Raw genomic sequence first — 50,152 nt, 5'->3', positions numbered from 1 at the left:
GGAGTTCACCTTTCTGCTCTTAATTTCTTTTGTCGCTAGTTGACGTGATTGAACGTCCTAAGAAAGCTTAATTTTAGTTTTTAACTAAATTAGACTTTTATAAAGCCCCGGCATCAGCTGGGGCTTTTGCGTTTCTGGATAATTTTTATAAATAGCTATCGAGCGTCAGGTTAACCACCCGATCTAACTAATATTAACTATTAACAAATCACTGCTCCTTTTAAATGCAATAAGCGCGATATATCGGCGTTCCCCTAAGTTGCTTTTTAATCGGTACATACCTTTACTAAATGATGATTCACGTCAATGATTATTGTATTAAATACAAGTAGCGTCTGCTCGAGTGGCTACTAGTCTATCCGTGAATACGATGTTTAGGGTTGTTATATGCTTACAAAGTTAAAGTTAAGTCAGCAATTATCGGTTTCATTTGGAATCATGATTGCTCTAATGATCATGCTCTCTGGAGTGGCTTATGTTGGGTTGAGCGGTGGTTTTAGTAATTTTGTCGAATACCGGAGTTTAGCTAGGGCAAGTAATCTTGCAAGTAGTTTGGAGGCAAACTTGTTGTCAACCAGAGTCAATGTCTTAAATTTTCTCAAACAACAGTCTCAAGAAGATGTACGCCAATTTGAACAAAAAACTGAGCAATTACATAAAGACTTCCTTGCAGCTAGAAAGGTCCTAACTACACCTGAATTAGTCTCGCTAGTAGAGAAAAGTGAGGAGGCTTTAACTGAATATGAAGCTAACTTTAAACAAATCCTAACGCTTTACCGTCGCAGAGATTCAGTGGTTAACAATACACTGGATCAAATAGGCCCTCAAATGCGCAAAAATGTTACTCAGCTGATGGATTTAAGTGTCGAACGTAATGATTTTAAAGGGTTGGATATTGCGGCTCATATGCAAGAAAAGCTGTTATTAGGGCGATTATTTGTCAGTAAATTCTTAGTGAGTAACCTGCCTGAAGACTATGAAAGAGCAATGAAAGAACTTAAGCAAGAGAAGGATCTACTAAACCAATCTAAGTCAGAGTTTACCGACGACGTATCCAAACGGCTGCTTGCAAGTACAGGGTCACTGGGTGAGCGTTACTCTCAGGGGGTAAACGAAGTTCAGCGAATTATCACTGAGAGGAACCAGTTAATAGCCGGCTCACTTAACAAAAATGGTCAAAGTATTGCGGACTATTTAGGGCGCATTAAAGAGTCGATTAAAGACAAGCAAGACGAACTGGGGCCAGTTGCTCAAGCGCAAAGTGAAAACACAGTGAGCACGATTATTGTTGTCGCATGTATTGTGATCCTGCTAGGGTGTTTTTTAAGCTGGTATATTACGCGTTTAATTAAAACTCCGATTGGCGGAGAGCCAAAAGAAATTGCAGAAGTGGCATCAAGGATTGCCAGTGGAGACCTTACTATTCAATTTGACAGGGGAGAGTCGGTCAGTGGTATTTATTTGGCGATGCGTAATATGGCTGACAAACTCAAAGCCATCATTGCAGAAATTCAAAGCTCCACGCATGCATTATCTTCCTCGTCGGAAACACTTAGTGCTATCACTGCCCAGTCCAAACAAGGGGCGGACAACCAAATGGAGCAACTCAGTCATAGTGCTGTTTCGATGAATGAAATGGCTGCCACGATTGCTGAAATAACCCAAAGTGCTCAACTCGCAGCAGACGCCGCCACCGATGCGGATTCTCAATCTAATTCAGGTGTTCAAGTTGTCGTTGCAACACAGCAAGCTATGGAAGGTCTAGTTGGTAAGATAGAAAATGTTAGCAAAACCATTGAGAATCTTGAACAAGAAACAGAATCGGTTGGTTCTATTTTGGATGTCATCAGGGGTATCGCGGAGCAAACTAATCTGTTGGCGCTCAATGCAGCAATTGAAGCTGCAAGGGCTGGTGAACAAGGGCGAGGTTTTGCCGTAGTGGCCGATGAGGTGAGAAGTCTTGCTAGTCGCACCCAAAAGAGTACGGACGAAATTCAAGAGATGATCTCTAAATTGCAAAATGAAGCGAAGCGCTCTGTTGGCATGATGCGAGAAAACGTGAAAGACGCGAAAGATACAGCGGACAAGTCAGCGAAAACGGATGAAGTGTTACAAGCGATTTCTTCATCTGTGAGCACGATTAAAGATATGAATCTACAAATAGCCAGTGCTTCTGAGGAGCAAAACACGGTTACACAGCAGCTTTCGCAAAGTGTGACAGAAATCAGTGAAACTGCACAAGAGACTGCAACGGGAGCCGAGCGCGCGTCAGATGAAGCGTTATCGCTGTTGTCTTTATCCCGCGCACTAGATAAGTCGGTGAGCAGTTTTAGGTTATAAGTACTGTTAGCAAATTCGGCTATAGTCTAGCTGACACATTAACGCCGGCAAGGTTTGGCAAGCTATATCAGAACCACATGTCCTTTCTCTAATCGATGTGGTTGCTGGAGTTGGCCATGAACCCGTTCCACCATTTATCAGTGGAGTATGTCGAGGAGATAGCTGCGTGTTAATGTCTGATAGGTTCTTAAGACGTTTTTTGTTTAATTTAAATTGCATTGTCAATTTCCTTTTTTGTTAACGTTAGGTGAATATTTTTGTTTTAAAAGTAACCATTAGTCAATTGCAAAAAATTCATAGGTCCGGAAGGGATAGCACTAAAGTGTGCTGTCTTTTTACAGTACAGCCGTTATGCTAGAGCAAACAATAAAAAATCATCACAGTTATGTTTTCTATCGGGCTGATAAGTCTTATTGCGCTGCTGTATTTAGCGCTTTTATTTACCATTGCATGGGGCGCTGATAGGGCGAGTACAAAATTTAGATCTTATCATGCCAAGCAAGTTACCTATGCCTTGTCACTTGGGGTGTATTGCACCTCTTGGGCGTTTTTTGGTACTACCGCGCAAGCGGCAAATAATGGCTGGTGGCTTGCCCCAACTTATGTTGGCACGATTTTACTGTTTATATTTGGTTGGCAAGTCTACACTCGCATTGCCGAAATATGCCGCCAGCAGCAGCTCACTTCCATGGCGGACTTTATTGCCACGCGTTACGGTAATTCTTCTAGTTTGTCTGGGCTCATTTCTCTGATCTCTGTCATTGCAGTTGTACCCTATATTGCACTTCAGCTTAATGCCACCAGCGCCAGTATCGGTATGCTGACAAGCGACACCCAGCGGGTGAGTGTCGCGTTTTGGCAGGATAGTACTTTTTATATCACCTTGCTGTTAGCTCTATTCGCAATTTTATTTGGCACGCGTAGGCTGAGACCCAGTGAGCATAACCCAGGGTTGATGACTGCAATCGCCTTTGAGTCATTAATTAAGTTGCTAGCGTTTATTGCCGTTGGTGTCTACGTCTGTTTTGTACTCTTTGAATCGCCCACTCACTTATTTAGCCAGGCGGATCAGCAGGGAATTACCAAGCAAATAGAGGCAACTGCTAGCCCAACCTATGTTTATTTAGTCCATGTTCTCTTAGGGGTATTGGCAACGCTGTGTTTGCCGAGGCAGTTCCATACCTCTTTTATTGAATATGATGAACAAAACCAATTTAAGACCGCACGCTGGTTATTTCCTGTTTATTTGTTGCTAATTAATTTGTTTATTTTGCCAATCGCCTACGCCGGACTGGTGTATTTTAATGGTCAAGATGTTGGCTACGATACGTTTGTGCTCGCCTTACCACTGGGTTCTGATGCGCCTCTAGTTGCTTTGACAGCCTTTCTGGGTGGGTTTTCTGCTGCGACGAGCATGGTAATAGTCTCAGCCATCGTGCTATCTATTATGATCACCAACGACTTTATCAATCAATTTTTGTTGCGCCGCTCGCAGTTAAATTCTAGTCACCGGGGCTTATCTAAGTTTAATTTACTCAATGCTCGACGGGTGGTTATTGTTGGCATTTTATTATTGAGTTACGCCAGTCATCGAGTGCTGGCTGAGGGCAACACGTTGGCCAATATGGGACTCATGTCATTTGCCTTGGTTGCGCAGTTTGCGCCTGCAATGGTGGTTGGTTTATGGTGGCGAGGGGCTTCATGTTTAGGCGCGCAATTGGGGATTGTGACGGGTTTTGCTATTTGGTTTTACACGCTGTTATTACCGAGCTTGATCAGTGGCTTTAACTTCGAAAGTCACTGGCTGAGCGCGGGACCTATGAATATCCTATGGTTAGCGCCTTTAGACTTTTTGGGTTTGGGGTTAGATAGTACGAGCCAGTCCGTCCTGATCTCTTTAAGTGCAAATCTGCTGGTTTATTTGCTGGTGCCGTTTATTTCATCCGCACGTCTTGCTGAGCGGTTACAAAGCAATAAATTTGTAATGCCGTCCAAATCTGCACAGTCCGCTAACACGGTATTGAGTTACCAGGATTTGGCAACATTGCTGCAGCGCTTTAGCGAACAAGCGCGTGCGCAGCAGCTTGTAGAACTTCATTTCCCTAAAGAGCCTGCAAACTGGAAGTTGCCAGCGCCATTGCAAGTTGAAAATATGATCGAGCGGGAGATGTCGACCCTCGTTGGCGGGGCATCTGCGAAACTGATTTTAGATGTCGCCAAAGATGAAAAACGCCAACCTTTAGAGCAAGTTGCAGAATTTGTCGATGAAGCGTCACAGGTGCTACGTTTTAATCGCGATTTACTACAGTCGACGATAGAAAACGTCAGTCAGGGGATAAGTGTAGTGGATAGTCAACTGCAATTGGTCGCTTGGAACCAGCGCTACGCAGAAATGTTTAATTATCCAGATAATGCGCTGTTTATTGGGCGTCCTGTGGCTGAGCTTATTCGTTACAATGCGCAGCGTGGACTATTTGGTGATGCTGATGTCGAGCAGCAAGTAGAGAAGCGTCTATCACATTTACGACGAGGCAATGCGTATCGCTACCGCCGCGAGCATCACGATGGCCGAGTGTTTGAAATGCAAGGTAACCCATTGCCTGGAGGTGGATTTGTAACGACCTATACGGATATCACCGAGTTTGTAAAACAACAATCCTTACTAGAGCAAGCTAATGTAAATCTAGAAGAAACGGTCGCGGCGAGGACCAAAGACTTGATAGACGCCAACCGTGCTTTATCTTTTGCGAAACGCCAAGCGGAACATGCAACGGAGAGTAAAACCCGTTTTTTCGCCGCAGCAAGTCATGACCTGTTACAGCCATTTAACGCAGCGAGCCTGTTTTGCTCATTAATGAGTGAAAAGGCCCAAGGGACTGAACTAGCTGAGCTTTCGCAAAGCATCAAAAGCTCATTGGCTAGTGCTGAAGAGTTGTTGTCGAGTATTCTTGAGCTAACGAAATTAGAAGCTGGTGCATTTAAGGTTAATCGCTCGCGCTTTGCGTTATCGTCACTGTTGGAACCATTGGAAAATGAATATGGGGCGGTAGCAAAAGACAAAGGATTAGCGTTTGCTGTGCGGGTTTGTGATGCCATGCTCTACACTGATAAAGCACTGCTAAAAAGGGTATTAGGAAATTTACTGAGTAACGCTATCCGTTACACTGAGTCTGGTACGGTAAGGCTTATCGCTGAATGTCAGGGGGAGAGTGTTTCTATCATTGTTGAAGACACTGGCGTGGGTATTGCAAAGCAAGATCAGGACGCGATATTTCAAGAGTTCAAACAGCTCCATAGTAAAGAGCTAGCGCAGGGGTTAGGACTCGGACTTGCGATCAGTAAACGGATATGCGAAGTGTTGGAAATTCCCATCACCCTCGGCTCACAACTTAATAAAGGCACACAATTTACCTTAACATTGCCAAGCCTTGGGGTGCAGACGGATAAAAAGGCTGAAGTAACCGCTGACAAGCTCAGCGGTGATTCGCAATTATCGGGTCTGTCTATTTGGTTGCTCGATAATGATGCCAACGCACTGGATGCACTATCACAAGTATTGCTAAGTTGGGGGTGTAAGGTGGCCGTAGCGCGAGATGAAGCAGAGCTTAGTGCACTGCAAGCAACGAGTCGGGCAGATATGCTGATCGCGGATTATCAGCTTGATCATGGTGTTACTGGTCTTGAGGTGATAGCAGCGCTTGCGCTTGATGATATGCCAATCATTATTAACACAGCTAACCATGACGAGGCCATCCGAGAGCGAGTGAGTGATGCAGGGATCCCATTACTCTATAAACCACTTAAAACACCAGCCCTAAAGCGCATGATTAAGCGACTAATCTAGTTGTTTATGTGCTCGCTTCATCGTCGAGATGTACATCCGTGGCCAGCTGATTAAAGAGGATCCCAGCTTGGGTGCGGTTATACACATTGAGCTTTTTTAAAATAGCTGAAACATGCTGTTTGATGGTGGTCTCTTGAATCGACATTGCATACGCAATTTGCTTATTCAAAAGGCCGTCGGCAATCATGGTTAATACTCGATATTGCTGGGGAGTTAGTTTTTCTAAATTACGTGCAAATTGCGCTTGTTCGCTATCATTTTCAGGCGCGATATCCACGATTTCAGGCAACCAAGTTTCTCCTTCAATAACGAGCTTGATGGCATCACTGATCACCTCTAGTGAGGAAGACTTGGGAATATAAGCGCTTGCCCCAAGGGCAATACATTGGCTAATAATGGCTGCCGATTCGTTGGCTGAAACCATGATCACTAATATGTCTGGATACTGATTTCTTAACCGGGCAAGACCTTCGAGACCTTTCGCGCCTGGAATTGATAAGTCCAAAAATACTAGCTCTGTTTCAGGATGCGCGAGCAACATCTCGAATAAGCTGTCTAAGGTACTGGCTTCTTTGATAGGATCATGACCAATCGCTTGTGCAGCGGCTTGTTTGAGAGCGCTGCGAAATAATGGGTGATCATCAGCGATGATTGCTTGCACCTGAGACATCCTTAACTAACTCCTAGTATCCGTTGTTATAGGGTATTTCCAAAACTACATCAAGTGATTGAGATAGCGAGGCTTCCTTGCAGCCTCGCTTTCGATGCTAAAAACGATAACCTACGGTAAGCGAAACGGTTCTTGGGTCGCCAAAGTAGCCTATCAAAGTATTATCACCACCAAGCCCCGGCGTATATTTACTCACATTACTCGGATCGCTCGGATCTGGTGTCACGAACTGATAGCCTCCTATCATATATTCTTCATCGGTCAGGTTTTTCCCATGAAGACCAACACGCCAATTGCCATCTGTGCTATACCAATTAATACTCAGATTGACTAAACCATAGCTATCCTGCGTCAGTAGGCTATCTTCCTCAAATAAGACATAATCACCACGATGGTAGTAGCTGGCATTGAATACCCAATCGCCAATATCGCTGTAGAGTTTATATGTCGCCCCAAGGTTAAAAGTTAAATCAGGGGTGTTAGAAATACTAAAGCGGTCTGATTTATCAAATGTCGCACCCGTGTCTGGGTTAGTATCGAGTACCTCTTCAAAGTCGCTGTCGATATATCCTATCGCGGCGTCAAAACTCAGCGCCTCTGTGGCGACATAGCTCAGCTCGGCTTCAATACCATTTGCTGTAGACTTACCGATGTTGCCAAGTCGTTGGTTTAGATCGGCAGAAGTTGCACCGGGCAATACGGAAATATATTGGCGGTCTTTGTGATCTAATGTGAATAGCGTGATATTGGCTCTTAGATTGTCGTTCCATTCGCTTTTCATACCGATTTCGAATGAATCTACGATTTCAGGGTCTGCAGCAGGCTCTGCGGTGCTAGCTCTGGGGTTGAAGGTGCCGGATTTAAATCCTTGAGCATAGCTGGCAAAGAACATGATATCGCGGTTGTATTGATATTCCACTCCCACTCTTGGTGTAAACCGTGACCAATCTTCTTCATCATCAAGCACTGACGGTACGAGCTCACCTGCAGGGCGTGTATAACTTGGGATCCAATTTGATTCGGGATACACGACATCAAAGACCAAACCATTGCTGACTTGTGCTTCTTTGCTGTCTTTAGTGTAACGAGCGCCCAATGTGAGCGACCACTGCTCTGCTAAATCAATGGTGCCTTGAATATACGCGGCTTTACTATTTGAGTTGTTACAACCACTGACTTCTCGCGTAAGACCGGGAGCGCCCAAGCTTTGTCCTAACACTTCCAAAATTGCTTGGAATTGACCGCATGATTCGCCATCGTAATAATATAGACCTGAGACAAATTTATAGCCGTTACCTGCATGGCTTAGCTGTATCTCATGCGTGGTTTGCTCGTCATCATAAATGGCGGGTACATCAAAGATCCGTAATGGCGTATTATCAAAGTCGATATTGGTCGGAGAGTAACTATCTCGGCTAGCACCGATGTATTTTATCGTGGTGGCGTCAGAAAGATCCCAGCGAGCGGTCAAACTATATCCCTCAAGCTCGACTTTATTCCAAGTTGGCATACTGGTGTAAGAATCAAATACGCTGTCGGGCACGGGGGCGTCAGTCAGTAAGCTCGGCAACAAGCGATAACCCCCTTTAGAGTTGGAGTCATCGTCGGTTTTATCCCATGCTAAACGGAAGAACAAGTCGTCGCTTGGACGATATTCCAAGGTTAACCGTGCAGCTTGAATTTCTTTATTGTAGTTTTCCTTATCTTGGCCGGGTAGCGTTGAAACCTTGAACTCGCCAAAACCATCTCGATTTAAAGTAGCAAAGCCATAACCTAAGTAGAGTGTGTCTTCCACGAGCGGCAATTGACCTGTGATCTTAAGATCGCGTTGATTATAACTACCAACAGTCCCTTCCACGTTAAAAGTCGCATCGCCAGACATTTCCTTAGTGACATATTTTATAGCGCCACCAATGGTGTTTTTGCCATATAGCGTTCCTTGCGGTCCTCGTAATACTTCAATCTGTTGTACATCAAGGAGGTCGAGTACAGCCCCTTGCGGCCTTGCCAAATAAATGTCATCGACGTAAATGCCGACACCGGGTTCATAACCCCATAATGGGTCTTGTTGCCCGACACCACGAATAAAGGCTGTGAGGGTAGAGTTAGTGCCTCGGCTAGCTTGAAGCGTGGTATTGGGTGAAAACTGCTGGACTTCAGAAAGTACTGAAATGCCATTTTCGAGTAGATCGGTTTCACCGATAGAAGTCACTGCAACTGGAACGGTTTGAAGGTTTTCTACCGTCTTGCGCGCCGTGACTTCAATACGTTCTAGCTTGCCTTCTGATTGTGTTGCTTGTTCTGCTGCCGCTGGGCTGACTTGAGTTGCGAGTGTAATAGCCAACGCGATAGCTGAATATCTAGGTTGGTAAATGTTCATCCTGTGGTCCCTATTATTGTCATTTTGGGTGCTTGTTGTCACACCAAAGCATAGGGGAGTTGTAAAGTTTTTCTATTAGTACCTTAGTACTAATGCCTTGATACGCTAGGATTAACACGGGGTGTAGGGCTTCTATAACCTTAGTACTATGGTTTTTATTGCGCCTGCACGCCACACTGATATTCATCAACAGTATGCCCAACACATCAACTTATAACGGGCATTAATAACAATAAAAGGAAGCCCTTATGCTCAGTATGCTTGGACTGGCAGGAGGACTTGGCCTGCTTATTTGGCTAACTCTCCGTGGCGTAAACTTGTTTATCGCAGCTCCACTTTGCGCTTTATTGGTCGCATTAACGAGTGGCGTTGCGCTATTTCCCACAGAAGCTGTAGAAAGCAGCTTTCTTACACTTTATATGGATGGCTTTGCTGGCTTTTTGAGTGCTTGGTTTTTCATGTTCTTGCTTGGCTCTTTGTTCGGTAAGTTCATGGAAGACAGTGGTGCTGCCGACAGCGTGGCACGCTATATTGTCGACAAGTTAGGTATGAAACATGCAGTATTAGCGGTGGTGATTGCCTGTGCTGTGTTAACGTATGGTGGTGTCAGTGTTTTTATTGTCGCTTTCTCTGTCTATCCTATGGCGCTTAGCTTATTTAAAGATGCCAATTTACCAAGGCGCTTTATTCCCGCAACTCTGGCCTTCGGCTCAGTCACCTTTACCATGACTTCGGCAGGCTCCCCTGAAATTCAAAACTGGATCCCAATAAAATATTTAGGCACGTCGCCTTATGCGGCTTGGGAAGTCAGTCTAGTGGTCGCCACGTTTATGGCTATTACGGGCTATTGGTGGTTGAAAAAGATGATAGCCAAAGCGGTGGCAAATGGTGAGCACTTTGAGGCGAAAGACGACGACCCTGAAATTCATGAACGTAACTATCCTCATCCAATCACTGGCGTACTACCTCTAATCGTGGTGTTGATTTTATCTTTTACACTTCATGATGTGCTGCAGCAAAGTGCACTTATTGTAGCTCTACTTGGCGGTGTACTCAGTATTGTTGCGATTAACTTTAAGCATTTTCACAACATGGGGGCCGCGATTAACTTAGGTACAACAGGTGCGCTAGTCGCTATCGGTAATACCAGTGCAGTAGTGGGTTTTGGTGCGGTAGCAAAAAACACCGAGGCATTTCAATTAGCGGTCGATATGATGACACAGATGCCGGGTAATGAGCTACTTGGCGCCGCTGTGGCGGTAAGTGTAATAGCCGGTTTAACTGGTTCGGCATCCGGTGGGCAAGCCATTGCGTTACCTTTAGTGGCACCGCACTACATTGATGCAGGTGTCAATCCAGAACAATTACATCGTGTTGTCGCTATTAGCTCAGGTGCTTTGGATACCTTACCGCACAACGGTTATGTGGTCACAACCATTCGTGCCATCTGTAAAGAAACACATCAACGAGCATATTGGTCCATGGCTGCGTTGACTGCGGTCGTGCCGCTGGTGGGCGTTGCCCTCGCATTAACCCTATTCATCTTATTTTAACGGAGTGATACAGCAATGAAGCAGATTTTCCTGTTACTCTTGTTCGTTGCCAGCCACATTGTCTATGGCAGTGAGACAAGCAAACCTATGCTGGTTGAAAAGCAAGTTTTTACACTCGCGCATTTTACTACAGAGTCTGGAGCCAGCATTCCTGACGTTAAGGTCGGCTGGGAAAGCTATGGCAAATTAAATGCCGATAAAAGCAATGCAATTTTGATCACGCATTTCTTTTCTGGCACATCTCACGCGGCGGGTAAGTATCGAGAGTCTGACGTATTGGCAGGTTACTGGGATGCCATTATCGGCCCGGGTAAAGCGATAGATACTAACAAGTACTTTGTGATAAGTTCAGATACTTTGGTCAACGCAAATTGGCATAATAAAGATGTGATCACAACGGGCCCGGCGTCTATTAATCCGAAAACGGGCAAACCTTACGGTTTGGATTTTCCCGTGGTGACCATAGGTGATTTTGTTGAAGTGCAAAAGCAACTATTGGATAGCTTAGGTATCGACAAACTACATGCGGTGATGGGCGCGTCTATGGGATCTTTCCAAGCGTTAGAATGGTCAGTGCGCTATCCCGAAAAAGTGTCACGTTTAATTCATGTGATTGGTGCGGCAAAGATGGATGCTTGGACCGTTGCAGCGCTAGAGAAATGGGCTTTACCTATCCGACTTGATCCAAATTGGCAGGGCGGGGACTACTACGACGGGGAAAGGCCACTTGCTGGACTCACGGCCACGATGCTTAATATCACTCAAGACGCGATGCACCCCGCTATTTATAACGCCAGTTTTCCAGACTTTATTGTGCTTGATCCCAAAGCAAAGCAAGATATTCGTCAGCTTCCTAAACTCAGCCAAACGCTAGCCACGCGCGCACGAGCAAGGGCCGAAACGCAAGACGCGAATTCAATCTTGTATTTAGTCCGCGCCTCGCAATTATACACCGCAGGCATGCAAGGTAATTTTGATAGTGCTATCGATAAAATCACAGCAAAGATTTTGTTGATGCCTGCAAGCAATGACTTGTTATTAAGGCCTGAGCCCATTCGTAAGTTAGCAGAAACCCTAAGAGCCAAGAATAAAGATGTGCAGATCACAGAGATAGAAGGCGTTTGGGGACATTTAGACGGTATTTTTTCAATTCAATCACAGGCTGACACTATTGCTCAGTTCTTAGCAAAATAATCAAGGAGTGACGATGAAGACGGCGTTGATCACAGGGGCAGCAAGTGGCATTGGTCGCTATGTCGCGATGGCCCTGAGCAAACAAGGTTACAGCTTATTGCTCGTAGATTTGAACTTAGCGCAAGCACAGACGGTAGCCGAGTCTATCGTCAGTGATGGAGGAAATGCACAAGCGTTTGCGCTCAATATCGCCAATAAGCAAGACATCGCTGATTTTGTCTGTCAGCACGATAACATTGATGTGCTTATCAATAACGCAGGCGTGCAACATGTTGAAGCACTGGAGCATTATCCAGAAGATAAATGGCAATTGCTGCAAGATGTGATGCTAACAGGCCCGGCCATGTTGTGTAAGGCAGTATTGCCGCATATGCGCAGAGGAGGCTTTGGTCGCATCGTTAATATTGGTTCTATCCACGCTCTAGTCGCTTCTAAGTATAAGTCTGCTTATGTCGCTGCAAAACATGGGTTGATGGGATTTGGCAAAGTATTGGCGCTGGAAACCGCAGACTGCGATATCACCGTGAACACTATTTGCCCCGCTTATGTAAAAACCCCATTGGTAGAACAGCAAATTACCGCGCAAGCGAAACAGCATGGGATCAGTGAAGATGAAGTGATAAACAATATTATGTTGGCGCCAATGCCGAAAAAGGCCTTTATAGGGTTGGATGAGATTGCTCATGCTGTCAATTTTTTACTCGCAAATGAGTCACGCAACATTACTGGCCAAGCCATTGTGCTGGACGGCGGCTGGACAGTGCAATAGGAGGAATGATGGCTGGATTTGATAAGGTAGTCGTAAGCTACGAAGAAGCAATGGCAGGACTTTGCGATGGCATGACCGTGATTGCCGGGGGCTTTGGTTTGTGCGGGATCCCTGAAGGTTTGATAAGCCAAATACGCCATATGGGCACAAAGGACTTAACCGTGGTTTCTAATAACTGCGGAGTAGACGGGTTTGGTTTAGGGATTTTGCTTGAGGATAAGCAGATCCGTAAAATGGTGGCTTCCTACGTGGGAGAAAACGCCTTGTTTGAGCAGCAGTTATTGAGCGGTGGATTGGAAGTTGAATTAACTCCACAAGGGACACTTGCAGAAAAGATGCGCGCAGGTGGAGCTGGGATCCCCGCTTTTTATACCGCAACAGGCGTTGGTACACCCGTCGCTGAGGGCAAAGAGGTAAAAACGTTTGGTGATAGAGAATATATTTTAGAGCCGAGTATTACGGGAGACTTTGCCATTGTAAAAGCGTGGAAAGCAGACCGTTTTGGCAATTGTGTTTATCGCCACACCGCGATGAACTTTAATCCAATAGCTGCAACAGCTGGAAAAATTACCGTCGCTGAAGTGGAAGAAATTGTAGAGCCTGGCGAAATCGAACCGAGCCAAATTCATACCCCTGGAATTTATATCGATAGAGTGATTTTAGGACAGTTCGAAAAACGCATCGAAAAACGTACTGTGAAGGAGCAGGCATAATGGCATTAACCAGAGAGCAAATGGCCATGCGAGTGGCACAGGAATTAAAAGATGGGTTTTATGTCAATCTTGGCATTGGGATCCCCACGCTGGTGGCCAATTATGTACCACAGGGCATGGATGTGATGCTGCAATCGGAAAACGGCTTATTAGGCATGGGGGCTTATCCAACCGAGCAGGAAGTGGATGCGGATATGATCAATGCGGGTAAGGAAACCGTTACGGCCCGCACGGGAGCTGCCATTTTTAGTTCTGCAGAAAGCTTTGCAATGATCCGTGGCGGTCATGTGGACCTGACGGTGCTTGGCGCTTTTGAAGTAGATCAGCACGGTAATCTTGCCAGCTGGATGATCCCAGGTAAGCTTATCAAGGGCATGGGTGGCGCGATGGACCTTGTCGCTGGGGCTAAAAATATAATTTGCACTATGACGCATGCGAATAAACAAGGTGAGTCCAAGCTGCTACAGCACTGTAGTTTACCGCTCACCGGCGTAAACTGTATCAATAAGATAGTAACCGATCTTGCGCTGCTTGAAGTCAAAGGAGGCGCGTTTCATTTACTTGAGCGAGCTCCAGGTGTTAGCGTCGCGGAAATTCAAGCAAAAACAGCTGGTATATTGATCTGCCCAGATGACGTACCGGAGATGGCGTTTAGCTAGGGTTGAACTAAAGCTGAGTTTCCATGCTATGCACGCAGCTGGCTTTAACGCGAGCTGCGCTACATTTGTTATTCTGCGCCGCTTTCACAAGGTAGCTTGTAATCAACATACCTTCTCAGTTATCTAGAAATCCTATTTTTCCCTTAATTATCCCTCGGCTGCTTAGTATGAATAAAATGCACTTTTATCTAGTACTTTATTATTGATTGTGGTTACGATTTGTCACATAATTTGCGCCGCGTTTTAACGCGCTCTCAGCTGGGTTGTCGAGAGTTAATAATCACGTAAAGGAACTATATAATGACAAAAAATATCGTGCGTTTAGCACTAGCCTCTCTATTTACTATTTCTTTGACTGCTTGTGTTTCTACTTCTACTGAGGTTAAACAAAATACGGCATATGAATTTCCAATCACACTCTCAGCTCAACAACCTGTATTGATATTCCCTGTTTCGCTGCATGGTGTTCCAGGAAACGACCGTGAAGTGGGTTTAGCAATTACCGCTGGCGTAACGGGAAAACATGGTGCGTCTGTTGTTTCAAGCCAACAGTTATACGATGTGGTTGGTAACTTGTCTTGGACTGTGGGTGAAAACATGCGTAGGCATGTTAATCAAGGAAATTATGCGCTTACAGGTTCGGCTCAGCGCATTGCAGATGATCTTACCGGTGCAATACAAAAGCTGACTAAGACGCTAAAGTCGACAGGAGTGATCAAGGATAAAGGGTTTAACTTTAACAGAGTGATCGTACTGCATGTTGATAGTTCTGGTGGGATCCCGGTACCGGGCGTAAATCGTGTAACGGCATTTGGCGGGATCATCGATTTGGAGAATCAAGCGGTGGTTTCTTACATAGAAAAAGACTTGGTATTGGCAGATGGGTATGATGCTGTATTGGCGCAAATGCCAATGGAAATGAATAGCATCATTGAAGATCTTATCAATAAAGGTTAAGCGTCTGGCTTTACACACAAAATGACCACGATATCAGGAAGCAATTTCCTGATATCGTGAGATTTATCCTCGCTGATGCTATCTGTTACGCGCTACGTGTATTCATCTCAGCAATAAACTTATTCGAATCTTCAATAGAGCGATTCATATCTGCGATTAGGGCGCTAATATCACGCTTTAGCCCCGTAAACTCACTTTTAATAGCGCTTACCGCTTGTGCATTTAGGTTATGCTTAAGATACAGCACATTATCTTGTAGTGAGTCGAGCACGGGTTGCATTTTGGCTTCACTACTGCGCATTGAGCGAAGTAAGCGTTCAAATTGGCGCTGTGTTTGACTTAATTGCTTAGCACTCTCACGTTTTAGATTTGCACTCGAATATTGCTCAAGTTCATCTTGCCACTCGTCAAATAGCGCATTGGCCACGTCTTCCACTTTGTCTATATTGCTACTTACTTCAGCAGCAGCGGCAAGGGATGATTGGTAGTCATCGTTAAGCAGGTTATAGGCTTCTTGTAATTCACCACCATTAAAATTAATTAACGTGGTGAGTCTTTCCAATGCCGATTGAAATTCTTTTTGTGATTCCTCTTGGGACTCCTTTGTTTCTTCGACACGATCAACCAATATCTCGCGTTTATGCACACCAAACTTTTCCATGGTGGCGTAATAGGCACTTTGGCAACCAGTAACGAGTAAAAGTAACACTGCGCTTAAGGTGAGTTTCTTCATTTGCACTCCCGGGCTCTAGAAGGTCAATAATCAGTAAGTGGCCATGTGACCGTCGTTATATATTACTATTTAGCGCTATAAATTATGGCGGGGATTGTTATGATGTGTAAAGTGATCCATGAATATTAACTTGATTATGATGCAAAGAATAACCGAAATGAAGGTCGTAGCACTGCGATTCTTACATTCTCAGCCCAGCTGGTGGCGCCGCTATAGTAAGCGGTGTATTGAGGACCAGATCACGGTCAATGCGGGCTATTTAGCGTATGTCACACTGTTATCGTTAGTTCCCTTAGTTGCGGTGGGTGTAGCAATTTTTTCAGCGTTTCCTGGATTTGAAGATACGCGCTTTGCAATTGAAAACTTTGTGTTCAATAACTTTGTGCCAACATCGACGGACACCATTAAAGAGCACATCAGCGCGTTTACTGGCAATGCGAATAAGATGACAGCTGTGGGGGTGAGCTTTTTGGCCGTCGTGGCTTTGTTACTTATTCGCAATGTTGACACCACACTCAACCGAATTTGGCGAGTGAAGCAAAAGCGTCCGTTAATGATTTCGTTTGCGATTTATTGGATGGTGCTCACGCTTGGCCCTGTGCTATTGGGCGCGAGTATTGGTATGACATCTTATATCGTTTCTTTAGTGACATTTGCCGATCAAGGGATCCCTGGGTTTAGTGGCGCACTAATTAAGATGTTGCCCTATTTAATTTCTATGGTTGGCTTCATCATGCTCTATACTTTAGTACCAAATACCAGTGTGTCATTTCGAGCCGCGGTTCCGGGTGCTTTGTTTGCAGCTTTGTTATTTGAGCTAACGAAAAAAGGCTTTGCATTATACATCAGCCATTTCCCCTCATACGAAGTTATCTATGGGGCGCTCGCGACAGTACCCATTCTTTTTGTTTGGGTATATTTATCTTGGATAGTGGTGTTGTTAGGTGCGGAGTTTACTGTGTGCTTAACCCAAGATATGGAAGCCGCAGGATTAGATGCAAGCTCGGAGTTTGACCCACCAGACGCGCAGGGACTTTAGCTTTTACCGATAGCGGTTAGCTTAAGCCCCCAAGGGGGAATTATGAGCTTATTGTATCAACATGGCGACGCCTTGCGTCGCTTTCATCTCGCGGTAGGTGAAGGGCATCAATTGGGCATAGAGGAGTATGGTTGCAGTGAAGGCACACCACTTATCATGCTGCACGGTGGCCCAGGTCAAGGTCATTCTCGTAATGTACTCGGTTATTTCAATCCGCAAAAATACCGCATTATCCTATTTAGTCAGCGAGGCTGTGGTAACTCAACGCCTGCTGACTTTGGTAATATAAATACCGCGAATTTGCTGAAAGATATTCATACCATTCGTGCGCATTTAGGGCTGCAAAAGGTTGTACTCGCCGGGGAATCTTTCGGTGCCATGTTGGCACTTCTTTATGCTGAGCAACATCGTGAAGATGTCTTGGGGATAGTGTTGTGGTCGAGTTTTTTGGGCACTGAGGCGGATCTTCACTGGCTTTATGGTAGCCAAGGTGCTCCAGCACAAATTTATCCAGAGCAGTATCTTGTCTTTGCACAGGGAGCACAAACCATAGAATCCTTGTTAGACAATTATCATTCGGCACTTTTTGGCGAGGATGAGTTGCTCAAAAGAAAAGCAGCGCAGCGCTGGTGTGAGTGGGATAACCTGATCACAACGGATAGCGATATGCAAGGTATCAGACTTTGCAAAGCAGACAAGCAGCTAAGTAGAGCACAACATATGGTGCATTTTTTTAGTCATCAGTGCTTTATCAAAACACAGCAAATTACAGCAGGTGCACATCTGCTCAATCACTTACCTATCTGGTTTATTCACAGTCGACATGATTTAATGTGCCGATATGCACCGATTCATCAGCTAGCACAAAGCATTAAGGCGCAGTTACTGATTTTGAATGGGGTTGGGCATTGTAGTGCTAACCCCATTTACGCAGAAGCAATAAGGCGAGCGGCTGATCTATTGCTGTGCAAAATTCAGCATCATTATTAGAAGTAATAAGAGGTAGGCAGTGCAAGGGTTAATTCAAAGAGTCAGCGAAGCAAAGGTAGAAGTAGAAGGTGAGGTTGTAGGTCAAATCCGTCAGGGGATATTGCTACTTTTAGGCGTTGAAAAGTCGGATACCGAGCAAACGGCGGATAAATTACTGCACAAGGTAAGTAACTACCGTATTTTTACTGACGACAAGGGGAAAATGAATTTAAGTTTAAAAGACATTGAAGGTGAATTATTGGTTGTATCGCAATTCACCTTGGCGGCAGACACCAAAAAAGGCATGAGGCCAAGTTTTTCGAGCGCAGGAACACCTGAGCAAGCGAATACACTCTACCAATACTTTGTGGCTCAAGCGAAGGCTGGAGGATTGAAAGTCGCGACGGGACAATTTGCCGCGGATATGAAGGTGAGTTTACTCAATGACGGCCCTGTGACTTTTAATTTTAGTGTTGAGTAGTGATTTGACTAAAAGTCTAAGGCCAACAAATGCTAGCGTTTAATCTCGATAATCATATTGGCGTAGTCGGGCACTTTTTCGATAAAGGGCTTTTTACCAAAGTTGGTAATTAATAAGTGTTGAAGTTGCTTGAGCTGCGATTCATGCTCAGTTAAAAAGTTGATATACAATCGGCCTCCATCGTTAATGGCAGCTCTGAGTAGGCGATAAAACTGGTGCTGAAACAAGAAGATGGGAGGCTCGAGTTCACTAAATAAATCGAGCACAATCCAATCGTAGCGTTTGCCTTGTTGCAATGCTTTAAATACATCAACACAATTAACATCGCACAAAGGGTCGCCACCAAAATAGCGTTTGTAACAGTGGATCACATCAGGGTTGTTATCTATGGTGGTAATGTGACAATTTGGATACGTAGCATTGAGGTAATCACGGATTGCACCTGCGCCAAGACCCAGCTCTAGTACGCTGGTTGGTGGGGTGACTTGCTGCCAGCGACTCGCGAATGTTTTTAAATGAGGAAATAACAAGTGCTCCGGGTGGTTTAACTCCACAACGGATTGTAATGTGTTGTTTATCAGAAGCCATCTTAACGATTTCTCTTGCCGCACTTGGATGCTATTTCTGCCTTGTTTATGCCAATATAGCAAGTGTCCTAGCTGGTGGCTCTGGTCCACAAAATCGTTGCTGATTGTGCCTGAATGCGTAATAAATTCCCCCATGATAACATCAGCATAGACGAGGATTTTGTGAATGCCAGCTTGTCCATCAGTTTTTACACTAAAGGTTAAGTGTTTTGGCGCATTTTATTCCCTACACTGAGCTTATCTTGTAGGGTGTATCTGTACTAGATTTAAAGTCGTTAAACAGGCTAATAACAAAACAGGAGTCAGTGATGTTTGAGGTAACTTCACCACAAAGCAGCGAAGATTGGCAAGCCTATTACCAGTTACGCTGGCAGGTGTTAAGAGCGCCATGGGATCAACCTCGTGGCAGCGAACAGGATGATTTAGAACAAGAAGCTGAACATCGCTACATTAAAAATAATGATGGTGAAGTGCTAGGCGTAGCTAGGCTCCATTTTAACAATCATAAGCAAGCACAAGTGCGCTATATGGCCGTTGCAGAGGGACATCGAGGTCATCATTTAGGTAGCCGTTTGCTTCATGAGCTGGAAGTTATTGCGTGGACGCAAAAAGCAGAAGAGTTGGTTTTGTATGCTCGTGAGCGCGCGTTATCATTTTACGAGCGCCATGGTTATGAAGTGGTTGAAAAGGCACACTTAGCCTATGGCGACGTGCAGCACTGGAAGATGGTCAAACAACGTCCTACGGAGCCGGGCTGGTTCAGGCAGCCAGATTGGACCCATGTATTACAAAATACTTGGCGCGAGTCTATCCCAATCAGTGATGCGATGGGAATTAAAGTAGAAAGTTATACAGACTGGCAGTTTTCCACAAAGGCTGATTTAAAAGCGAACCTTAACTTACACAACTCGATGTTTGCAGGTTCTATATATAGCATGGCGACGTTAACGGGCTGGGGAGCGACTTATTTAGCACTTAAGGAACTCGGGTTAGAGGGAGATATTGTGTTAGCTTATGCCAATATTAAATATCTAAAACCTTTAACCACGGCACCAGCGGCAACGGTTACCATTGCGGACTGCGAAGGTGAATTACAAGCGCTAGAGACGGCAGGCAAAGCAAAATATGTAGTGCCAGTGAATGTTTACGATGGCGACATGTTAGTCGCTAAATTTGAAGGGCAGTTTGTGGTGATTAAACCGCAATAAGTAGAGAATTATTTTCAGCTTCCCAAATGAAAAAGCTCTGAGTGTTCAGAGCTTTTTTCATATTTGAATGCGCTTAAAGAATATCAGTGAGCAACACACCAATACCGAGCCTTTGGGTATGTGTGTTGTAGTCTATTAAGCTTTCGCCGTAACCATTAAAGTATTGTGCGTAACCACGCAGTCTTCCCCAAATCGGGAATGACCAGTCTAGCTGAATTGCACCGCGATTATCGCTGCTTAAGTTATTGCGCCACATAAAGCCAAATTCATGCTCTTCGTGACGATATACGCCGCTAAACTCGAAGTGGCCTAAGTACTCGTCGATGTTTGGATTGTCGTCCCCTCGCGGGTCTAACACATCGTCTTTATCGTCTTCAGGTAAGCGATACCAAGGTTTAAAGCTGAATACAAACCCTCGGTTTTCCCAGATAAAATTCGCATAGATACGATTCCAAGAGCGGGAGTTTGGTTGACTACGTCCGTTAGATTGGTGAGAAACCCCAAGTACAAAAGCCATCTCATCGCCCCACAGCACGTTTTCATCATCCAAAAAGTTAATCCAAAAGATTTCTGGTTCATAGTTGGTTTCACGAAATGGCGAAGACACATCTTTGTTATACAGCTGCCAGTACGATTGCAGCGTAAAAGCAAAGTAGATTGCCTGATCTTTATCCGAGAAGTTTTTATAAATAGGTGCTTTTAACGAGATTTGGTATTTGGCTTCAAAGTTGTCGATTGGCTCGCCGTCTTCATCGTCAATGTCTTTTAGGCCGTCGAATGGTCTGCTGTTGACGTTGGTCATATAAGAAACTGGCAAAATATAGTTACGCTTATGTGGTGTTAATACGTTACGGTTTTTTTCCGTTACACGTTCACGCGCCATGCGTTTATCTAACTGGCTTAAGGTTTTATCAGCATCAGCCTCAGCACATTCGGTACGGACCTGCTCAATGGTTTTATCTTTTTCTCCAGTTAATACCGCGTTTAGCACGCACTGTTTGACTAAATCGATTTCATCTTCCTGTTGGGCTTCTTGAGCGTAAAGTGGCAAGGTAAGCAAGGCCAAAGCCGATATTGATAAGTTTGTGAATTTCATCCTGTATGCGCCGAGAGTAAGTACAATTGATTACATTATTAACCAATGATAATGAAAGGGAAATGAATCTCGAAGGTCAAAAATGTCAGAAAGAAAAATACGGTCGAATAAGAAAAAGGTGGCGGCTATTGCCGCCATACCTTAGTAAGCGTTAAGCAAAACAAGCAGAGCTTATTTGCTTTGACTTACTCTCACGCAATTTAAGTACTCAAGTTAAAGCGTTTCAACTTGAGTAAAAAACTTATAAAGCTCAGTGCCTTGATTCACGCTAGCAGACGCAAAGTGCAAAATGGCGATGGCATCTTCGTCTAACTTGATCTCATTTAAGGGAGCTTCTGATAAATAGCGCTCCATTCTGAGAATTTTAGCGATGGTTTGACCCGCCTTAATATGTTCTCCAAGCTTTGCTGTATATTCCACCATGCCACCCATTGGGGCATAAAAGGCGCGATAATTCTCTAGCCGACAGACGTAACGGATGATGTCTTGTGGCATAAAGTGCGCGTCTTGAAAGGCTTGCTTATGGTTCAGGTAGCTCAAAATGCTATTAGCGTCATTCAGTGCTTCCGCTAAATCAATCTTTTCTTGAGAGCCAAGCTCAACTGTAAATGCTTCGGTTAATACTGGGATTTCTCTGCCTATAGCCTGATAGGCTTGCTGTAAGTTCCACCATGGGCAAAAACTGGCTTCATCCATGGCTCCATCAAAGTCACTTGGAATAAGCAACACATGTGGAATATCAAAATAACGAGCGCTGTCTTTTGCATACTCAGGGCAATACAAGTGTTTTGCTGAAATTGGCCCCGTATGAAGGTCTAAAACAATGTCAGCCTCGTGAGCTAGACGCTGTAAATTCAAGGCGATGCGCTTACCTGTCGTCAACCTATCTAAGGGCCCATCAAGTAGTGTTTGGGTGCGCTCAACTAATCGTTGGCGAAATTGCTGAGCGATTTCTGTTATTGATAGCGTCGGGTTTTGCTCCACAAACTCGGCAACCAACGCGGAATGGTTGATGTACATTCGATTCCAATTCGTGCCCGTAATTGGATCGAAACGCCCTAAGGTAAACTCACCAGATTTCTGATTACAACCAATCGGGTTTGCGTAAGGCACTAGGGTGATGTCCGCTTTTAATGATAATTGCTTCAACTGTTCCAGCAGTTGATAAATCACTGCATTACCTTGCACCTCGGCACCATGCATATTCGCTTGAATATACACCTTAGGCCCACTGCCATCGCCTTTGATGCGATAGACTGGAATAGTCAAAGGCAGACCATTGGCAATTTCACCAACCTGAATATGTTGTTGTGTAATGGTATTCATGTTTACCTCAAATAACTTGAAGCGGGCTCTGCTTCACGGACACAGCTGATTTCTCCTGCTGAGATGATGTACTCTGCTGGGAGCTCATGACATAAAAAGAACGGCATACTTTCGGTGTAGCCGTAGGCACCACATTGACTGAAAACAAGCCAATCGCCCTCGCTACTGTCGCTTGGTAAGAGTAGGGTGCCTAACTTATCCAACGCTGTACAAAGTGGGCCATGAATATGAAAGTCTGTGACCTCAGCTTGAGACTGGCGTAACAATTCAGCTGGGAACGCTTGTCCGGTAACGGCTGGACGCAGCAGGTGATTGACACCGCCAGCGACAATCAGTTGTTGTTCACCGTAGTTTTGCTTTTGTTCCACCACAGGGTTGAGATAAAAACCACATTCGCCAACCGCATAGCGGCCTAATTCCATCCATAATTCTTCCACTTGCGTGGCGGATTTTATTAATGCGAGCGCGCCTAATAATTTTTGCCAATCGAGAGAAGGACTTTGCCTATCATAGGGAATGCCAAGACCGCCACCTAAGTCGAGTACCTGTAGGGTAATATCTAAATCAGCAGCGAGTTGAACTAAAGGCGTAACCATAGCCTGCCAAAGTTCAGCGAGTGTATCGCTACAGAGCATATTGCCCCACTGGAAAATATGCAGCCCGACAAAATCTAGGTGGGTGTAGTCACTTAAAGTTAGGGCTTGCCACTGCTCAGCACCGAGACCAAAAGGAGTCAGCGTATTGCCACCAAGTGGATTGTGCTCTGCTTTATCAAAGCGTAACTGCACCCGCAGTAAAACTTCAAATTGAAGCTCAAACTCTTCGGCTACTTGATTTAACCAGCGTACTTGATTGTGACTTTCAGCCACGAAAATACGTACGCCTTGTGTTGCAAAATGACGGATCTGCTTTAGTGATTTGGCAGGACCGGTGTTGAGCACGCGCTCAGGTGTGATCCCTTGAGATAACACCTGTTCAAGCTCGCCGCTAGATGCCACATCAAAGTTAAACCCAGCGTTATCTAGGGTTTGAATGATATGTGATAACGGATTCGCTTTTACGGCATACCAAAGCTTAACGATTTGCTGATCAACTAAGGGCTTAACATGCGCACTTAGCTTATCTAAATCGTAGCAAAAGAGAGGCGTGTCCTGTTGCTGGATCAATGCCTCAGCTGCGGTTCGCTGTGACGTGCTCAACCAAGTCATTAGCGTAGAACCTCTTCCAGCGCCAGTGATGCATCACTTTGTTCATCACGGTATTTTACGATAAGTGCGCATGACATACTTAGTCCTTGCTCTCGGGCCCACTCACTTGAGGCTGGACGGGAGCCTGGGATCACTATCGCGTTTTCAGGGATGGCTTCACCTTTGTCAAGCAAGCGCTCGTTTACGCAGTCATAGACAGGAATACTTGCTGAAAGGCGCACACCCGGTGCTAATACGGCACCGCGTTTAACAACAACCCCTTCAACCAATACACAGCCTGCACCAATAAAGGCATCGTCTTCAACAACAACAGGGCTTGCTCCAACTGGTTCTAATACACCACCTACTTGCACTGCTGCGCTAAGGTGGACATTTTTACCAATTTGCGCGCAAGAACCAACCAACGCATGACTATCTACCATAGTACCTGAATCAATATAGGCACCAATGTTGACATAAGCCGGTGGCATAATGATTGTGCCCGCTGCGACGTAAGCGCCACGTCTTACACTGCTTCCGCCTGGAACCATACGAACGCCATCTTGTGCAGCAAATCCGCGTGGTGCTAAGTTATCTTTATCAACAAATCCACCTGGAAATTCCGTATTTACGCCATTTCTAAATGCTTCAAGGATCCCTTGTTTTACTTCTACGTTAGCATGCCAATGGCCTTGCTCATCCTGTGTTGCGGCACGTACTGTGCCATTTTCTAAATCGTTTAGTAGGGTTAACCAGCTCATGTTTACTGCCTTAGTTCCAAGATAAAATCGTTTTGTTCGCGCGAGTGATCGCATCGGTATGGGTGAGTTCCAAATGTGTCAGTGGTGGGCGCAAGTTTGGACTTGTGAGTTTCCCTTGCAAGTGCATTAACACTTTGACTGGTATGGGATTTGCCACTGCAAATAAGCTATTTGCAGCTTCTGACCAAGTGGTAAATAAATTAGGGGAGGTGCCGCTTAACGAGCGCCTTACAAATTCTGCGGTTTGCTGTGGCCATGCGTTTGCCGCAACAGACACCAGACCCGTTGCACCTGCTTGTGCAAAGTAGGGCATTAAGCTATCGTCGCCGCTATAGATGGCGACATCAGGCGCTGCCTGACGAAATGCTTCAAAGGTGGCAATATCACCACTGGCTTCTTTTAGTGCCCACAGATTAGAGTGGCAAGCTAGCTCGCCGAGTAGTTCAGGGGCGATAGCAACAGCACTGCGACCAGGTACATTGTAGAGCATGCAAGGGTTATGGCTCTCATCGAGTAGTGTACTAAACCAATGCGCCAGACCAACTTTGCCAGGCTTTGCGTAGATTGGTGAGCCAAGTAAGAGCGCATGAATGGGTTGCGTATTACAAAAGCGCACCCATTGTGTTTGCTGCTCAAGATTACTGCCGCCAACGGCAACCATGAGCGGTACACTTGGGGCGAGCTGGCAAACAAACTCAACGATTTGTTGCTGCTCTTGTTGGGTAAGCGCAAGGCCTTCGCCGGTACTGCCTAGTAAAAGAATACCGTTACGAGCTTGCTCTTGATCGCGTACAAGCGTCGTTAATGCGCCAAAATCAACCTGATTTTCAGTATCAAAAGGCGTTACTAAGGCCGTCCACAACGGATAGTCAGATAAGTTGAATTGTGATTTCATCTCTACCGAACTTAAATCATGTTCGGAGTTAGGAGGGTGTCCAAACTTCGAACTGTTAAAATTCGAAGAGCAATGGACTTAAAAAGGATAAGGCAGCCAATAGCCTTATTTTTCTAAGACCAGAAGCTCTCCACCAAGTATGTTGGTGACAGTCGCTGGGATTCAGCCCAGTCGCCCGAAACGAGTATTAGCAAACAATAACTCAATTTCTCGGCGTATATTCCCCTCACTAAGTTGCAACGGAGTTTGCTCTCCTTCACTTAGTTACCTGAATAACGCACCTCTTCCAGCCCTTAATTTGACGCCGTGGCATCAAACTATCTAAATAGGGTGAGCGCGCATTGAAACATTTTGGCCGTCTAGGTGTCAAGTATTGGGCTGTAAATAATGCGATTGTTAACTACACTTAAGATTGCGGCTGAGACAACGCTATGAGATGAAAAGCAAAAACATGTCGTTAATAAATAAAGTTAAAAACCGTTACACCGGGGCATTATTAGCTATGGCTATCTTGTTATCGATGGCGATGGGGGTAATGCAGTATCTACTGTATCAACAGAGCCAAGACGCACGGGTAATTAATATTGCAGGTATGCAGCGGATGTTGTCTCAGCGTATCGCACTTTTCAGTGCACAAGAGGATAAAAGAGATAGTGAAGCACTGCGCCAAGCGATTGATAAATTTGAGAGTAATCATGACTTTTTAACCAAAACAGAGCGTGGTGAGACGATTTATCTAAATGAAGCCCTCGAAGTATTTTACTATCAAGGACCTGTGCAGTTGGATGTGCAAAGTAAAGCGTTCATTACCTTAGCAAGGTCACAATTACAGCAACCAGCTCCCCAATTAGTGGCGCAAATTTTTATCGCATCTCAGCATTTACTTCCAAACCTTGATGAGGCTGTTTCACTATTCGAGCAACATGCGCGAAGTAAAACGGAGATGGTGAGGAAAATAGAGTTGTTAATTTGGCTGCTTGGACTGTTGCTATTGTTCATCGAAGCCAAGTTTATATTTCACCCAATGGCGCGAGAAATTGCTGAAGCACTTGATAAATTAGAGGCGGCAAGAAAGCTTGCCGACGATGCGCTACACTCAAAATCACGATTTTTAGCGCGTGTCAGTCACGAGCTAAGAACACCATTACAGGCCATTCAGGGGTATTTAGATGAATACTTGCATAACAAAGACACGCAGCAATTACAGCATGTGAAAAGTGCAGCAAATCAATTAGATAATTTACTTTATTCCGTTCAGGACTTTAATAACCTTTCCGAGCAAGAGGTGGTCATTGAGCGTCATCAAGTTGCGTTGCGAGAGGTAATAAAATCAGCCGGTATTGCCTTTCAATTAACCGCACATAAGAAATCTCTCGCTTTTAATTTGGCGTTGAGTAATGAGTTAGATGTGACTTGTTATTGTGATGGTAAGCGGGTTGGTTGGTTGATCAGTGAATTAGTCAATAATGCAATTAAATTTACTGAGTGTGGCAGTATTCAAGTATTTGCGGATCTGGTTGTAGATGAAAATACGCCATATTTAGAATTTGTTGTTGAAGATACTGGACCCGGATTCGATTACCAACAGCTACGAGAAGCTGTGCATAGCGAGCATTTTCAAGGCACGCAGTTAGGACTTAAACGTTGCCAATTACTCATCTCTGCGCTTGGGGGACGATTAGATTTTATTGCGAGGGAGCCAACAGGTACAAGAGCAACCTTGAGAGTCCCTATTGAAATTGACAATCAACAGGTGCCGACTCTTACAATGGAGCAGGTGTCGGCTCGCATTTTACTGGTGGAAGATAATTTACTAAATGCTCGCGTGATTGAAAAAATGCTTCAGCCCATAGCCAAATTGGTAACGCATGTTGAACACGGTGGATATGCCCTTGAAGTATATGAAGTGGGTAAGTTTGACATCGTGCTAATGGATTTAAATATGCCAGTGATGGATGGCTTTGAAGCCACGCAGCGTTTGAGGGCGCTAGATGCGACTGTGCCTATTTTAGTCGTGACCGCAAATACGAATGCGGAGGATTTGGATAAGGTCTATGCACTTGGTGCAACAGCTCATTTGTATAAGCCGTTGCAACCGGATGTGCTGCATAGCAAAGTGGCGCTATTACTGAACGAGTGTGGAGACTTAATCTCTTCTTAAACGAATATTTCCAACCCCGACTTCTGCATCGATGGAATACTGGCCTTGGCCACGATAGTCGGATGTTGAGCCAACCATACTATTTTCGGCAGTCTCTACGTTGCCAAAACCTGACATTGTTGTTTTACCAACACCTGAATCTAAAGATACCTTTTTGAAATCAGCGGCGGCAGTCTCAATTTTAATTTTTCCTACGCCTACCTCTAAATCAGCAGAGTTATTAAGATCTTGAATATCAATTTTGCCAACACCAACCTCAACATCTAAGGCCAAATTAACAGGCACCTTAACTTGCCAAGATAGTTCATAATCATCCGAATTGATCTCGAGTGATAATCTATCCCCTGATGTGTTGCTGTTTAGGGTAGCTTCACTTACATCTGGTTTACCAAACCAACTGTCTGACTCTTTCGGTTCAACCAAAATGTCGACCTCTATGGTGTCGCCGTTGTAAGTTTGTAGATCGATTTTACCTACGGCAATATCCACCTCTAACTCGGCTAGGCTATTGCTTGGAAATGATGCTGTAATGGTTTTGGAATCTTTTGCTTGTGCAGTCATTGCCGCTGCACTTAATGCTAAAACTAACGCTAACTTTTTCATTATTTTTTACCTTCAACGAGAGTGTTTAAAAGGTAAGTCGCAAATAAAAATGAAAAGGTTTAAAAAGGTTTTTATTTTTTAGGGCGTGTTGATGAAAGTACATTTTACACGCCCATAAATTAAACTACTTACCTCTTGGTAAGTTAGTGCTGAGCGTTATAGTTTGGTGACTGAGTAGCCATTGTTTTTCAGCTGCTCAACAAGGCCATATTTTTCAACGAGATGTAATGCTCCAACGGCAATAAATGTCGATTCATTAGGGAGTTGTTTTTTTAGCACTTCGATCCAGTTATTGTTGCGCTCGATGATCATCAATTGTTCAGCTAATTTGCCGTATTTATCATCCGAAAAGCTTACCTGGTAGTAATGGGATAACTTTTCTAAATCGCCGCTTCGCCATGCGGAAACTAACTCCAAGAAGTAGGTATTCAAATCTGACATCTGTGCAAATGTTTCCTTGAGCATAGCGTCACTATGAATACTCAGCTGACTGAACATTTCAAGCTGATATTCTAAGGTTTCAAATTCACCAATTGGGATCTTCTTTTCGTTTGCGTAGGCTATTACTTGTTTATCGATGCCATTAGTATCGGTAAATCCGAGCTTTTGATATTCCAGTTGTAGCATAGTTACCATCACGGCCCATGGTGCGTAGCGTTCAAATAAGGCGATATCTATTTGCTTTTTGGAGAAGTAATCTTGCAGCTTCTGATAGACTTCTTCAGAGAGTTGGTCTTTTAGAGTTTGGTTGTTTTTTAACAGCATAAATGGCATGGATCGCTGTTGGATTGCAAATGGAGAAAGCGCCTCTAAGTTCACTTCAACCATGACTCTATCACTGCTCGCAATGGCGCTTTTTACCTTGGCCGGTAAACCTTGCATTTGTTTGTCACCGACGTGGACGGTACCAAATAAGTAAGACGTTTTGTTGTCCTTTTCTATTTTCCATAGGCCAACTTCTGCGTTGGCGATATTACTGAAAAGGCTTAAGCAAAGATAAATAAATAACAATGGTGAAAATACTTTAACCATAGTAATGATCCCTGTTGGTTTTAAAGGGTCAGTCTGCGATATTGAAATGTGAATGTCACTAAAAAATGAAGTGCGCTTAGGCGGTAGAAAAAATTTCATATAGGCAAATCGAGAAAGTAAATTTTTCGTTATATCGAAACTGAACCAATAGAAAATTCGCATTTTAAAATGTGTGGTTGTTTTAATTCTTTATCTTATGGGTTTTTGGTTTTTTTATGCGATAAACTCAGGTTTTTAATTTTAAATAGCATAGTTTTTTGTGTTGACTTAAGTGTGCAAGGCGCGGTATTAATAGAAAAAGAGGCAGCACGGTGCTTACACTGAATGATTGCCAAGTTTAAATTTACGGAATTCAAGCAATGTTACTAACAGCAACTCTACTAGTCGTGATTATCAACGTGGTGATTATTATTACCGCGGGGGCTAGTTAGTGCTGTAAGAAAAGTATCAGCATAAACGCCCCCCGCACCAAAAGGTTCGGGGGGCGTTTTCGTTTTAGGGCATAAAAAAGGCAACTGAGAGCAGATCATGAGCAATTCAACAACCGGCGCACAACTTGTTATCAAGGTGCTAGAAGAGCAAGGCGTTAAACACGTATTTGGTTATCCTGGTGGTGCCATCATGCCCATTTATGACGCTTTGTATGGCGCGCCAGTTAAGCACTACTTGACTCGCCATGAGCAAGGTGCTGGCTTTGCTGCTGTTGGGTATGCTCGCAGTACAGGTAAGCTTGGAGTTTGTTTCGCCACTTCTGGACCCGGCGCGACGAATCTTATCACCGCACTTGCTGATGCCATGATGGATTCAGTTCCGTTACTGGCTATCACGGGGCAAGTGCCGACCGCTGCTATCGGTTCGGATGCCTTTCAAGAGGTGGATGTGTTGGGCATGTCTTTGTCATGTACTAAGCACAGCTACATGGTTGAGCGAGCGGAAGACTTGGCTGAAGTATTACAAGAAGCCATGTACTTAGCGCAGTCTGGTCGGCCCGGTCCGGTGTTGGTCGATATTCCCAAAGATATCCAGTTAGCTAAAGTACCTTTTCATCCTTTTGCTGCGCCACAAGACGAACAGCCGAGGGTTTCGCAAACTGAAGTAGCAAAAGCCAATCAATTATTATGTGATGCTAAACGACCCGTTGCCTACATTGGTGGCGGCGTGCAAAGCGCCGATGCGCAGTCACAGCTGATGCAACTTTTAGAAAAGACCCATATGCCAGCAGTATCGACGCTAAAAGCTTTGGGCAGCGTAACGCCAGATTATGAGTATGACTTAGGAATGCTCGGTATGCACGGTACTCAAGCGGCGAATTTGGCGGTTCAACAATGTGACTTGCTGGTATGTATCGGGGCACGGTTTGACGACCGTGTTACGGGGAATTTGGCAAAGTTTGCTGCAGGGGCAAAGGTGATCCATTTAGATATCGACCCTGCAGAAGTGGGTAAACGCAAACCTGCAGCCGCTTCGCTTATTGCAGACTTAAAACAGTCATTGCCACAACTAGAGTGTGTGGTTACGAATAGCGAATGGCTAGAGACTATTGAAGCACTGCAACGTCAACATGCGTGGCGTTATGACTATCCTGGCGAAAAAGTATTTGCACCGTATTTGTTAAATCAACTGAGCCAAAAGCTACCTAATACAGCGGTAGTGTGCTGCGATGTAGGCCAACATCAAATGTGGGTGGCGCAGCATATGAAATTCAGTCATCCAAGCAATCACTTAAGTAGTGGCGGTGCAGGCACGATGGGATTTGGCTTACCAGCTGCAATTGGTGCACAGATAGCACGTCCAGATAACACAGTGATCACGGTATCTGGTGATGGCTCCATCATGATGAATATTCAAGAGTTGGCAACCATCCGCCGTAATAACCTGCCAGTTAAAATACTAATATTAGACAACCAAAGGCTGGGTATGGTGAGACAGTGGCAGCAACTCTTTTTTGACGGTCGTTACAGTGAAACCGACCTGTCAGACAATCCAGATTTTGTCTCATTGGCTGCCGTGTTCGGTATTCCTGGGCAGACAATTACTCATGCAAACCAAGTAGATGACGCCGTTGACGCCATAGTGAATGCGCAAGGGCCCTATATTTTACATGCTTGTATCGACGATAAAGAAAACGTATGGCCGCTTGTTCCACCTGGTGCTGCCAATGATGAAATGATGACGGAGAACCTTTCATGAAACACCATTTAACTGTTGCAGTAAAACAACAGAGCATCGCAGTGGAGCGCTTTTTACGCGTAGCCAGACATCGCGGATTTCGCTTAACGAATTTGGAATTACAAGGTCAAGATGACTTATTCCACGTCAAAATGACGGTAGATAGTGACAAACCTATCTATTTATTAACCTCACAACTGAGTAAGCTAGTAGAAGTGCAAGCGGTTGACTTGCATACACTACAGAAACAGGCAATTTAGAAGAATTAAGGTAGTTAACAATGACACAAACATCAGAAGTAATTTGGCATAACGGTGAAATGGTTCCTTATTTTCAAGCGACCACCCATGTGCTTAGTCATGCTTTACATTATGGCAGCTCAGTTTTTGAAGGGATCCGTGCTTACGATACACCAAATGGTCCAGCTGTTTTCCGCTTAACCGATCATATTCAGCGCCTCTTTGATTCCGCGAAGATCTACCGTATGGAAATTCCTTTTACCCAAGAGGAAGTAATCGCAGCGTGTAAAGAGACTATCCGCGCAAATGACTTTACCAATGCTTACCTTCGTCCATTTGCATTTTTGGGTCATGTAGGCCTTGGTTTAAATCCGAAATCACACCGTGCAGACATGACTGTCGCTGCGATGGAATGGGGGGCGTACCTTGGTGAAGAAGGCTTAGCGCAAGGTGTTGATGTGTGTGTTTCTTCTTGGAGCCGCCTTGCACCAAACACCATGCCTACTGCGGCGAAAGCGGGTGGTAACTATTTATCTTCACAGCTTATTTCTGGTGAGGCGAAGCGTAATGGTTATGTTGAAGGGATCGCGCTTGATGTTAATGGCTACCTGAGCGAAGGTGCTGGTGAGAACTTATTTGTTGTGAAAAAAGGCGTGCTTTATACCCCGCCAACCACAGCTTGTATTCTACCAGGTCTTACGCGCGACACTATCATCCATTTGGCGAAAAAACGCGGTTATGAAGTACGTGAAGAGCCGATCGCTCGCGAAGCGCTTTATCTTGCTGATGAGTTCTTTATGGTTGGTACCGCAGCGGAAGTAGTACCTGTTCGCAGCGTAGACAAAATTACCGTGGGGAATGGTGGTAGAGGTCCAATTACGGAAGAGTTACAGCAGGCCTATTTCGCTTTGGTTAAAGGTCAAGCTGATGACGAAAATGGCTGGTTAGAATACGTAAACGAATAATTTTATTGGAATCGGGGCTAAGCGTCCCGGACAACAGCGCATTATAAATTGTGGGAATGAGGAACTCGGCATAGCCGAGAAAAAAGGTGAAGCATGGCTAAATTACGGAGCAAGACAACTACTGAGGGCAGACAACGCGCGGGTGCTCGTGCATTGTGGCGAGCAACGGGAATGACGGACAGTGATTTCCATAAACCGATCGTTGCGGTCGTGAATTCATATACCCAATTTGTTCCGGGTCATGTTCACCTCAATCAACTTAGCGCATTGATGGCTGATGCGATAACAGAAGCGGGCGGCGTACCTCGCGAATTTAATACCATTGCCATCGATGATGGTATCGCCATGGGTCACGGCGGCATGCTTTACTCGCTTCCGTCTCGAGACTTAATTGCTGATTCGGTAGAGTACATGGTTAACGCTCATTGTGCCGATGCTATGGTCTGTATTTCTAACTGCGACAAGATCACCCCTGGTATGCTACTTGCGGCACTGCGGTTGAATATTCCGGTGATCTTTGTTTCCGGCGGCCCAATGGAAGCGGGAAAAACTCGCTTAGCGGATATCGATCTAAAATTGGATCTTGTCGACGCTATGGTGAAAGGCGCAGATCCAACCGTGAGTGATGAAGATTCTGAGCAAGTAGAACGCTCAGCTTGTCCTACTTGCGGTTCGTGTTCAGGCATGTTTACTGCCAACTCCATGAACTGTTTACTAGAAGCGCTGGGCTTAGCGTTGCCTGGTAATGGTACGACACTAGCGACACACAAAGACCGCCAACAGCTGTATTTAGGCGCAGCAAAGCGCATCATGGCTTTGTGTGATGAATACTATGGTAAAGACAACGAGCAAGTGCTGCCGCGCAACATTGCTAACCAAGCTGCATTTATGAACGCCATGACATTAGATATCGCGATGGGTGGTTCATCCAATACCGTGCTGCATTTATTGGCGGCAGCGCAAGAAGGCTTTGTCGATTTTGATATGAATGACATAGATCGCTTATCTCGTAGCACACCTTTTTTGTGTAAGGTTGCTCCGGCAACACAGCAATATCATATTGAAGACGTTCACCGTGCAGGCGGTATTATGGCTATTCTCAACGAGCTAGCCAGAGGCGATAAATTGGACCTGTCGGTGGGGCATGTTGCTGGCGGAAATCTAGGTGAAGTTATTGCGCGTTGGAATGCCGCAGACCGTGATAACGAACGGGCACAAACTTTCTATCGCGCGGGACCTGCTGGGATCCGCACTACCCAAGCTATGAGCCAAGAGTATCGCTGGGATGAGCTTGATTTAGACCGTGAAGGCGGCTGTATTCGCTCTATCGAGCATGCGTTTAGGCAAGATGGCGGCCTTGCTGTATTGAAAGGTAACTTAGCGCCTGATGGTTGTATCGTGAAAAGTGCCGGGGTGGCCGATGAAATGCTGCGCTTTACGGGGCCGGCTGTGGTATTCGAGTCTCAAGACGATGCCGTCGAGGGGATACTGGGTGGCCAAGTTAAGAAAGGTGATGTAGTGATCATTCGCTACGAAGGGCCTAAAGGTGGTCCGGGTATGCAAGAAATGCTGTACCCAACTAGCTATCTTAAATCGATGGGGCTAGATAAAGACTGCGCTTTACTTACCGATGGTCGTTTTTCCGGCGGTACTTCTGGACTTTCTATTGGCCATGCGTCTCCAGAGGCTGCCAGTGGTGGCAACCTGGCGCTGGTTGAAAACGGCGATGTTGTCGCTATCGACATCTATAACCGCAGTATTGACGTTAAACTGGACGACACCGAGTTGGCGCTGCGCCATGAAAAGCAACTCGCTCGTGGTAAAGAAGCGTACAAACCAGTTAATAGAGAGCGTTATGTGAGTCCCGCGCTAAAAGCCTATGCGCTGCTTGCAACGAGTGCGGACAAAGGCGCGGTACGTGACTTACAAAAACTAGAGGAGTTAGGCTAGCGATGGTTTCCCAAGAGCTTGATTACTTTAGAGCCATTATTCAGGCGAATGTGGCACCGCTCGTTGAGGTAACGCAAGTGAATCAATTAGAGCAAATGTCGGCCCAGCTTGGTAACCAAATTTGGCTGAAAAGAGAAGACCAACAACCTGTCTATTCTTTCAAATTGCGTGGTGCGTATAACAAGCTCCGTCAGTTGCCAAAAGGATCGCGGGTGTATACCGCTTCTGCGGGTAATCATGCTCAAGGGGTTGCACTAAGTGCAACGCATCTAGGTCAGCACGCCACGATTGTTATGCCTGTGACTACGCCAGAGATCAAGGTCAACGCGGTTCGTAAGCTCGGTGGTGAAGTGATCTTACACGGCCATCACTTTGATGCGGCAAAGCAGTACGCGCTAGATCTTTGTGAAGCGCAAAATGGTGTTTTTGTCCCGCCATTTGATGATAAAGATGTGATCATCGGCCAAGGTACGGTGGCGCGAGAGTTAATTCAGCAACTTGATGAACTAGATGTCGTATTTATTCCCGTAGGAGGTGGGGGGTTGCTTGCGGGAATGGCAGTGTATTTGAAGTCACTTCGCCCTGATATCCGTATTATTGGGGTAGAAGCTGAGGACAGTGCATGCCTTAAAGCCGCGCTTGAAGCGGGAGAACCTGTGGAACTTGAGCGAGTCGGTGGCTTTGCGGACGGCGTGGCGGTAAAGCTTATTGGTACAGAAACTTTTCGATTAGCACAAAAGTTTTGTGATGAAGTCGTGACGGTTAATGCCGATGAAATTTGTGCGGCGGTTCAAGATATTTTTGTGGAGACGAGAGCAACTGCAGAGCCTTCTGGCGCGTTATCAACCGCGGGTTTGAAGAAGTGGCTCACGCAAACGGGTGAAAAGGGGCTGAGTGTTGCGGCTATCTTGTCAGGCGCTAATTTAAACTTCGATCGGTTGAGATATATCGCCGAAAGAACGGCGCTAGGTGCTAAACATGAAGCATTGCTCGGGGTGACTATTCCAGAGGAAAAAGGCAGCTTTAAGCGTTTTTGTCACTCTCTTGGTGGCCGAGCGATCACCGAGTTTAACTATCGCTATGCCGGCTGCGGCGAAGCGCAAATTTTTGTTGGTGTCGGGCTTAGAAATGGCCAGCAAGAGCTAACTGAGTTAACCGCTTCGTTGCATCAAAATGGCTATCTGTTTGACGACTTATCAGATAACGAACTGGCAAAGTTACATGTGCGATATATGGTAGGCGGCAAACCGCCGAGTGTCATGAATGAACGTTTATTGCGGTTTGAATTTCCTGAATATCCAGGCGCATTAGCGCGCTTTTTAGACATGCTCGGCTGTAATTGGAATATTACTTTATTTCATTATCGTAATCATGGCGCGGCACAAGGTAATGTGTTGGCCGCTTTTGAAGTTGAGCCCAGTGATTATGAGCGTTTTGATGAACATCTTGCAAAGTTAGCGTATCAGTTTCAAGAAGAAACAAATAACCCGTGTTTTACACGCTTTTTGCATGGCGAGCAGTTAACAAAGCAAAAGGCTGGATAATAAGTACTGAGTTAGGTACGCTGGTCATGAAAGTATCTAATTTTATCAGTGGATTACATGATTAGAAAAAGAACAAATAAGGACATCTTCATCACGTTAGTTGCAAGGCTTGTATTGTTTGCGGGCTTATATTTTGGTGTGAGCGCGCTTTGGCCAGATCTGTTTGAACACACACTTTTCTTGCCAATTGCGCTTTTAATAACAGTGATATCGGTCGTATTAAGAGGCGATTTTGATACCAACAGACGCCCTGAGCAGATGTTATTAAAAGAGGGCGAGAAGTTAATACTCATCTACGGGGAAAATAAAACTATGATGCCAATAGCACAAGTTGAGTCTGTCGCTATCGATGAGAATTATCTTGGGATCATCGAGAAGAATAATGGTAATGGCTATGACATTATGTGTAAAGGCAGCCAAGAGCAGATCTATCATCACCTTAAGAACATACTAGGTACACATATAGAGAATTGTAAAGTACAACTGCTTTGAGCCCTAGTCAGCTAAAGTAGCACTTAGCTTACTGTTATATTCAATACTTATCCAATCTTAATGGCAGCCTGAGCACTGTAAACTATAGTTAGCTATTATCAGTTGAAAAACGCAAGGATATGATGTTTAGGTACTATGTTGCGTTATTACTTTTATTTTTGAGCACTCAGATTGCAGCCCTTGAAAAAGTCACATTACAGCTAAAGTGGACACATCAATTTCAGTTTGCTGGTTACTATATGGCAAAGGAAAAAGGGTTTTACCATAAGGAAGGGTTAGATGTTCATATTCTTCCTGCTGATCCCAATAATCCTAACGTTGATTTTCGTGTGTTATATGGTCAAGCTCAGTTTGGTGTGTTTCACTCAGGCCTCTTAAAACAAAGACTTAATGGCAAACCCTTTGTGGCGCTTGCAGCCGTGTTACAGTCTTCTCCTTACTGCTGGATGGTGAGGGCTGACAGTAATATTTATGTTCCCCGAGATTTTCAGGGGAAACGCCTCAGTCATTTAGGACACACGGAAAACGGCGAATTACTTATGATGTTGCAACGTGCCGGCGTCAATACACAAAATATGCGCTTGTATTCAGGCCGTGAGCCACTAAAAGACTTTATCGCGGGTAAATTTGATGCGATGCAAGTTTATAGCACCAATGAGCCTTATGCAGTGCAGCAAAGTGGTATAGCAACTCGTGAAATTTGTCCGAAGCAGTTTGGTTTAAACGTTTACGCTGATGTGCTTTTTACTACGGAAAGTGTACTAGAAAATCGTCCTGATCTTGTTAAGCGTTTTCGTCGTGCGAGCCTTAAAGGTTGGCGATACGCTATGTTACATCTAGAAGAAACCTTAGCGATAACTAAGCAGCAGTACGCTACCCAAAAATCCTTGGAACAGCTCGCATTTGAGGCTGAGAAGTTAAAGGAGTTCATAAAGGTGGCTAATATTCCAATTGGAACAATGTCGACGGCAAAATGGCAATGGATAGCACAGCTATATCACTTAGATATCAGTCAATTTCATGAACATAAGGCGCGTTTCATCTATTCTGAAGTGAAAAATGAACAACTCAATTTATCTTGGGCGTTGATTATTGCTGCGATTCTAACATTGCTCTGTATCCCCATGTATATCCACTTAATTTTTTCTCGTAAATATCATCAACAATTACGCTAGAATAAGGGTATTGTTTCCCTGACAACCGTGGCCATTGTGGAACCGAGCAAACGCTTTCAACTTTTAGATAAATTATTATTCGATACCCGACAATATTGGCAGATCGTTGCCTTTGAGCATCTCACTATTCCTTGGCCACAACTGCAATCAGAATTACTGCGGTTAAGCGACGATGCAGTATCAACATTAGACAATGACACTGATGCTCTTTTTACTTTTTTTAGCCAGCACATTCCAGAGCTCGAACAACTGAATGCTCTAAGCGTTTTACCGCAAAAAATGGGTCACAGAGATGAGTTACCATTTTGGCTGAGCAATGGCATAAAAGGACGTAAATTAGAGCAACTTCAAGACTTTGTTGCTGCAGTAAACGAAACCAAAGCATCGGTATTAGAGTGGTGCGCAGGTAAAGGTCATTTGGGTCGACTGCTTTCTTATCATGGTGCACCTGAAGTAAACAGTATTGAGCTTCAAGCGGATCTATGTCGACAAGGAGAGGAAAGTGCGAAGCGGCAAAATCTAAACTTGCATTTTCATTGTGCCGACGTGCTGAAAGATGACATACATCACCACTTTGTTGAAAATCGCCATGGTATTGCACTGCATGCATGTGGTGAATTACATCGGGTATTTATGCACCAAGCAGTGGCGAATGGCATGAAAAAGCTATCGCTCTCTCCATGTTGCTATCACTTATTTACACCACCTGATTATCAAGCCATGAGTGTTGAAGCACAGCAGAGTCAGCTCAATTTGTCTCATCATGACATGAAGTTGGCGCTGCAAGAGACAGTTACAGCGCCTGGAAGAGTGGCACAAGTACGTAAAAAAGAGGTGAGTTGGCGCTTAGGATTTGATGCGCTGCGCAGAGAACTGACAGCAGATAAACATTACGTGAGTGTGCCCTCGGTCAATAAGGCTATTTTTTCGGGGGCATTTAGTGATTTCTGTTATTGGGCAGCTGAGCAGAAGCAACTAATCTTGCCTGATGGAATCGATTTTGACCAATATGAACGTATTGGGCGTGAACGAAAACAAGTAACGGACAGAATTGAGTTAGTACGACACGTGTTTCGTCGTGCGATTGAGATCTGGTTGGTCCTGGATAGGGTTTTATATCTGCAAGCAGCTGGGTATGATGTCACCCTTAGTACTTTTTGCGAAAAGTCACTCACCCCAAGGAATATTTTGATACAGGCTGAGCGTCAGTCGGAGAACCATTAATGTGTAATACGAGCCCAAGTCCGCTTAGTCATTTACTCGATAACAATAAACAGTGGGCAGATCGCACCAATGCCAGTGATCCTGAGTTTTTCAAAAAGCTATCGCAACAGCAAAATCCAGATTACCTGTGGATTGGCTGCTCTGACTCTCGTGTCCCTGCAAATGAGATTGTAGATTTAATGCCCGGAGAGCTGTTTGTTCACCGCAATGTTGCTAATGTTGTTGTGCATACCGATCACAACTGTTTGTCGGTCATGCAGTATGCGGTTGAGGTGCTCAAAGTGGATCACATTATGGTGGTAGGCCACTACGGTTGCGGTGGAGTGCAAGCGGTGCTTGATAATGCTAAGTTTGGCCTTATCGATAACTGGCTGCGTCATGTCGCGGATGTGAAAGAGAAACACCAAGCGATTATCGAACAAGTGAACAGAGAAAAGCAGTGTGCGGCGCTTTGTGAGCTAAATGTGGTTGAACAGGTGCGCAACGTGTGTCAGAGCAATATCGTTCAAGATGCTTGGCAGCGAGGTCAAGCTTTGACGGTACACGGATGGGTCTATGGTCTAGCTGATGGTCTCTTGAATGAGGTGGTGAACGCCGTAGAAGATATGGAGCAACTATCACTTTGCTATGAAAAGTCTTTGCTTGGCGTGAATCAACGCTATTGCTAGGGTCAACATAGTTTAGAGATTGCGTGCGCCACAAGCGCACGCTTTACTTTCCAAAGCTTTGGTTGCTTATTCCTGCGAGCCGGATGCTTGGCTGGCAAGTTGTGCTTCTAACTGCGCCACTTTTTCTTCAAGTTCAACCAATTTTTCACGCGTACGGATCAGCACTTTGCTTTGAATATCAAACTCTTCTCTGCTAACAAAATCCATTTCTGATAATTTGCTCTGGATCGCCTGTTTCGTTCTTGCTTCAAATGTTTCAGCAAGATTCTTTACGCCCTGTGGCATGTTACTGGAAATTTGCTTAGCAATTTCTTCAATTTTGGCTGGATTAATCATCTTCTTACCTTAGCTTGCGAGTCAGTATACACAGTCCATCTTACCTTATGCGTAGCAGACGGAAAAGGTTCGCTTCATAGTTTTACATGGATACGATAAACTAGGGCCTGTTTATAAGAATTCCTCAACCCCTCAGCACTGACAGTTGTTGCCAACATTGTGCTAAGCGAGAAGATAACCGGATTAGTTGCATGAAGCTCAACCCAAAACAAGACGAAGCGGTAAAATATATCAGTGGTCCATGCCTTGTATTGGCAGGTGCGGGCTCAGGTAAAACCCGGGTTATTACCAATAAAATTGCCTACCTCGTGCAGCAGTGTGAATACAAAGCCAAAAATATCGCAGCGGTCACCTTTACCAACAAAGCGGCGAAAGAAATGCGTGAACGTGTGGCACAAACTTTGGGCAAGCAAGAAGCTAAGGGTTTGTGGGTGTCTACATTCCATACATTAGGGCTGGAAATCATTAAAAAAGAGGTCAAGACCTTGGGTTATAAACCAGGCTTTTCCTTGTTTGATGATCAAGATACCAATCAGTTGTTAAGTGAACTCACTGAAAAAGAGCTCGAGCGTGATAAAGACTTACTCAATTTGCTGAAAATGCAGATTGGTAACTGGAAGAACGAGCTTATTTTGCCTGAGCGTGCTATTCGAGAAGCGCGAGAGCCACAAAAAGCGCTATTCGCCCAGCTTTATGCGCGTTATCAAACGCAGCTGCGTGCTTACAATGCGTTAGACTTTGACGATCTTATTATGATCCCAACTTTGCTTTTGAATCAGTCGGTTGATGTAAGAGAGCGCTGGCAGCAACGTTTCCGCTATTTGCTGGTGGATGAGTATCAAGATACCAATACCAGCCAGTATCAGTTAGTGAAGCTGCTAGTTGGTGAGCGCGCACGTTTTACTGTGGTTGGCGACGATGATCAGTCTATCTATTCATGGCGTGGCGCTAAACCGCAAAACTTGGTGCTGCTGAGCAAAGACTTTCCGGGCCTAAGACTTATCAAGTTGGAGCAAAACTACCGTAGTGCAGGTCGGATCCTAAAGGCCGCGAATATTCTTATCGCCAACAATCCCCATGAATTTGATAAACAACTGTTTAGTGAACTGGGGTACGGCGACCCGATCCGTGTGATCGCAACTCGTGACGAAGAACATGAAGCGGAGCGTGTGGTCGCGGAGATCATTTCACACAAGTTCATGAAACGTACTAGCTATCGCGATTATGCTTTGCTCTATCGCGGTAATCACCAAGCTCGAGTGTTTGAAAAGGCACTCATGACCAACCGTATTCCATACAAAATTAGTGGCGGTATGTCTTTCTTTGCGCGCAGTGAAATCAAAGACATCATGGCTTATTTACGGTTCTTGGTGAACCAAGATGATGACAACGCATTTTTACGTATCGTTAATACCCCACGACGCGAGATTGGTCCGGTGACATTAGAAAAGCTAGGTAGCTTTGCCAACGAGCGCCATATTAGTCTATTTGCGGCGTGTTTTGAGTCAGAGCTTGCGGATCGCTTGGCGGGTCGTGGCTTAAATGCATTGATGGGATTTGCGCGCTGGGTGGTTGAGCTTTCCGACCGAGCAACCCGCGGAGATACCTTGGAAGCGGTAAAAGATATGATCCGTGAAATTAATTACGAAGCGTATCTTTACGAGTCATCTCCCAGCGCTAAAGCGGCGGAGATGCGGATGAAAAACGTATCAGAATTATACCGTTGGATCAGTGATATGCTTACTGGAGACGCAGATAACCCCGCTATGACACTGCCAGAAGTGGTAAGCAAACTCACATTAAGAGATATGCTTGAACGCAATGAAGAGGAAGATGACTCAGATGCAGTGCAGTTATTAACGCTGCATGCGTCCAAAGGTTTGGAATATCCACACGTATTTATGGTGGGGATGGAAGAAGGCTTACTACCCCACCAAACGAGTATTGACGAAGACAATGTCGAAGAGGAAAGACGTTTGGCCTACGTTGGCATAACTCGAGCTCAGCAAACCTTAACATTGACTTATACCAAAAGTCGTCGTCAATTTGGCGAGCAGATCACCCCAGAGCTGAGTCGCTTTGTACAAGAATTGCCGCAAGATGATTTACAAATTGAAGGGAAAAAGCCTGTGGCGACACAGGCGGAACGAATGGAAAAAGGTAAGTCTAACGTTGCGAACTTACGGGCAATGCTAAGACGGGACTGATTCGTTATCAAAACTCTGGATAACGGCTACACGTTCGTTGCCCTTATCCAGCATTTGTTGTTTGCCAAAAAATAGCTGCAAGCCATGCTTTTCCAGCAAGCTTCTAAAGTTTAAAATCGCAGGACCCCGGGCGATGACCTTAATATTTTTCACCTTAGTTACGGCTAAAATACCTTGTAATTGAACCTCATAACTCGTTTGCTGTAAGACGCGTTTACTAAACGTTGAGCTTAATAAGACATAGGTAAAGTCAACTTGGCTGATTAGGGTGAGATCGCAGCGATCTTTACCAAAATTATTCAGTCCAATTGGGATCCCTATATCGGCTAAGGCTCTAAGGTTTAATACCTGCTGACTAGACGCAAAGCGAATTTCGCTTTCTTCGAATAGCAAACAAAGTGTTTTGTCTTGCCGCTTAAGCTGCTGCTTTAACGTGTCAAAATGTGCGCTTTCGAGTAACATTGCTGAACAACCAAATAGCATATCTTCATCACGGCTAAGGGCTATTTCTTGCGCTTTGTTAAGTAGGTGTAGCTCAATTTCAAGTAGTTGAGATTTTTCTGCGGCAAACTTTTTCAGAATATCAAAACTGGTGCTGCCTAACACTGGATGTTCGCCAAAGGCTTCCAAAAAGCCAATTGGTTGGGCGTTATCAGACCAGTTCACGATTTCCGTACAGCGGAAGTGGGTAGGGAGCTTATCTAAGTGATGCTGCTCTTGCTGCTTTTGAGCATTTGAGCTTGCGGTTAGCAATGGATGATAAAATTCATAGCGACCACGGCCAGCGTTTTTAGCATAGTACATTGCCGCATCGGCATCTCTGATAATTTCATCGGTGTTACGGTATAGCTTATTACTGTAGGTGATCCCTATGCTGGCACCGCTTTGCATGCATACCCCCTTCAAACAGAAAGGTTGCTGCATGACTTTGATAATACGTTTGGCGACATCTTCCGCTTGCTGACGATCGGTTAAATGATCAAGTAAGATCACGAATTCATCACCAGCAAGTCGAGCTAATAAATCGTGTTCACGAATACACTCTAAGAATGACTGTGCCACCCACACCAAAAATTGATCACCTGCCTGATGACCTAATTCATCATTAATGTCTTTAAATTTATCTAAATCAATAAAAAGAACAGCAAAGTTATCTTCGGGATAACGATGATGTTTCTTCAGCGTCTTTTCAAGCTGAGTTAAAAACAAACTACGGTTTGGAAGACCTGTGAGTGAATCATGATGAGCATCATGATAAAGCTGTTGCTCAATCTTTTTGCGCTCTTCCATCTGCATTTGCAGGTGTAAATTGGCCTGCTGTAGCTCTTTGGTTTTTTCCGCAACTCGGTGTTCTAACTGCTGGTGACTGATCTTGAGCGCTTGGTTCGCTAAATGTGTTTGTAGTACAGAGGCAATCTGATTAGATACAAAAGAGATCAGCTCAACATCATCATAATTAAATTCGTGTTTGTGCTCATAGGCCTGACATGCGATCAGGCCGATGACGCCAGTAGCTGTTTTTAATGGTGCACCTAGCCAACTGGTTGCAGCAAGCTTGTGGTTGTAGCCTGCAGGGCGTTCTACTGTACCCTCAAGTGCTAAGGCTTTGGCGCGGGTGCTGTCTATTAACTGGCTTTGCTCAGTACGAATGACCAGCTCACTATACCCTTTTGCAAATGGACGAGGGTTATAACTGGTTTTTTCATCAACGCTATACGGGAAGGTAAGCCAATTCGTCTCTTTATCGTAAAGCGCTATGTAGAGGTTGTCGGCAAAAGTAATAGAACGAATAATGTCGTGAACTTGTTGGTAAACATCGTCAATATCGGAGAACTGGGTTGCTAATTCAGAAATCTTGAATAAGATTTGCTGTCTTTCTAGCGCACGCTTGCGGTTTTCTATCTCTTTATTAAGTGCTTCATTACTTTGCATTAGTGCCCGCGTGCGGATTTTCACTTCTGACTCTAGTAATTCACGCTTTTTAACACGTTCAATTGCAGTGGCCAGATACAGTGACATTACTTCAAGCAATTCAACTTGATGATCGCTGTAGGATTGCTCGGCTTCGTAGCTTTGCGATACCATAACGCCAATAATTGCGCCGTCGCGATAGATAGGTACACCCACCCAATGCTCCGCTTGACTGCCCATTATTTTAAACTCGCCAGCATTGGCTCGCGATAGCATGTCATCTTTGGTGAGATAAACGGTTTCGCCAGTTTTAAATACAAAGCCAGTCACACCGTCTTTAAAGTGATGTGCTTCATGGAGTGGGACAGAAATACCGTCTTTTTCATCAACAAAATATGATAGCTCAAGCGCTTGAGTAAAGCGGTTTTGCAGGACAACATAGAAGCTTTTGCTAGGTAAATATTGAGACAGAATATTGTGAATTGCGGGATATAACAGGGTAAGCTCAGCAACAGTGCTAGCCTGTTCTGATAACTGAATTAATGTGTATTGAAGTTGAGACTTTCTTTTATACTTTTTGAGTAAAGACTCTAATCTGGCGGTTCGCCGAGATAGTCTCCTAACCTGCTGTTGTGGCTCTTCCAATGACGAAACCAGTTCTTATTGTTGTTTAATTATTGAGCTTAATAGTTTCACTTTTAGCCGAGGCGGTCAAGTGTAAATTTCTCATTCTTACTCGCTTTATAAAGCAATATAAAGCTGGTGCTAGTCAACCTCGGCTTCGGATAATTAACGCCTTCTAGCGGCCAATTTTAGCGCTAACTGCGTTGGGCTCACTTCCAATAGACAGCCTTTGGAAGTGAATTCGCCTTGCCTACAGGATGTAGGGATCTTAGCGTGGGTAGGACACGCAAGCGGTGTAATTCCCAAAACTCTCTGACTAAATAAGGAAATAATTCAATGTGATTTTAAAACAAGGAGTTAGCTCGTTCCTTATCCAAACTTTCGGTTAATCATAGCTTTTATAACACTATATTGAGACGAAAATGCAGCGATAAACGCTGCACTGTCCAATAAGTCTTTCAATCCAAATAGAGAAGTTGAAATACTTATTGTTTCGTCATGAAATCGATTGCTGCTGCAATTTCATCATCCGAGCAGTTCATACAAGTACCACGAGGAGGCATTGCGTTAAAGCCGTTAATTGCGTGGTCTAATAGTACGTCTGAACCTTTTGCTAGGCGCGGAGCCCAATCGTCAGCTGTTTTCGGAGCACCTAATGCGCCTGTGCCGTGACAAGCAAAACATGCTGCTTGATAAACCTGCTCACCTGAGCGAGGGCCTGATGGCTCGGCTTCTGCTGCACTTTCAGCGCCAGCTAAATACACTGAGCCGATAGGCTGAAGACGTTTTTTAATCGCTTCTTCAGTTAGAGAATTGTCGTATGGTTGCGCAACTGCGGCTGTTGATAGCAATAAAAGTGCTGCTGAAAGTTTTTTCATTTACCTTGCTCACTTCGTTTGAACGTGTTCAATCACGATAATGGATGACGGAATTATCGGGATTATAACGTCACCTGTTCATTTATAAAACGTAAACTTGAGTATAAATGGTTAAAACCATTAATTTATTGCGTTAGGGCAAGCTTTTTTGCCTAAATTTGCATTAGCGCAAGGCCGAAATGTGAGTCAGTCGACCTTGGCGCATTTTCCTTAATAATACGAGGAAAAACTTGTATCGATCGCTTTTATGCCATTTCGATTAACTTGATTACTGCCTTTTCGATGCCTGTCGCAGCGTCAAGAATGGATGATGCCAGCATATATGCAGGAGTACTGATCACTTTTTCATTGTCATCAACGACGATCTCGGTCACTTTACAATCCACGTGCTTTGCACCAAGCGTATTAATTGCCGTTGCGGTATCAACATCATTACCTATGGTCGCGAGTGTACCCGGTGTATGGATATGGGCGATGAGTGCCGGCGCAATACACAAATAAGCAATAGGCTTTTGCTGGTGATTAAACTCACGACATACGCGCTTTACGCTTTCAAGAATCGTAGACTCTGCACCTTTAAAAGCAAAATCGGAAAGGTTTTTTGCTACACCAAAACCTCCTGGTAATACCAAAGCATCGAATTCGTCTGCACTTAATGTTTCCAGATCTGCAATTTCTCCGCGTGCAATGCGGGCGGCTTCAACAAGAACATTACGGCGTTCATCTTGTTCTTCACCGGTGATGTGGTTGATCACATGGAACTGATCAATATTAGGTGCAAAACACTGATAGCTTGCCCCTGCTTTTTCAAGATTGAGTAGTGTTAATACTGACTCGTGGATCTCGGCACCGTCGAATACTCCACAGCCACTTAAAATTACCGCTACTTTTTTCATTCATTTCTCCCTTCAATGTCACATCATGCGCGCTATATGCATAAAAAGAATTATGCGCGAATTAAAAAATTATAAAGGATCTTCTATGATCTTTGATCAATTGTGTTAGTATACTCCTCCGCTTGAGAAAATCAGGCTATTTTTTACTCACCCAGATTGTTAAGCGTGACTAAAAAAATTCTTTATCCACAAAGAGGTAAAGATAATAACAATAAAAAAGGCACAAAAAACGCAAGAAAATCAAAGCTTTAATGTGTACTCTGACTTTTAAAACAAAGTTCCGGAGCGATTTTTCGTGTTTGTCTACAAAGTTATCCACAGGTGAAGCACGATTTATCTAAATGATGAGATAACGCGAAACTCGTTTTATCTTGTGCCTTGTGGCATCCTTACATTCTACTCTACAAAAGACTAATTTAGGATCCAATATTTATGTCTCAGATCCCTCAAAATCCGTTGATCTTGGTTGATGGTTCTTCCTATTTATTTCGTGCTTATCATGCGCCACCACATTTAACAAATTCAAAAGGTGAAGCAACTGGTGCGATCTACGGTGTGATCAATATGCTTAAGAGTTTGCTTAAGCAATATCAACCAAGTCATATGGTAGTAGTCTTTGACGCTAAAGGGCCGACTTTCCGCAACGAAATGTATAGCGAGTATAAAGCACATCGCCCACCTATGCCGGATGATCTGAGAACGCAAATTGAGCCGATCCACGAAATTATTAAAGCAATGGGCCTGCCACTGGTAAGTATAAGTGGTGTCGAGGCCGATGATGTGATCGGTACATTCTCTAAAATAGCGTCGGAGCAGAGTCGTCATGTGCTAATCAGCACTGGGGATAAGGATATGGCGCAATTGGTCAATGAACATGTCACGTTGATCAATACAATGACGAATACGATCTTAGACCCTGAAGGGGTGGTGGATAAGTTTGGTATTGGTCCTGACTTGATCATCGACTATCTCGCGTTAATGGGAGATAAGGTCGATAACATTCCGGGTGTACCTGGCGTTGGTGAAAAAACGGCATTGGCGATGCTTCAGGGGTTAGGCTCAATTGATTCGCTTTACGAAAACTTAGACAAAATTGCTGACTTAGGTTTTCGTGGCTCAAAAACCATGGCGAAAAAATTAGAGGAACATCAAGAACAGCTAAGGCTGTCGTACGAGTTAGCCACCATTAAGCTGGATTGTGAAGTAGAGCAAGACCTAGAGCAATTTAAGATAGCTGAGATGGATAAAGATCGCTTAATCGAGCTATATGGTCAGTGTGAATTTAAGCGTTGGTTAGCTGAATTGCTGGATGGTCAGTCAGAAGCTGACATCGTTGATGTGGAGGCTGAAGGGTCGGCACCTGCAGCGGCGCAGATAGACACCCAATACGAGACCATTTTGACAAAAGCGCAGCTAGATGACTGGGTAACTAAGTTAAAAGCAGCCCAGCTCATCGCTTTTGATACTGAAACCACCAGTGTTAACTATATGCAGGCAGATTTAGTTGGAATGAGCTTTGCCGTTGCACCGGGCGAAGCGGCTTACTTACCAATCAATCACGACTATGTGGGGGCACCTGAGCAGCTTTCTCAAGATATGGTGTTTGAGATCATGGCACCGCTACTTGCAGATCCTCAGATCAAAAAAGTGGGTCAAAATTTAAAATATGATCAAAGTGTGCTTGCTCGTGCAGGGCTTGAACTGCGAGGGATCGCTTTTGATACCATGTTGGAGTCTTACGTATTTAACAGCGTAGGTACTCGCCACGATATGGACTCCTTGGCGCTCAAATATTTAGGCCATAAAACCATTAGCTTTGAAGATATCGCAGGCAAAGGTAAAAACCAACTGACCTTTAACCAAATTGAGCTAGAAAAGGCGGCTCCTTACGCTGCGGAGGATGCTGATATCACGCTGAGACTGCATCAACACCTCTGGCCGTTAATTGAAAAGGAGAATAGCCTTAAGCAGGTGTTTAAGGAGATTGAATTACCGCTGCTGAGCGTACTTTCTCGCATTGAACGCACAGGTGTACACATCGATGGCGATATGTTAGCGAAACAAAGTATCGAGATTGAAAAACGCTTAGGTGAGCTTGAACAACAAGCTTTTGAAATTGCAGGTGAGGAGTTCAATCTGAGTTCAACAAAGCAACTACAAGCGATATTGTTTGACAAACTTGAGCTGCCAGTAATTAAGAAAACGCCCAAAGGTGCGCCTTCAACGGCTGAAGAAGTGCTACAAGAGTTAGCGCATGATTATCCACTGCCAAAACTTATTATTGAACACCGTGGCTTGGCTAAGCTGAAATCAACCTATACAGACAAATTACCAAAATTGGTTAACTCGGATACTGGTCGTGTACACACTTCTTATCATCAAGCTGTTACCGCAACGGGCCGCCTAAGCTCAAGCGATCCAAACTTGCAGAATATTCCGATCCGTAATGAAGCTGGGCGTCGTATTCGTCAGGCATTTGTTGCTGACAGTAATAAACAAATCGTCGCGGCGGATTACAGCCAAATCGAGCTTAGGATCATGGCACATTTGTCACAAGATAAAGGGTTGTTGAGTGCCTTTGCTGAAGGTAAAGATGTACACAGTGCAACGGCATCAGAAGTGTTTTCCGTGCCGCTTGAGGAAGTAACTTCTGATATGCGCCGCAAAGCCAAAGCAGTTAACTTTGGTTTGATCTATGGCATGAGTGCGTTTGGTCTGTCACGTCAGTTAGATATTCCAAGAAATGAAGCGCAACATTATATGGATATGTACTTTGAACGTTTCCCTGGTGTATTAGAGTATATGGAGCGCACGCGTGAAGAAGCTGCAGATAAAGGGTATGTTGAAACCTTATTCGGTCGCCGCTTGTATCTACCGGATATCAATGCGCGTAATGGCGCTCGCAGAAAAGCAGCTGAGCGTGCAGCCATCAATGCACCGATGCAGGGCACTGCGGCGGATATCATCAAAAAGGCGATGATTAAAGTGGATGAATGGCTACAAAGCTGTGATAGCGATGATATCCAGTTGCTTATGCAAGTGCACGATGAATTGGTGTTTGAAGTACACAGCGACAAAGTTGCTGAATACAGTGAAAAGATCTGTGAGTTAATGAGCGCAGCGGCAACACTTGGTGTACCGTTATTAGTTGAAGCCGACAGTGGTGACAACTGGGAACAAGCGCACTAGTTGAAATAAAAATCTACCCGAGTTGCACTAATCAATTAGACTAGTGCAACTTTATTCATTTTTGTTTGCAAGTATACACTAGCAGCATAGCGTCTTAATTTTGTAGCTCCTGTTAATCCCTAGTAACAAAAAACAAATTAACGTTGAAAGTTTATCAAATTGGCTTAAGTTTTGCTTTTTGGTGTTTATTTCTGGACGTCTATTTGTTAGAGTTCGCGCCGTCCTCATCCTGTAGGACATCCTGTTGATGATGTATCTCTCGAAAGAGGATACAGTGTATTGATAGCTTCTCCCCAGATTGCTATAGCGGCTCGTAATTTTTACGGGCCGTCTTTTTCTTTTCTCCTCAAAGATGATACCAATTGATGTAACTCTCCAATCAATGTACAGGTAAAACTGTTATTAGCTTCGCTAAAAGGGCTGCTAGATCACAACGTTTTTGCTTGGCTACTAAAGCTATTTTCCCGCTGTAAAATGAATATCATGAGCCTAAAAGTATTCCAACATAACAACGAGTTTATGATTAAA

Annotated in this window: 40 protein-coding genes and 1 riboswitch; of the genes, 24 read left to right on the top strand and 16 right to left on the bottom strand. The window is 44.5% G+C overall.

All coding sequences use genetic code 11. The features are described 5' to 3' along the window. The first annotated feature begins 387 nt into the window (after positions 1 to 387). Positions 388 to 2,340, top strand: a complete 1,953-nt coding sequence (locus CWC03_RS02495) for a HAMP domain-containing methyl-accepting chemotaxis protein (protein ID WP_138580440.1) — start codon at positions 388 to 390, stop codon at positions 2,338 to 2,340. Positions 2,341 to 2,346: 6 nt separating this feature from the next. Here CWC03_RS02495 and CWC03_RS02490 read toward each other — a convergent pair whose 3' ends face one another. Further along, positions 2,347 to 2,559, bottom strand: coding sequence for a hypothetical protein (locus tag CWC03_RS02490; RefSeq protein WP_138580439.1), 213 nt, complete (start codon positions 2,557 to 2,559; stop codon positions 2,347 to 2,349). 166 nt (positions 2,560 to 2,725) lie between these two features. On the opposite strand from CWC03_RS02490, the gene CWC03_RS02485 reads away from it, so the two are divergent. Then, entirely contained in the window at positions 2,726 to 6,184 is a 3,459-nt protein-coding gene (locus CWC03_RS02485) for a PAS domain-containing hybrid sensor histidine kinase/response regulator (RefSeq protein ID WP_138580438.1), read from the top strand. 4 nt (positions 6,185 to 6,188) lie between these two features. Here CWC03_RS02485 and CWC03_RS02480 read toward each other — a convergent pair whose 3' ends face one another. Together CWC03_RS02480 and CWC03_RS02475 are read right to left on the bottom strand one after the other, a co-directional pair. Beyond that, positions 6,189 to 6,854, bottom strand: a complete 666-nt coding sequence (locus CWC03_RS02480) for a response regulator transcription factor (protein ID WP_138580437.1) — start codon at positions 6,852 to 6,854, stop codon at positions 6,189 to 6,191. A 97-nt stretch (positions 6,855 to 6,951) separates the two neighbouring features. Then, positions 6,952 to 9,234, bottom strand: coding sequence for a TonB-dependent receptor (locus tag CWC03_RS02475; RefSeq protein ID WP_138580436.1), 2,283 nt, complete (start codon positions 9,232 to 9,234; stop codon positions 6,952 to 6,954). 248 nt (positions 9,235 to 9,482) lie between these two features. Between CWC03_RS02475 and CWC03_RS02470 the strand changes: the two genes are divergently transcribed. From CWC03_RS02470 to CWC03_RS02445, 6 genes are all read left to right on the top strand, one after another. Continuing rightward, entirely contained in the window at positions 9,483 to 10,787 is a 1,305-nt protein-coding gene (locus tag CWC03_RS02470) for a GntP family permease (RefSeq protein ID WP_138580435.1), read from the top strand. Between the two features lie 15 nt (positions 10,788 to 10,802). Then, a complete protein-coding gene (locus CWC03_RS02465) occupies positions 10,803 to 11,981 on the top strand; it encodes an E22 family MetX-like putative esterase (RefSeq protein WP_138580434.1) in 1,179 nt (392 codons plus the stop codon). A 13-nt stretch (positions 11,982 to 11,994) separates the two neighbouring features. Continuing rightward, a complete protein-coding gene (locus tag CWC03_RS02460; protein WP_138580433.1) occupies positions 11,995 to 12,750 on the top strand; it encodes a 3-hydroxybutyrate dehydrogenase in 756 nt (251 codons plus the stop codon). Between the two features lie 8 nt (positions 12,751 to 12,758). Next, complete coding sequence (locus CWC03_RS02455) at positions 12,759 to 13,463, top strand: CoA transferase subunit A (RefSeq protein WP_138580446.1); 705 nt, start codon at positions 12,759 to 12,761, stop codon at positions 13,461 to 13,463. Next, positions 13,463 to 14,122, top strand: coding sequence for a CoA transferase subunit B (locus CWC03_RS02450; protein ID WP_138580432.1), 660 nt, complete (start codon positions 13,463 to 13,465; stop codon positions 14,120 to 14,122). The genes CWC03_RS02455 and CWC03_RS02450 overlap by 1 nt, the downstream gene beginning before the upstream one ends. 300 nt (positions 14,123 to 14,422) lie before the next feature. Then, a complete protein-coding gene (locus tag CWC03_RS02445) occupies positions 14,423 to 15,079 on the top strand; it encodes a hypothetical protein (RefSeq protein ID WP_138580431.1) in 657 nt (218 codons plus the stop codon). Between the two features lie 85 nt (positions 15,080 to 15,164). On the opposite strand, the gene CWC03_RS02440 is transcribed toward CWC03_RS02445, so the two are convergent. Further along, on the bottom strand, positions 15,165 to 15,812 hold the full coding sequence (locus CWC03_RS02440; RefSeq protein WP_138580430.1) for a DUF2959 domain-containing protein: 648 nt from the start codon (positions 15,810 to 15,812) through the stop codon (positions 15,165 to 15,167). Between the two features lie 136 nt (positions 15,813 to 15,948). Here CWC03_RS02440 and CWC03_RS23380 point away from each other — a divergent pair, with 136 nt between their 5' ends. Genes CWC03_RS23380 through dtd form a run of 3 tightly spaced genes read left to right on the top strand, consistent with a single transcriptional unit; the run spans position 15,949 to position 18,301 of the window. After that, positions 15,949 to 16,851, top strand: coding sequence for a virulence factor BrkB family protein (locus tag CWC03_RS23380; RefSeq protein ID WP_442793313.1), 903 nt, complete (start codon positions 15,949 to 15,951; stop codon positions 16,849 to 16,851). 42 nt (positions 16,852 to 16,893) lie between these two features. Next, positions 16,894 to 17,841, top strand: coding sequence for an alpha/beta fold hydrolase (locus tag CWC03_RS23375; protein ID WP_171040193.1), 948 nt, complete (start codon positions 16,894 to 16,896; stop codon positions 17,839 to 17,841). A gap of 19 nt (positions 17,842 to 17,860) precedes the next feature. Beyond that, positions 17,861 to 18,301, top strand: a complete 441-nt coding sequence (gene dtd, locus CWC03_RS02430; RefSeq protein ID WP_138580429.1) for a D-aminoacyl-tRNA deacylase — start codon at positions 17,861 to 17,863, stop codon at positions 18,299 to 18,301. A 32-nt stretch (positions 18,302 to 18,333) separates the two neighbouring features. On the opposite strand, the gene CWC03_RS02425 is transcribed toward dtd, so the two are convergent. After that, on the bottom strand, positions 18,334 to 19,023 hold the full coding sequence (locus CWC03_RS02425; protein WP_138580428.1) for a spermidine synthase: 690 nt from the start codon (positions 19,021 to 19,023) through the stop codon (positions 18,334 to 18,336). A 173-nt stretch (positions 19,024 to 19,196) separates the two neighbouring features. On the opposite strand from CWC03_RS02425, the gene CWC03_RS02420 reads away from it, so the two are divergent. Next, entirely contained in the window at positions 19,197 to 20,096 is a 900-nt protein-coding gene (locus CWC03_RS02420) for a bifunctional GNAT family N-acetyltransferase/hotdog fold thioesterase (RefSeq protein ID WP_138580427.1), read from the top strand. Between the two features lie 73 nt (positions 20,097 to 20,169). Here the strand turns inward: CWC03_RS02420 and CWC03_RS02415 are convergent, their stop codons facing one another. From CWC03_RS02415 to dapA, 5 genes are all read right to left on the bottom strand, one after another. Continuing rightward, positions 20,170 to 21,192, bottom strand: a complete 1,023-nt coding sequence (locus tag CWC03_RS02415) for a phospholipase A (protein WP_138580426.1) — start codon at positions 21,190 to 21,192, stop codon at positions 20,170 to 20,172. 213 nt (positions 21,193 to 21,405) lie between these two features. After that, positions 21,406 to 22,518 carry a succinylglutamate desuccinylase/aspartoacylase family protein gene (locus tag CWC03_RS02410; RefSeq protein ID WP_138580425.1) on the bottom strand — a complete coding sequence of 371 codons (1,113 nt, stop codon included), beginning with the start codon at positions 22,516 to 22,518 and terminating at the stop codon, positions 21,406 to 21,408. A 2-nt stretch (positions 22,519 to 22,520) separates the two neighbouring features. Continuing rightward, on the bottom strand, positions 22,521 to 23,726 hold the full coding sequence (locus CWC03_RS02405; protein ID WP_138580424.1) for a PLP-dependent decarboxylase: 1,206 nt from the start codon (positions 23,724 to 23,726) through the stop codon (positions 22,521 to 22,523). Further along, on the bottom strand, positions 23,726 to 24,466 hold the full coding sequence (locus CWC03_RS02400) for a 2,3,4,5-tetrahydropyridine-2,6-dicarboxylate N-succinyltransferase (RefSeq protein ID WP_010376345.1): 741 nt from the start codon (positions 24,464 to 24,466) through the stop codon (positions 23,726 to 23,728). Before CWC03_RS02400 ends, CWC03_RS02405 begins: the two co-directional genes overlap by 1 nt. A 10-nt stretch (positions 24,467 to 24,476) precedes the next feature. After that, entirely contained in the window at positions 24,477 to 25,361 is an 885-nt protein-coding gene (gene dapA / locus CWC03_RS02395) for a 4-hydroxy-tetrahydrodipicolinate synthase (protein ID WP_138580423.1), read from the bottom strand. A gap of 115 nt (positions 25,362 to 25,476) precedes the next feature. Next, a riboswitch (Lysine riboswitch) is annotated at positions 25,477 to 25,655 on the bottom strand. A 157-nt stretch (positions 25,656 to 25,812) separates the two neighbouring features. Between dapA and CWC03_RS02390 the strand changes: the two genes are divergently transcribed. After that, positions 25,813 to 27,522, top strand: coding sequence for a response regulator (locus CWC03_RS02390; protein ID WP_249313924.1), 1,710 nt, complete (start codon positions 25,813 to 25,815; stop codon positions 27,520 to 27,522). Here the strand turns inward: CWC03_RS02390 and CWC03_RS02385 are convergent. Both CWC03_RS02385 and CWC03_RS02380 read right to left on the bottom strand, forming a co-directional pair. Beyond that, a complete protein-coding gene (locus CWC03_RS02385) occupies positions 27,508 to 28,125 on the bottom strand; it encodes a toast rack family protein (protein ID WP_138580421.1) in 618 nt (205 codons plus the stop codon). The two genes, CWC03_RS02390 and CWC03_RS02385, sit on opposite strands and share 15 nt — an antisense overlap. Positions 28,126 to 28,281: 156 nt before the next feature. Continuing rightward, complete coding sequence (locus CWC03_RS02380; RefSeq protein WP_138580420.1) at positions 28,282 to 29,157, bottom strand: TraB/GumN family protein; 876 nt, start codon at positions 29,155 to 29,157, stop codon at positions 28,282 to 28,284. A 528-nt stretch (positions 29,158 to 29,685) separates the two neighbouring features. Here CWC03_RS02380 and ilvG point away from each other — a divergent pair. The 9 genes from ilvG (at position 29,686) to can (ending at position 39,583) form a co-directional block, all read left to right on the top strand. Beyond that, positions 29,686 to 31,347 carry an acetolactate synthase 2 catalytic subunit gene (gene ilvG, locus CWC03_RS02370; protein WP_138580419.1) on the top strand — a complete coding sequence of 554 codons (1,662 nt, stop codon included), beginning with the start codon at positions 29,686 to 29,688 and terminating at the stop codon, positions 31,345 to 31,347. Next, the gene (gene ilvM / locus CWC03_RS02365; protein ID WP_010376329.1) at positions 31,344 to 31,586 is read left to right on the top strand and encodes an acetolactate synthase 2 small subunit; all 243 of its coding nucleotides are present in this window, start codon (positions 31,344 to 31,346) and stop codon (positions 31,584 to 31,586) included. Before ilvG ends, ilvM begins: the two co-directional genes overlap by 4 nt. A gap of 20 nt (positions 31,587 to 31,606) precedes the next feature. Beyond that, positions 31,607 to 32,530 carry a branched-chain amino acid transaminase gene (locus CWC03_RS02360; protein WP_102055914.1) on the top strand — a complete coding sequence of 308 codons (924 nt, stop codon included), beginning with the start codon at positions 31,607 to 31,609 and terminating at the stop codon, positions 32,528 to 32,530. Positions 32,531 to 32,623: 93 nt separating this feature from the next. After that, positions 32,624 to 34,480, top strand: coding sequence for a dihydroxy-acid dehydratase (gene ilvD / locus CWC03_RS02355; protein WP_010607767.1), 1,857 nt, complete (start codon positions 32,624 to 32,626; stop codon positions 34,478 to 34,480). Between the two features lie 2 nt (positions 34,481 to 34,482). Beyond that, complete coding sequence (ilvA, locus tag CWC03_RS02350; RefSeq protein WP_138580418.1) at positions 34,483 to 36,024, top strand: threonine ammonia-lyase, biosynthetic; 1,542 nt, start codon at positions 34,483 to 34,485, stop codon at positions 36,022 to 36,024. A 57-nt stretch (positions 36,025 to 36,081) separates the two neighbouring features. Then, complete coding sequence (locus CWC03_RS02345; protein ID WP_138580417.1) at positions 36,082 to 36,516, top strand: hypothetical protein; 435 nt, start codon at positions 36,082 to 36,084, stop codon at positions 36,514 to 36,516. 122 nt (positions 36,517 to 36,638) lie between these two features. Further along, positions 36,639 to 37,691 carry an ABC transporter substrate-binding protein gene (locus CWC03_RS02340; protein ID WP_138580445.1) on the top strand — a complete coding sequence of 351 codons (1,053 nt, stop codon included), beginning with the start codon at positions 36,639 to 36,641 and terminating at the stop codon, positions 37,689 to 37,691. A gap of 27 nt (positions 37,692 to 37,718) precedes the next feature. Next, positions 37,719 to 38,915, top strand: coding sequence for a methyltransferase (locus tag CWC03_RS02335; protein ID WP_138580416.1), 1,197 nt, complete (start codon positions 37,719 to 37,721; stop codon positions 38,913 to 38,915). Beyond that, positions 38,915 to 39,583, top strand: a complete 669-nt coding sequence (gene can / locus CWC03_RS02330; protein ID WP_138580415.1) for a carbonate dehydratase — start codon at positions 38,915 to 38,917, stop codon at positions 39,581 to 39,583. The genes CWC03_RS02335 and can overlap by 1 nt, the downstream gene beginning before the upstream one ends. A 66-nt stretch (positions 39,584 to 39,649) precedes the next feature. Here the strand turns inward: can and ubiK are convergent, their stop codons facing one another. Continuing rightward, complete coding sequence (ubiK, locus tag CWC03_RS02325) at positions 39,650 to 39,919, bottom strand: ubiquinone biosynthesis accessory factor UbiK (RefSeq protein WP_138580414.1); 270 nt, start codon at positions 39,917 to 39,919, stop codon at positions 39,650 to 39,652. A gap of 191 nt (positions 39,920 to 40,110) precedes the next feature. On the opposite strand from ubiK, the gene rep reads away from it, so the two are divergent. Beyond that, positions 40,111 to 42,126 (top strand): DNA helicase Rep, encoded by a 2,016-nt coding sequence (gene rep, locus CWC03_RS02320; protein ID WP_010607774.1) that lies wholly within the window; start codon positions 40,111 to 40,113, stop codon positions 42,124 to 42,126. Here the strand turns inward: rep and CWC03_RS02315 are convergent. The 3 genes from CWC03_RS02315 to elbB all read right to left on the bottom strand — a co-directional run bounded on the left by CWC03_RS02315 (position 42,112) and on the right by elbB (position 46,435). Then, positions 42,112 to 44,682 carry a sensor domain-containing diguanylate cyclase gene (locus CWC03_RS02315; protein ID WP_138580413.1) on the bottom strand — a complete coding sequence of 857 codons (2,571 nt, stop codon included), beginning with the start codon at positions 44,680 to 44,682 and terminating at the stop codon, positions 42,112 to 42,114. The genes rep and CWC03_RS02315 overlap by 15 nt on opposite strands. A gap of 464 nt (positions 44,683 to 45,146) precedes the next feature. After that, positions 45,147 to 45,539: a c-type cytochrome gene (locus CWC03_RS02310; protein ID WP_138580412.1), complete on the bottom strand. Its 393-nt coding sequence runs from the start codon at positions 45,537 to 45,539 to the stop codon at positions 45,147 to 45,149. Between the two features lie 245 nt (positions 45,540 to 45,784). Further along, entirely contained in the window at positions 45,785 to 46,435 is a 651-nt protein-coding gene (gene elbB / locus CWC03_RS02305) for an isoprenoid biosynthesis glyoxalase ElbB (protein ID WP_138580411.1), read from the bottom strand. A gap of 432 nt (positions 46,436 to 46,867) precedes the next feature. Here elbB and polA point away from each other — a divergent pair, with 432 nt between their 5' ends. Beyond that, positions 46,868 to 49,624 (top strand): DNA polymerase I, encoded by a 2,757-nt coding sequence (gene polA, locus CWC03_RS02300; RefSeq protein ID WP_138580410.1) that lies wholly within the window; start codon positions 46,868 to 46,870, stop codon positions 49,622 to 49,624. Positions 49,625 to 50,152 lie beyond the last annotated feature (528 nt).

The organism is Pseudoalteromonas sp. S2755, from assembly GCF_005886535.1.
Lineage (GTDB): Bacteria > Pseudomonadota > Gammaproteobacteria > Enterobacterales > Alteromonadaceae > Pseudoalteromonas.
This window is presented reverse-complemented; position numbering and strand designations above follow the sequence as displayed.

What these genes read in the sequence shown, in the direction of transcription:
- CWC03_RS02495 (WP_138580440.1), top strand. Translation starts at nt 388, where the DNA reads ATGCTTACAAAGTTAAAGTTAAGTCAGCAATTATCGGTTTCATTTGGA.
- CWC03_RS02490 (WP_138580439.1), bottom strand. Translation starts at nt 2,559, where the DNA reads ATGCAATTTAAATTAAACAAAAAACGTCTTAAGAACCTATCAGACATT.
- CWC03_RS02485 (WP_138580438.1), top strand. Translation starts at nt 2,726, where the DNA reads ATGTTTTCTATCGGGCTGATAAGTCTTATTGCGCTGCTGTATTTAGCG.
- CWC03_RS02480 (WP_138580437.1), bottom strand. Translation starts at nt 6,854, where the DNA reads ATGTCTCAGGTGCAAGCAATCATCGCTGATGATCACCCATTATTTCGC.
- CWC03_RS02475 (WP_138580436.1), bottom strand. Translation starts at nt 9,234, where the DNA reads ATGAACATTTACCAACCTAGATATTCAGCTATCGCGTTGGCTATTACA.
- CWC03_RS02470 (WP_138580435.1), top strand. Translation starts at nt 9,483, where the DNA reads ATGCTCAGTATGCTTGGACTGGCAGGAGGACTTGGCCTGCTTATTTGG.
- CWC03_RS02465 (WP_138580434.1), top strand. Translation starts at nt 10,803, where the DNA reads ATGAAGCAGATTTTCCTGTTACTCTTGTTCGTTGCCAGCCACATTGTC.
- CWC03_RS02460 (WP_138580433.1), top strand. Translation starts at nt 11,995, where the DNA reads ATGAAGACGGCGTTGATCACAGGGGCAGCAAGTGGCATTGGTCGCTAT.
- CWC03_RS02455 (WP_138580446.1), top strand. Translation starts at nt 12,759, where the DNA reads ATGGCTGGATTTGATAAGGTAGTCGTAAGCTACGAAGAAGCAATGGCA.
- CWC03_RS02450 (WP_138580432.1), top strand. Translation starts at nt 13,463, where the DNA reads ATGGCATTAACCAGAGAGCAAATGGCCATGCGAGTGGCACAGGAATTA.
- CWC03_RS02445 (WP_138580431.1), top strand. Translation starts at nt 14,423, where the DNA reads ATGACAAAAAATATCGTGCGTTTAGCACTAGCCTCTCTATTTACTATT.
- CWC03_RS02440 (WP_138580430.1), bottom strand. Translation starts at nt 15,812, where the DNA reads ATGAAGAAACTCACCTTAAGCGCAGTGTTACTTTTACTCGTTACTGGT.
- CWC03_RS23380 (WP_442793313.1), top strand. Translation starts at nt 15,949, where the DNA reads ATGATGCAAAGAATAACCGAAATGAAGGTCGTAGCACTGCGATTCTTA.
- CWC03_RS23375 (WP_171040193.1), top strand. Translation starts at nt 16,894, where the DNA reads ATGAGCTTATTGTATCAACATGGCGACGCCTTGCGTCGCTTTCATCTC.
- CWC03_RS02425 (WP_138580428.1), bottom strand. Translation starts at nt 19,023, where the DNA reads ATGGGGGAATTTATTACGCATTCAGGCACAATCAGCAACGATTTTGTG.
- CWC03_RS02420 (WP_138580427.1), top strand. Translation starts at nt 19,197, where the DNA reads ATGTTTGAGGTAACTTCACCACAAAGCAGCGAAGATTGGCAAGCCTAT.
- CWC03_RS02415 (WP_138580426.1), bottom strand. Translation starts at nt 21,192, where the DNA reads ATGAAATTCACAAACTTATCAATATCGGCTTTGGCCTTGCTTACCTTG.
- CWC03_RS02410 (WP_138580425.1), bottom strand. Translation starts at nt 22,518, where the DNA reads ATGAATACCATTACACAACAACATATTCAGGTTGGTGAAATTGCCAAT.
- CWC03_RS02405 (WP_138580424.1), bottom strand. Translation starts at nt 23,726, where the DNA reads ATGACTTGGTTGAGCACGTCACAGCGAACCGCAGCTGAGGCATTGATC.
- CWC03_RS02400 (WP_010376345.1), bottom strand. Translation starts at nt 24,466, where the DNA reads ATGAGCTGGTTAACCCTACTAAACGATTTAGAAAATGGCACAGTACGT.
- dapA (WP_138580423.1), bottom strand. Translation starts at nt 25,361, where the DNA reads ATGAAATCACAATTCAACTTATCTGACTATCCGTTGTGGACGGCCTTA.
- CWC03_RS02390 (WP_249313924.1), top strand. Translation starts at nt 25,813, where the DNA reads ATGTCGTTAATAAATAAAGTTAAAAACCGTTACACCGGGGCATTATTA.
- CWC03_RS02385 (WP_138580421.1), bottom strand. Translation starts at nt 28,125, where the DNA reads ATGAAAAAGTTAGCGTTAGTTTTAGCATTAAGTGCAGCGGCAATGACT.
- CWC03_RS02380 (WP_138580420.1), bottom strand. Translation starts at nt 29,157, where the DNA reads ATGGTTAAAGTATTTTCACCATTGTTATTTATTTATCTTTGCTTAAGC.
- ilvG (WP_138580419.1), top strand. Translation starts at nt 29,686, where the DNA reads ATGAGCAATTCAACAACCGGCGCACAACTTGTTATCAAGGTGCTAGAA.
- ilvM (WP_010376329.1), top strand. Translation starts at nt 31,344, where the DNA reads ATGAAACACCATTTAACTGTTGCAGTAAAACAACAGAGCATCGCAGTG.
- CWC03_RS02360 (WP_102055914.1), top strand. Translation starts at nt 31,607, where the DNA reads ATGACACAAACATCAGAAGTAATTTGGCATAACGGTGAAATGGTTCCT.
- ilvD (WP_010607767.1), top strand. Translation starts at nt 32,624, where the DNA reads ATGGCTAAATTACGGAGCAAGACAACTACTGAGGGCAGACAACGCGCG.
- ilvA (WP_138580418.1), top strand. Translation starts at nt 34,483, where the DNA reads ATGGTTTCCCAAGAGCTTGATTACTTTAGAGCCATTATTCAGGCGAAT.
- CWC03_RS02345 (WP_138580417.1), top strand. Translation starts at nt 36,082, where the DNA reads ATGATTAGAAAAAGAACAAATAAGGACATCTTCATCACGTTAGTTGCA.
- CWC03_RS02340 (WP_138580445.1), top strand. Translation starts at nt 36,639, where the DNA reads ATGTTTAGGTACTATGTTGCGTTATTACTTTTATTTTTGAGCACTCAG.
- can (WP_138580415.1), top strand. Translation starts at nt 38,915, where the DNA reads ATGTGTAATACGAGCCCAAGTCCGCTTAGTCATTTACTCGATAACAAT.
- ubiK (WP_138580414.1), bottom strand. Translation starts at nt 39,919, where the DNA reads ATGATTAATCCAGCCAAAATTGAAGAAATTGCTAAGCAAATTTCCAGT.
- rep (WP_010607774.1), top strand. Translation starts at nt 40,111, where the DNA reads ATGAAGCTCAACCCAAAACAAGACGAAGCGGTAAAATATATCAGTGGT.
- CWC03_RS02310 (WP_138580412.1), bottom strand. Translation starts at nt 45,539, where the DNA reads ATGAAAAAACTTTCAGCAGCACTTTTATTGCTATCAACAGCCGCAGTT.
- elbB (WP_138580411.1), bottom strand. Translation starts at nt 46,435, where the DNA reads ATGAAAAAAGTAGCGGTAATTTTAAGTGGCTGTGGAGTATTCGACGGT.
- polA (WP_138580410.1), top strand. Translation starts at nt 46,868, where the DNA reads ATGTCTCAGATCCCTCAAAATCCGTTGATCTTGGTTGATGGTTCTTCC.